A 57267-nucleotide genomic window follows, 5' to 3' on the forward strand; every position below is an offset into this window, starting at 1 on the left:
GCTTCCGCATTCCATGCAGCGGTGGCAGGCTCCGTTGCGGACCATGATGGCTCCGCAGGTGCTGCAGGAGGGGGCGTCGCCCATGTCGTACATGCCCTTCATCGCGTCGGAGGCGTGGTACAGGCCGTTGTCTGCGACGTTGAGGGTGCCGGTGGTGGGGATGCCGTTCGAGGCGATGATGTCGCGGGAGATCATCGCCTGCGGCTCGCTTGCTATGCCCTGCTGCGGGGCGCGGCGGTCGTTGAGCTGTTCGGCGGTGGAGCCGGCGTAGCTGGTGGGTTCGTGGGAGGAAACTGCAGGTCCCTCCGCTTCGCTGCGGGATGACAAATAAGGGGTGGTCGCGGTGACGGAGCTGTCGGCTCCGGTGATGGAACCCGCGACCGGGACGCTCTGCGACAGGCTCGCCGCCGGACGCATGTTGGCGAAGAGGTCGAGCTGGTGTCCGGAGAGGAAGCGGAGCTGCATCCAGCGGAAGAGGTAGTCCATGATGCTCTTCGCATAGCCGATCTGTTCGTTGCCGGTCCAGCCGGAGGGCTCGAAGCGGGTGTGGGCGAACTTCTCGCAGAGGAGCTTCAGCGGCACGCCGTGCTGGAGGCACATGGAGACGGCAGTGGCGAAGGAGTCCATGAGGCCGGAGATGGTGGAGCCCTCCTTGGCCATGCGGATGAAGATCTCACCGGGGGTTCCGTTGGGGTAGAGGCCGACGGTGAGGTAGCCCTCGTGGTCGGCGATGCGGAACTTGTGGGTGATGGAGGCACGCTCGGACGGGAGACGATGGCGCACGGCGCGGGGCGGTGCGGTCTGGTCGGCGGCGTCGTGGGCGGAGCCAGCGGTGGCGAGGAGCTCCTTGACGCGGAGTTCGAGGGCGGCCTTGGCCTGGTTGGCTGCGGTCGCTTCGGCCTGGGCGCTGGCGAGAGCAGCGGTCAGGGCTGCGGCGGCTTCCGCTGAGGCCTGTGCGGCTTCCGACCCCACCCTTTGCTGCGCAGAGGATGGGCTACCCGCTTCGGTAGAGGTGACGGCGGTGCCCTTCTTGTCGGCGTCGGTCTGGGCGGAGACGTTGAGGGGCTGGGTTCCCTTGGAGCCGTCGCGGTAGATGGCTACGGCCTTGAGGCCGAGACGCCAGGATTCCATGTAGGCTTCGGCGATGTCGTCGACGGAGCAGTCGTTGGGGAGGTTGACGGTCTTGGAAATCGCCCCGGACAGGAAAGGCTGCGTGGCGGCCATCATGCGGACGTGGCCGGTCCAGGAGATGGTGCGGGTTCCCTTGGCGGGCTTGAAGGAGCAATCGAAGACGGGGAGGTGCTCGGCCTTGAGGCCGGGTGCGCCTTCGATGGTGCCGGTGGCGTCGATGTAGTTGACGATGCCTTCGACTTCCTGCTCGGAGTAGCCGAGCTTGAAGAGGGCTCCGGGGACGGTGTTGTTGACGATCTTGATCATGCCGCCGCCGACGAGCTTCTTGTACTTGACGAGGGCGAGATCGGGCTCGATGCCGGTGGTGTCGCAGTCCATCATGAAGCCGATGGTTCCAGTGGGAGCGAGGACGGTGACCTGGGAGTTGCGGTAGCCGAAGCGCTCGCCAAGGACGAGAGCTTCATCCCATGCAGCCTGGCTGGCGGCCTTCATCTCGGCGAGCTGGGGAGCGATGAAGCCGAGGGAGTCTTCGTGTCCAACGCCAACGGGCTTGAGGTTCTTATCGATGTTGTTGACCTCGGCGCGGTGCATGCGGACGACGTCGAGGAAGGGCTCGCGGTTGACGTAGAAGCCGGGGCAGGCGCCGCCTTCGATGTGCGCGCGCTGGGTGAGCGGAGTTGCGGCCCCGAGTGAGGGGCAGGTTTCGGCGATACGCGCAGACTGCGCGTAGGCGTCGCCGCAGAGGATGGCGGTGACGGTGGCGGCGAAGGCGCGGCCGGCGTCGGAGTCGTAGGGCAGGCCGAAGTTCATGAGCAGCGCGCCGAGGTTGGCGTAGCCAAGGCCGAGCGGGCGGTAGTCGTGCGAGTTCTTGGCGATCTGCTCGGTGGGGTAGCCGGCGGCGTCGACGATGATCTCCATCGCGGTGGTGACGACGCGGATGGCGTGGCGGTAGCTCTCGACGTCGAACTGGCCGCCGGGGGTGAGGAACTTCATGAGGTTGAAGCTGGCCAGGTTGCAGGCGGAGTCATCGAGGAACATGTACTCCGAGCAGGGATTGCTGGCGTTGATGCGGGCGGTGTTCTTGGAGGTGTGCCAGCGGTTGATGGTGGTGTCGTACTGCATGCCGGGGTCGCCGCACTGCCAGGTGGCTTCGGCGATCTGGTGCATGAGGTCGCGGGCCTTGTAGGTCTTGACGTCCTTGCGATCCTTGACGGTATGGGTAGTGAAGTCGCTGTCGGTCTCGACGGCGTGCATGAACTCGTCGGTGACGCGGACGGAGTTGTTGGCGTTCTGGAAGAAGATGGAGGCGAAGGCCTCGGAGTCGGGGCCGGAGCCGTCGTAGCCAGCCTGCATGAGGTGCCAGGCCTTGGCTTCTTCCTTCACCTTGCACTGGATGAAGTCTTCGATGTCGGGATGATCGACGTTGAGGATGACCATCTTGGCGGCGCGGCGGGTCTTGCCGCCGGACTTAATGACGCCGGCGAAGGCGTCGAAGCCGCGCATGAAGCTGAGCGGGCCGGAAGCGGTGCCACCGCCGGAGAGGGTTTCCATGCTGCCGCGGATCGCGGAGAGGTTGGAGCCTGCGCCTGAACCCCACTTGAAGAGCATGCCCTCAGTCTTGGCGAGGGTGAGGATGGAGTCGAGCGAATCGCCGACGGAGTTGATGAAGCACGCGGAGCACTGGGGATTGCTGTAGCCGGTGGTCGAGAAGAGGACCTTACCCTGCTCGGCGTTCCAATGCCAGTTCTGGGCATCGGAGTTGGGTTCGAGGCGATCGCAGCCAACGTTGAACCAGACGGGCGAGTTGAAGGCGGCCTTCTGGTTGACGAGGAGGTGGGTGAGCTCGGCGAAGAAGATGTCTGCGTCTTCCTGGGACGCGAAGTAGCCGTCGCGGATGCCCCAGTCGCGCATGGACTCGGCCACGCGGCTGATGAGGGCACGGACGCCGGACTCGCGCTCGGGGGTTCCGACGCGGCCGTGGAGATACTTGGAGGCGACGATGTTGGTCGCGGTCATGGACCAGTCGGCGGGAACGTCGACGTTCTTCTGCTCGAAGATGAGCTTGCCCTTGTAGTCCTGGATGACGGCGTCGCGGAGCTCCCACGCGACTTCATCGAGGGGCGATACACCTGGGCGGGTGAAGTGGCGGGTAAACGAAAGGCCGGGGGCATGGCCGGGCGCAGGCCTGTGCGCTGCGGGCGAGGGGCTGAGGGCTTCATCAAGGGCGTGGACTGCGGTGTTGCTGATTTCGGACATCGTGTGTGGTACCTCCCGGCGGAGAGTTATGCGAAGAAAAAGTGGTGCAGGGCCGGAGAACCGGCCGGGCTGAAGACAATAAGACGCTTAGGTCTGGGAAACAAAGATCGGGGTTCGTGTTCCGTCGCGGGTCGTAAGGGCTTTTCTCCAGACCGACAAGCGCAGCAGAACCTGCGGCCCGGGCATATGTTGCCGGACCGGAGACCGAATAAGGCCTGTTGTGCGAGCGGTCCGGCCAAGAAAAGCGGCTTCACCAGAACCAGCGGTGAGTGTGAAAGTACCGCTCCATCTGGTACGAGTCAAGTATAAAGCAACTAGATCTTGTGGTGTCTACGCAGATACCCTTACGGCGGTAACCTGCGCGGCCGTTTCGGCATCGAGGTGCGGTTTTCTTGGGGTTTTCTTGTGGAAACCGCCGGGAATCCGCGGCAATTGCGGACTTTTGTTACGTCAACATGAATGGCCTGTTTCAGGGTACCGAAAAGGGCGTTGTGGAGAGCACCAAGAGTTCGTGCAAAACGGGGACTGCGGAACGAAGGTAATGAGGATCAGCCGGCCCCAAAGCCCAAAGATTAGATGTGTGGGCGCGAAAGAAGACGCCCTCACCGGAGTGAGGGCGTCGGGGGAAGCGGTGCTCGTTCAGGCTTAGTCGACCGTCAGGGTCAGCGTGGTGCTGGCGGTGATGGTCGAGGTGGTGGTGTCCGTGCCCTTGATCGTGAGGGTGTAGACGTTCTTGGTGGCGTTCGTGGTCGTGATGGTGGTGGTTCCGCCGGAGTTGTTGGAGGTTCCGCCGGAGCAGCCGGTCAGCGAGAGGCCGCCGACCATCAGGAGGCCCATGGCGACCAGACCCTTGAGCTTGCGGGAGCGGCGGCCGAAGTAGCCAGTGACGAGCAGGCCGGTGAGGGCGATGCCCTCCGGCAATCTGCTGTGGCTGGGCTGCTGTGGCGCGGAGGCTGAGGCGATGTTGCCCGCGCCGAGCCGGGCCATGAAGGAGGTGCCGGACGTGCAGCTCGTGCTGCTGGTCTGGATGGTGAGCGTGGCGGTAGCGGCTGTGGTTCCGGTGACCACGGCTGAGGGCAAGGTGTAGCAGGCGTTGGTGATCGAGGGGCTGGAGGTGATGGTCCAGGCGACGGTTCCGGTGTAGCCGCCGGCGGGGGTTACGGTGATGGTCGAGGTGCCGGAGGAGCCGGCGGCGAGGGTCAGTGCCGTGGGAGTGGCGGCCACGGTGAAGGACTTGGTCGAAGTTGACCCGCCAGCTGGGCCCCAGGCCGTCATCAGGTTGTAGAAGTTCGGCGAGCCCAGGCCGGAGGCCATGTCGTAGCCAGTGCCGGCGGTGTACAGGGAGTTTTGATTGCCGCTGCCGCAGAGGGAGACGCCGACGGTGCACTCATTGCCGCCGGAGGTGACGTCGTGGAAGGCGGAGGCATAGGTAGTGGAGTTGGCTGCCAGCGTATACAGCTTCGACGTTACCAAGCCCTGGCCGGCAGTGTCATTGAGATACTGATTGACGATGGCGACCAGGCCGGCAAAGAGGGGTGCGGCGAAGCTGGTGCCGCCGCCAATCTCCGCGTAACCGGTAGTGGTCAGGAAGCCACTGGCGCAGGATCCGGAGACCCCGGTCGACTGGGAGTCGCTGGAGCAGAAGAGGTAGCCGGGATAGCTGGGCGAGGCGGCCAGGGAGACGTCCGGGACGAGGCGATAGGCTGCCGCGGTGGTAGCCACACCGGTCTGCCAGCTGGGGCGGGCGAAGAGCGTGCTGATGCCACCGCCGCCGGCCGAGAGATAGTTACCGAGCGAGTTACCACTGGCGAAGGGTGTGGTGCTGTCGTCGTTCCAGACCTGCTCGGGGATGTAGGAGAGCGCGGAACCGATGACATTCGAAGTGCTCGCGGAGGCCCAGTAGGTGGTGTTGTTGGCAGCGACATCGGCTGCGGGAAACTCGGTGCCTCCCACTCCAACAGCGTAGGCGCTGGATGCAGGATAGCTAACGTTGAGCATCTGCTCATAGCCGAGCTCGGTGGGGGTCAAGCCGGAGTTGCCGAAGTCGCCGGCGCACGCGGTCGAGCCGGTGTCGCCGGAGGAATTGACGAAGGTCTGGCCCTGGGCGGCGGCCTCCTGCAGGATGACCTCGATGGCCGCGACGTCGGAGCCTGAGCCTGCAACCTGGTTGGTTCCATTGGTTGCGGCGAACTCACACTCTCCATAGCTGAGGGTGATGACCTGGCCGACCGGGGGCTTGGCCTGGACGGCATAACTCAGCGCGTCGAAGATGCCATAGATCGGATCTCCGTGCGAATCGAGGGCGCCGCCGGTGTAGACGAAGTTGATGGTGGCTCCCGGGGCGATGCCTCCGGAGTACTCCAGGTCGATGTCGCTCTCGGCCTCGTCGCCCGATGCCGGATTGTTGCCCGGGTTGATCGTAGACGTGCCAGTGCCCGGTACCAGGGTGAGCGTCGGGGCCTTTACGGTCAGACCTGCAGCGGTCTGGAAGTTGGTCATGTCGCTGGAGACAATGGCCGACTGGCCGAGGACTGCGATGGTCTGGCCCGCGCCAGTGTAGCCGGCGTTATAGGCCGCCTTGACGTTGTAGATGGTGGCGACATCCGCCGGAACGAGGAAGTGTTGATCCTTGGGTGCGAAGGTGTAGTTGGGCTTGACGGCAACCGGCTGTCCGAGAACCGCACGCGGCTTCAGGCGGAAGTTGGAGAGGTGACGCACGCCGGAGACGACACTTGCGAGCGCGGCGGGAAGGGTTAGATCGGACGCGGGGGCAAAGTGGGCCTCGGTCTCGGTGGGGCTGCGGTAGTAATGCAGCGAGGTTCCGAACGCGGCAGCGACCTGGCCGGCGGTCCCACTGAAGGAGATGCCGAGACGGTTGGGGCTGACGCCGGTGACGCTGAAGCCCTGCGAAGAGAGCCAGGCCTGCGCGGTGGCGAGGTCGGCGTCGGACATGCCGAAGCGGGCGGCGAACTGCGTGGGCGTGAGCCACTGGTGGTAGAGCGCCGAGGAGGGATCCTGCTGGGCGGCGAGCAGCGAACCCAGGTCAGTCTGCTGGGTGTCGCTCATCGTGAAGCTCAGTTCCAGCCCCTGAAGCTGGAACGAGCTCTCCACCGGACCGCGATCGAAGGCGGCGACGGCGCGTGCGGACTTCGAATGGGCCAGGGTGACGCGATTACCGTTGTCGATCGCGGCGGTGATGCGGGAGCGGCTGGCCTGGGCCTGGGACTGGCCGGAAGCTCCACTGACGGCTACGGCAAGGAGTGTGGCCGAGACGGCGCGAAAAAGGGAACGATGACTGGATCTCATGGGGAGCATGTCTTCCTGTTGAGGCCCTCACTGGCGGAGGCTGGCAAGCGTGCGGTGGAGGTTGTGGTTGGTAGGGAGACCCGGCGCTGCCTCGCGGTCAAAAGAACCGGTGGAGTGAGAGCTGGCCCGAGATCGTACCGAGTAGGACGTGGCGCTGGACACCGAGGAGTACAGCGCCGGGATTGGGCAGGCAAACAGAGAGACAGGGTTGGAGCGCAGGCAGGGGAATGTGGCAGGCCTCATGGCCGGTCCTTGCTCTCTGCCGATCTGATCTGCCTCTATCTAACGGTCAGATGCCTGGATTGTTTCGTTTCAGGGCAGGGGAGATGGATGGGTCACCGCCCTTTTCGGGAACGATAGTGCGGTCAGGCGCTCGCCTGCCCTGAACGGTGGGAGGAACGGCAGTTCCAGCATAGCTGCGGCGGGAGTGGCGGGGGGCCGGCTGGAGGCGAAGGTTGCCGAGGAGGTAAACGGCCTGCGCGTGGCGGGATTTGGCCTTGGCGTCTACGCGGGGGGGTACTGGAGTGCGACAGAATCTCCGGGCCGGGCGGCGGAGAGGCTCGTGGCGGCATCGTACGCTCAGCCGGTGTTCTGGCAAGGAGTGGTGGTCGATGAGCACAGAGAGCAGCCCGAACAGGAACACGGAGCGCGCACCGGCGAAGACCACGCAGCAGGAGACCACGCGGCAGGGAAGCGGCCCCGAGGCGCCTCCTGAGGCTCCGGTAGCGAAGGAAACGGAGAAGCCGGCGGAAGAGAACATCAAGCCGTCAGCTCCGGGAGAGACGGGGACGACCCCGGGCACGAACTGGAAGCAGTGAAGGGATGGGGAAGAGACCCGGGTGGCGAAGTGGTGGGCCCACCAGGACTCGAACCTGGAACCAAGGGATTATGAGTCCCCTGCTCTGACCATTGAGCTATAGGCCCTTCAACGACTTACGCAGCATGCCTTCCGCGCGAGCCAACGCGGCGCGGCCCTCACCATATTAAGCCTCAAGGCCAGTTCCATGCGAATGGAAAAGGGGACCCCGAATTGTCACAGTCCAATGACGGTGGAGCCGTTGGATTTTCCTGGTTCAGAACACAAGGACGCGTCAACTACCGGCCCGATATCGACGGGCTACGTGCTATATCGATTCTTGCTGTCATTCTCTTTCACGCCGGGGTTCCCTTTCTCGGGGGCGGCTTTGTGGGCGTGGATGTGTTCTTCGTCATCTCGGGATATCTGATCGGATCCCACGTCTTCAAGCAGGTGTCGAACGGCACGTTCAGCTACCGCGACTTCTACATCCGGCGTACGAAACGAATTCTTCCGGCGGCGCTGGCCGTCATCGTGGCGGTGCTGGTGCTTGGCTGCCTGCTGCTCGATTCGAGGGAGCTGAAGTCCCTGGCAGCGCAGGTAGTGGCCAGCGTGGCTTCGGTTTCCAATATTTTCTACTGGTACGAGACGTCGTATTTTTCGCCCTCGGCTGAGCTGAAACCGCTGCTGATGACGTGGTCGCTGGGTATCGAGGAACAGTTCTACCTGTTCTTCCCGGTCGTGGTGGTGACGGTGCTGCGCTTCCGGCGGAGCCTGGCGCTCCCGGTGTTGTGGGCGCTGAGCGTGATCTCGCTGATCGTTTCCGTGCTGGCGATCCGTCATGACCACGCGGGTTCGGCGTTCTTCCTGCTGCCGTACCGGTGGTGGGAGCTTGGCGCGGGAACGATCCTGGGCATCGTCGAGGTGCAACGCGGCGGACCTATGAGGAAGACGAGGGTCACGAACGAACTTCTCGGCGTGGCGGGACTTGCTGCGATCCTGGTCTCGGCGTTCGTGTACGACGCTCATACTCCCTTCCCGGGGCTGGCGGCGCTGGCGCCGGTGGCGGGTGCAGTTGCGGTGCTCGCAGCGCAGGGAAGCTGGATCAACCGGAGGGTGCTGTCCTTCCGGCCGCTGGTGGTGGTGGGGTTGATCTCCTACTCGATTTATCTGTGGCACTGGCCGCTGTTGAGTTTTGGCGCGATTCTTTCGGGAGAGCATATGACGGCATCCGTGCGGGCGCTGCTGGTGGGTGCGTCGCTGGTGCTGGGCGTGCTGTCCTATCGCTATATCGAGGTGCCTTTCCGGCGTGCGGCTGGAAGCGGAGCGACGCTATGGCGCTATGCGGCGACCTCGGGTGCGATCGCAGCCGTCGGTGCAGTTCTCATCTTCGCGCATGGATGGCATGGCCGATACAGCCGCGCGGAGGCGATTGAGACAAGTGTCGGCACCTACGAGACGTGTCTTGGCATGGACACGGCGACGACGCCGGTGCGAGGCTCGCTGTGTGGCCCGGCGCATCTGCACCAGCCCACGGTGGCGCTGCTGGGAGACAGCCATGCGACGGCCCTGGGCAGTTCTCTTCGGGATGGGGCTTCGCGTTCCGGCGACGCTTTGGTGATCTACGCCAAGCAGGCGTGTCCGAGTACGGGCCTCGCCACGGCGACATATGGGTATCGCGGGCAGTGCGAAAGCTTCAACCAGGATGTGTTGCGGGAGCTCGTGTCCGATCCGGACGTGGTGCTGGTGGTATTCGCTTCGTCGTGGCTGCGGCCGTTCGCGCCGAGCAATCGAGGCTCGCTGTACCTGTTCCATGGCCAGACGGGCGGGACGCTGGAGGACAGCTGGAGGAACCTGGAGGCTGGCCTTCGCGATAGTGTGCAGCGGATGCGATCGGCGGGGAAGGCGGTGGTGCTGCTGGATGATGATCCGACGCTGGATGCGGATCCGCGGCTGATCGCGTTGGCGAATGCGATCCCGTTGCGACAGCTTGGGGCAGACCTGGTCGCGTCTCCACGGCCGCAATTCGAACGCGAGGCTCATGTGCGGACGTCGGATGAGATTCGAATGCGCGGTGTTCTGGACAGGATCGCGGGTTCCACGGGAGCGCGTGTTTGGAGTGCGTATGACAGGCTCTGCGATGCTACGAGCTGCGAGATCATCGCGAACGGCGTGCCGCTGTACGCGGACTCCAACCACCTGACGCCGGCGGGTGCTGCGATCGCGACCGCACAGGGCGGTTTATTTTCGCCGTCGGGTCGGCGAGCCCCGGTGAAGCGATAGGCTCTGGACTGATGGACGTGGATAACAACAACGAGGGACGCCGAATTGGCGTCCCTCGCGTATTACTTGGTGATGTGGTTATGGGTTAGCGGCCCTTGGGCTTGAGGCCGAAGGTGACCGACATCATGATGCTGCGGCCGGGGAGGATGCTGATGGAGTCCGCTCCGGCGATGGGCGCCGTGATGAAGGTGGCGTTGAAACTGAGGTGGGTCTTGGTCTGATCGCTCGAGGACGATAAGGAGGGTGATCACTGTCACTCAATGAAGATTGGAATGGATCGTCATTCGGGACCGACACGCCTCCATAACCTTAAAATTTCCTTAAGCTCCTTTAAACCGTACTGTAACTGTAACGTCACAATCAGTCCATAAAATCCCGCTAACTTCCTCGCATCACTACTTTGAGGGAGACCTGCCTGTGCTTTCCGCACGCTTGCATCTTGCTGCGCTTTCAGCCGCCAGCATTCTTTTCGCAATTAATCTTTCAGCGCAAACAGCCCCGTCGATCACAGGATCTGTTGTCGACAGCAAGGGTTCACTGGTTGCACACGCGAAGATCGCGGTTCACTCGCCCGACAATAAGGTAACTCGCAGCGCCGTCGCCGATGATGCCGGTCACTTTGCGCTTGGCAACATGCCTCCGGGTAGCTATATCCTCGACGCGGATGCGCCCGGGTTTGCGACCACGCACGAAACGAGCGTGACGATCGCTGCCGACAAACCTACGGATCTGACTGTCACTCTGCGCATCGGAAACCTGGAACAGATGGTAGAAGTGCAGGCCGACGCGTCGAATTCCGTCGCCGCCCAGCAGGCCCCCATGGACGCTCGTCTCGATGCCCGTTCCGCGCGTACGGAGATCACGTCGCACTTCATCGAGAACTACACGACTCCCACGGCCGACAACACCGAGATGATCTTCTTCGCGCCGGGCACGTTCTCCGTGAACCCCAATGGCAGCGGCCTGGGCGACTCAAAGAACTTCTTCCGCGGCTTCTCCGACGGCAACTACGACATTACCTTCGACGGCATCCCTTACGAGGATACGAACTCACCCACGCATCACTCCTGGGCGTTCTTCCCCGCACCGTTTATCGGCAGCGTTGACTTCGATCGCTCGCCGGGCACCGCCTCGACCGTTGGGCCGACGCCGTTCGGCGGCTCGATCAACATGCTTTCGAAGACGCTGCGCCAGAACCCGGACATCATCGGCTCGGTGAGCTACGGTTCGTGGAACACCATCCTGACGGACGTCCAGATCAACTCCGGAGCACTCGGCGCCAACAAGAAGACGCACTTTCTCGCCGACTTCAACCACCTGACATCGGATGGCTTTGAAACCTGGAACGCGCAGATGCGTTCGGCCGGCGACATCAAGGTGGAATACCGGTTCAACGATGAGAAGATCCTGACCGGTTATAGCGGCGTCGGCCTGCTCGACACCAACACCCCCAACACCAAGGGACCCACGCGTACCCAGTACCTGGCCCAATACAACTACCTGCTGCAGAACACCGATCCCACCCGCGCGGACTATGCGGGCTACAACTACTACCACATCCCCTCGGACTTCGAGTATGTCGGGTTCATCATGCCGCTGGGCCATGGCTGGCACGTGGACACCAAGCAGTACACGTATAGCTATTACAACCAGCAGAACTACGCTGCGACACCCAAGACGGGTGTAGTCTCGGCGACGAACTGCCTACCGGAAGGCACGCAGAACTGCGGTACGGATAAGCTGAACAGCTATCGCAAGTATGGCGACATCACGACAGTGAGCCAGGTGTCGAAGTACGGCATCTTCCGCACGGGTCTCTGGTACGAGTGGGCGACGACGTCGCGGCACCAGATTCCGCAGGATCCGATCACCCATGCGGATACGGTGGTGCCGAACTTCAACGAGTTCTTCTGGACCAACAGCTACCAGCCCTTCGCCGAGTACGAGTGGCACCCCACGCTGAAGCTCACGGTCACCGGCGGAGCGAAGTTCTCGCGCTATACGTTCGACCTGAAGCAGCTGGCCGATAACGGTGGCGCCATCGGTCCGCTCCCGGCAGGACAGACAGCGGCCTATCACTACGCGACCTACAATACCGCGCTGCCTTCGGCGGACGTGAACTACCGTTTCCGCGAGAACTGGTCGGCCTACGCGCAGTTTGGCACCGGCAGCCTCATTCCTCCGTCCAGCGTCTTCGACGTGGCAAACACCGCTGGTGGTCTTGGCGCCCAACTCATCAATCCTGTCAGCGTGCTGCCGAAGCAGACCAAGGCCTACACCTATCAGGCTGGCTCGGTCTTCAAGCAGCGTCGCTTCACCCTCGACGGCGACTTCTACTATGTGCTCTTCGGCAACGGCTACACCGCCTCTCCGGATCCAAACGCAGGGGCCGCAGGTTCGAGCGAGTATCAGAGCTCCGGCAACTCAACCACCAAGGGCTTTGAGGGCGAAGCCAACGTTTCGCTCACGCACGGCCTGCTCGTCTACCTTAACGGCACGGTCGGCTCCGCGCGCTACACCAGCCAGAGCATCCTCACGGGCACCTCGACCGGCAACAAGTACTACATCAATCCCAACAACGGTGTGTGGATGGCCAGCACTCCGGCCAACACCGAAACCTGGGGCCTGACCTACAACGCGCACGGCTTTGACTTTGGCTGGTTCACGAAGCGCATCGGCCCGATGTGGAATGACAACAAGGCTCCCGTGGTGTTGAGCTATACGGACGGCACCAAGGACACGAAGACGACCAGCATCACTGCCAGCCAGGTCATTCCGATCTCGCCGTTCACGCTGTCGAATCTGTTCCTGAACTACAACGTCCATCAGATTCCGCACTTCGGAGAATCGAAGCTTCGCCTCAGCCTCAATAACCTCTTCAACGCGCAGGGCATCACCGGCCTCACCGCCGCAACTGCCGGAACGACGTTTACTCCTAACGCTGGTGACACGCTTACTCTGCTCCCTGGCCGGAGCATCACGGTGTCCTTCCAGATTGGCCTCACCCGCCGCGCGGAATAACTTCCGCGTGGACCAACCCAGGCAGACCGGTTAGCGCCGGTCTGCCTTTTCTTATCCCTTTTGTAGGAGAGGCCGCCCGTTGCGATTGATCCTTCTTCTCCTTCTCTCTACCTCTGTAGCCGGTGCGCAACAGGCTTCTCCCGCGAAGCCGGCGCGGACCAGCCCGTGGTTCGATGCGCAAACCATTGACTTCATCGCGCTCACCCCTGCTCCTCCGGCGCCGGGCTCGGAGCGTGATCTGCAGGACATGAAGGACGTCCTGCTCGCACAGCGCACTCGCACGCCCTCGCAGATTCAGCAGGCCCAGGCGGACGACAAGGAAGAAGACATGTTCGTCTTCGCGTCGATCCTCGGGCCGAAGTTCAACGCGGCCGAGCTGCCGCGAACAGCCGCGTTCTCACAGCACCTGCGCGAGGCCTCCGGGGTGATCAACAACCCACTGAAGATCCGCTTCGGGAGGCCGCGTCCGTTTGTCACGTCGGCGGAGGTCCATCCTGTCTGCGAGAAGACGTCTTCCAACTCCTATCCCAGTGGGCACAGCATGGTTGGCACGCTGGAGGCACTGGCACTCACCCAGATCGCTCCCGAGCGCTCACCGGAGATCCTCCATCGCCTGGACCAGTACGCACAGAACCGCGTAGTGTGCGGCGTTCATTTCCCGAGCGATGTTGCGGCGTCACGCCTCATCGCCTCATCGCTGTACGGTCTCATCGCTGCTTCACCTGCGTTTCAGACGGAACTCGCATCTGCGAGGGCGGAAGTCCGGAGCCACCTGCATCTGTCAGATACTCCCGTCCAGGCGTACGCCGTCCCCTAGTAGCGGGTGAGCTCGTGGGGCGCGGGCCAGGTGAGAGTTCCATCGGCGCGAAGGTAGTAGAGGAAGATCTCCTTCTTGTCGTTCACGTTGACCGCGACGATGATGCCGGTGCCGAAGTTGCCGCTGCCGTCGGTGGCGGAGGCGTCGACGTGGTGGCGGGTGATGGGCTCCTTGATGGGGCTGTAGTTGGTCCAGTCTTCGGTGAAGCGGGCGAGCGGGTAGTCCTTGTACTTGTCAGGATGCTGCTGCCAGGTGGGGTCGCTGTTGTAGATGCCGAAGGCCTTGGCGTAGTCCTTGGCCTCGAGGGCGTCGAAGAAGCGGCCGACCTTATATTGCGCGGGGAAGTTGGAGAAGGCCCAGCCGTGGCCGGTGACGTAGCCCACGAAGGTGAGCAGGATGAGAAGGACGATCGACGCACCGATGCCGATGAGGATGCGCTTGTTGCGCTTCTCTTTGGCGGGGTTAAAGGCGGGGGCGTTCATCAGGCTGCTCATGGCGGTCGTCCTTGGAGATCGATGTCGTGACCCTTCGCCGACGGTGAAGGGTGTTCGCAAACTATTAGACACCGGAGGCGGGGGAATCGGATGTTTGGGGGCAGCGTCCTTCGGACGTTAGCGGCCTGCAGCCGGTAGCCGCCTTCGCCGGTTAGCGAAGTGCCTGGCGGCGGTGGGGATAATCCTCGCGGAGGGGGAAGGCGTTTTCGTAGAGCTCGCACTCCACCTTATCGCCGAGGAGGTAGACGGCGACGACGTTGAAGCGGATGCGGAGTTGTTCGCGCTCGGTGTCGGGGTACTGGCGGAGATAGGCTCGGGCGACGCGGCGGAGGATGCGCTGCTTGGCGGGGTCGACCTGGGCCTGGGCGGGATAGAGGTCGCGGCGGGTGCGGGCTTTGACCTCGAAGACGACGAGGGTGGGGCCTTGCTGGGTTTCCGTCCAGGCGACGAGGTCGAGGTCTCCGGGGCCGCGAGGCGCGCGCCAGCGGCGGGCGGTGATTTGCCAGCCGCGTTCGCGGAGCCAGAAGAAGGCGGCGTCTTCGCCGCGTTCGCCGGTGAGGAGGTGGTCGGGTTTGGGGCGCTTTCCGGAGAGAAGGGCGCGAGCGGCCAGGCGGTCGTCGGCTACACGGCGGAGATGGGTGTAGAGGCGGGCTTCGAGGCTGAGAAGCGCCGTGCGCATGTTCATTTCGACCAGCGGCTTCCGAAGGCAAGAGCCGTGAGGAAGACACGCGCCTCGGGGGTGTCGCGGAGTGCGCTCCAGCGGTGGAACGCTTCCTCTGCTTCTGCTACGCGTGACAGCGCAACGGTCCGAACCGGAACGAAACTCACGTTGTAGTCGGCGTCGTGGCGGGCCTGTTGAAGCTGACAGAAGAGCGTCGCCACCTTCTCCAGATCGGGAGAGACGGTTTCTTTCAGCAGATCCTGAAGCTCGTTGGTCAAAAGCCGCCTTGCGAAGGCGCGGCACACACCCGCCATCTCTTTGTGTCCGAAGGAACGACCGACCCGCGCCGACATTGCCGAGGATGCCCAGGGCAGCAGCAGGTATAAGGACTCCGCGATCAGGAGATGGAAGACGGCATAGTATGCCGTTGAGACGGCACGACGGAGGTCTGCCTGCGATGACTGCGTACTTTGCGCAGATGGACTATTGAGAGTGGCCAAAAGGCGCGCGGTTCTTAGCAGATCATCGTGGAGCGCCATGATCAGGCGGCAACAAAATCCACGTACTCGAAGTACGGAAGGTTCAAGGCGGATAGCGCGCGAAGTGTCCGATCTACCACCTCGGACAGCTGCTTCGCCCGATCTTCGTCGGAGAGGTGGATAGGCTCGACTGCGTAGATGATGAACCAGGACGGCTCACCGAAACCGTTTTCTCTTAGCTCCACGGCGTGGAGGGCAACGCCTTCCGGCAGCGAGAGGGAGGCGAGCGCTTCGCGAATCGCCTCCTGCGGAGGCGTGATCTGGGCAAGAGCAGCCATGCGGTCACTATACTCCGCGTGCCGGGGGATGCACAGACGGGCTGGGATATACTTGATCGTGCCCACCAAGCACCAACCAAACTCACAATTAAAGAGGTCGCCGCAATGTCAGCAAAGTACATCTTTGTAACGGGCGGAGTTGTGTCTTCCCTCGGCAAGGGGCTGGCGGCTGCGTCCATCGGCTGCCTTCTGGAAGCTCGCGGACTCCGTGTCAACATGATGAAATTCGATCCGTATCTGAACGTGGATCCGGGCACGATGTCGCCGTTCCAGCATGGCGAGGTGTTCGTGACCGATGACGGCGCGGAGACGGACCTGGACCTCGGGCACTACGAGCGGTTCACGCATGCGAGACTGAGCCGCGACAACAACCTGACGACGGGCAGGATCTACGAGCAGATCATCACCAAGGAACGCCGCGGGGATTATCTCGGCAAGACGGTGCAGGTGATCCCGCACGTGACCAACGAGATCAAGAACGCGGCGAAGAAGGTCGCGGCGGCGAGCGATGTCGACGTGGTGCTGGTGGAGATTGGCGGCACGGTGGGCGATATCGAGTCGCTGCCATTCCTGGAGGCGATTCGCCAGATGCGGCAGGAGTTGGGCCGCGACAACACGCTGTTCATCCACACGACGCTGATTCCTTGGATTGCGGCGGCGCAGGAGCTGAAGACCAAGCCGACGCAGCACTCGGTAAAGGAGATGCTGTCGATCGGCATCCAGCCGGACATCCTGCTGTGCCGCGCGGACCGCGAAGTGCCGCGCGAGATGCGCGAGAAGATTGCGGCGTTCTGCAATGTGGAGCAGGCGGCGGTGATCATTGCGCGCGATGTGCCGAGCATTTACGAAGTGCCGCTAAACTTCGCGGGCCAGGGTGTGGACGATCTGGTGCTGAAGTATCTGCGCATCGAGGCGAAGCCCGCGGACCTGAGCAAGTGGATCGACATCGTGCATCGGGCTTACAACCCGGTGGACGAGGTCGTGATTGGGATTGTGGGCAAGTATGTGGAGTATGAGGACTCGTACAAGAGCTTGAAGGAGTCGCTGGTGCATGGCGCGCTGGCGGAGAACCTGAAGCTCAAGGTGGTGTGGGTGGAAGCCGAAGGGCTCGAGGCTGACACGTATGAGTCGCCGGCGGTGCAATCGCAGCTGGAGGGGTTCGACGGCATCCTGGTACCGGGCGGGTTTGGTAAGCGCGGCATCGAGGGCATGTTGAATGCGATCCGTTATGCGCGCGAAAACAACGTGCCGTACTTCGGGATCTGCCTGGGCATGCAGACGGCGTGCATCGAGTACGCGCGCAATGTGTGCGGGCTGACGAAGGCGAACTCGGGCGAGTTCGATCCGGCGACGCCGCACCGGATCATCTACAAGCTGCGCGAGCTGACGGGCGTGGAAGAGATGGGCGGAACGATGCGGCTGGGCGCGTGGGAGTGTGTGCTGGAGCCAGGGTCACTGGCTGCGAAGGCGTATGGGACGACGACGATCAGCGAGCGGCATCGGCACCGGTATGAGTTCAACCGCGAGTATGAGGCGGTGCTCGTAGGCGGCGGATTGAAGCTGACCGGGACGACGCCCGATGCGACGTATGTGGAGATCGTGGAGATCCCGACGCACCCGTTCTTCCTGGGCTGCCAGTTCCATCCGGAGTTCAAGTCGAAGCCGCTGGAACCGCATCCGCTGTTCCGGAACTTTGTGAAGGCCAGCTATGCGAACCGCGGGCTGAAGAAGGCGGAGGGTGTGGTGAAGGCGGAGATCAGGGCGTAGGTTCCAGGATGATGCTTGAGAGGTCGGGGGCGGCCAGGCGGAAATGCCGCACGTTGAGCGTATAGATCGCGGTTGCCTTAGCTTTTTGCGCACAAGCTACGAGGCCGGCATCATGCACGATCCCGCTTACGAGCCTGCGGGCTGCACAATCCCGGACTACGACCATTTGTTCTGCCGAGGACAGGCTAACGAGCGTGGTGAGTGACTCGATGCGATCGACGATAGCGATCGCATCGGTAGGAGAGACGCGGTCCGGGCGTGGCATTCGCGTAAGCACCGAATACAGCTCGGCCATGGAATGCGCGCCGCAACCCATCTTGCGTCGCTTCGAGATCGTATCTGAGAGCAATTCGAAGCACGCCGCGTGCCGCTCGTGTCGAGCTAGGCTCGCAGCGATGTAGATCGAGGTGTCGAGGAAGATCATTTGCGCAGGCCGGGTCCCTGCACAAATCTCATGCGGGCGTCCCGAACCTCGTCGATCTGACGCAGCGTGTCCTCGATGGTGATCGGGGGACCGCCGCTGTCGTACACGAGCAGGCCCCGGTCTTCGTAGAGTCCGCGTGGGCGCGGCTTCTGAAGCGTCATCTTCTCATCCGAGAACTCGAGCTTCAGGCTGTCTCCGGCGCGCAAGCGCATGGCGTCGCGGACCTTTTTGGGGACCACGATGCGGCCGGCTTTATCGATCTCTACCGTGGCATTCATGAATGCCATTTTACCATTTCAAAATGGCATTTCCGGCGCGTGGCTGTACAGTAGTTCGTGATGACGATGCAATACGACTACCGGGATGGGCGGCGGCGGAGCGGCGGGGCGTTCTTCGGCGTGCTATTGGCCATTGTTCTTGGCGGGGTTGTGCTGGGGGTCTTTGTGCACCAGGCGCGATCGGGCTTTGCAGGGCGGCTGGCGTCGATGATCTCGGGGCGGCCGATGACCATTGTGACGGCTCCCGATGTGATCGACAAGATTGAGCGGCTGAACCGGCTGGAGACGGTGGTCTATTCGACCGACACGGTGGTGGAGGGCAATGAGTCGAGCCCGGTGCTGCCGGATGCGCTGGCGGGCGACCGGCTGCTGATGATCGTGCATGGGCAGACGATTGCGGGTGTAGACCTGAGCCAGCTGAAGCCGGAGAGTGTGCAGATCAGCGAGGGCAAGGATGGGCGGACGATCCATCTCACGCTGCCTGCGTCGCAGGTATTTCTTACGACGCTGGATAACAAGAAGACGCGTGTCTACCAGCGCGATACGGGGCTGCTGGTGAAGGCGGATCCGAACCTGGAGACGGCGGTGCGGCAGAAGGCGCAGGGCGATCTGCAGCAGGCGGCGCTGACGGACGGGATCCTGGATGCGGCGTCGAAGAATGCGCGGACGACGGTGACGGCGCTGCTCGAGGGGTTGGGGTTTGCGCACGTGGATGTGAAGTAGTGGCAAGTGCCAAGGGCCAAGGCCAATGCATGAGGATTGAGTTCTGAGCTGTGGGTTTGGAGCTGGGTTTGGAGATGGGAGTTGTGAGCTGCGAGTTTTCTCTTCAGTTCCCAGATGCCGGTCGGCCAGATGGCAGAGGTGATTCTGGTGGGACGGAATCCCTGCGAGCCTACCTGTTCGAGACAGGGGCATCCGAATGCTGGCGGATGTAGGATAGTAAAGTCCTATTCTTCGTGCTGTCATGCACTTGCCGGGTGGTTGGAGCGGCGGACAGCGTATGGTGGCCTGTGGGTTCGGCTGCAGCGCGTCGGAAGATAATCCCAGATAATTCCGGGCTGGCGCGACGGCATAGCGAAGGTTCGCGTCTCATCTGGAGTCAGAGGAGTTCATGAGTCCCGCGCTCGCCGCTATCGAAGATCGTCAGGAATACGAAGGCACGCCCCTGGGCACGGCCGAAGAGGCTGTGGGTGACTTGCCGTCGGAGTCGACAGCGCCAGCGGCAGAGACGCGCAGGCCTCCGATGCCCGGGCTTACAGGCATCCGCACGTGTCTCGCGCTGACGATCCTGCTGTTCCACTTCACGCCCAATGGGCTGCGCTGGGAGGCGCATCCGTGGGTATCGCTGTATCCGCTCATCGACATCGGGTATGTCTTCGTCAGCTTCTTCTTCCTGATCTCGGGATTCATCCTCTCGTATAACTACTCGTTCCGCGAGAAGCCGGTGAATGCAGTGGACTTCTGGATGGCGCGGCTGTCGAGGCTCTATCCGATCTACGCGCTGACGATGCTGGTATCGATCCCGTTCCTCATCAACGAGTGGCATGTGCGCTCGCATAAGCAGTTCTGGGAGGGTGTGATTGCGACGCCGCTGCTGATGCAGGGGTGGTTTCCGCGGCTCGCTACGTTCTGGATGACGGTGACGTGGACGCTGAGCTGCGAGGTGATGCTGTACCTCGCGTTCCCCTGGCTGGTGCGGCTGCGGTGGCCGCGGTCGATGGAGAAGCTGCTGGCGATGTTCGCGGGCTTCTGGATCATCGGGCTAATTCCGCACTCGGTGTACATCGTGCGCAATCCGGACCACCTGGCGGCGATGGCGGATCGCTACTCGGACGGCATCTGGATCAACACGCTGAAGTACACACCGTTGCCGTACGTCTGCACGTTCCTGGCGGGGCTGACGCTGGGGCACATCCTGGAGACATGGCGGCCGACTGCCCGGGCTCGCACGATCGCGGGCGTGGTGGGCTTTGGGGCAGCGTATGGCATGGTGTATCACCTGGTGGAACGGACGCCGTACATCCTGATCCACGGCGGGCTGATGACGCCGATCTTCGCGCTGATGATCCTGAGTTTGTCAGGGCCGGGATTTTTTGCGAGGGTGTTCTCGTTTCCCCCGCTGCTGGTGATTGGGACTTCGACCTACGCGCTGTACCTGCTGCACTTCAACGGGATGCTGCTGCTGCAGCAGCACAAGGTGATGGAGCATCTGCATCTGGCGCGCTTCGATCCGTGGATCAGCTATGTGCTGGTGGTGGCGTTGGCTGTCGCGGCGCGCAAGTGGGTGGAACATCCGGCGCAGATTTGGATCAAGGAGTGGTGGAAGACGAAGCGGGCGGCGCAGAAAGAACGGGCGGCTGCGGTGTAGTCTTCGCCGTGCAGAGATTGTGCTGGAGCCTGGGTCGTTCACCGTCATAAGGTGCTCTTCCTGGGGTGGTATGGGGGCCGTTGGCCCTCAAGAGGATGTAACGTAACCGCAGGAGTTTGAAGTGCCACTCGTACGAATCTCAGTTCATCAGCACGTAGATGCCGCCAAGCGCCGCATCCTTGCGGATGCGGCTTATGACGCCATGCGCACGGCGTTTGGAATTCCTGAGGGCGATCGCTTTATTGTCGTGACCGCGCACGGTGAGGGCGAGTTGTTCATCGGCCAGGACTTTATGGGGATGAACCGCACCGAGGGTTACACGCTGGTGCATGTGACGCTGCGCAAGGGGCGGACGCCGGAACTGAAGCAGGCGTTCTACGCGGAGCTGACGAAGCTCTTTGGCGAGCGCGCGGGGATTGCTCCGGACGATGTGATGATCGTGCTGAGCGAGAATGAGTCGGCGGACTGGAGCTTCGGGCGCGGCGAGGCGCAGTTCCTGGCGCCGAAGCCTTAGTCGTTCGGATCCGACGAGGCGCAGTTTTTCGAGCCAGGCCGTAACTCTTGCGGTTCCTCACAAGGCTGCACAGGCGGCGCATGCGGTACCCATCATGTATGCGCCGCCTCCGTGTTCTGCTCTCGTTTGTCCTCGCCAGCCTTTGCGTCCCAGCCGTTCGTGCCGATATCGATCCTGCGTGGACCACGCAGGTTGAGCCGTTTCGCATCGCCGACCATTTGTATTACGTGGGGTCGAGGGACCTGGCGAGTTATCTGGTGACCACGCCTGAAGGCAACATTCTCATCAATGCGAACCTCGAGAGCTCGCCGCCGCAGATTCGCGCGAGCGTGGAGAAGCTGGGCTTCCAGTGGGCGGATACGAAGATCCTGCTCAACGGGCAGGCGCACAGCGATCACATGGGCGGCGCTGCAGTGGTGGTGCTCGAGACGCACGCCAAGAACATGGTGATGGACGGCGATGTCGAGGTTGCGGAGTCGGGCGGCCGCAAGGGGTTTCAAGCCACGTGGACTTCGCTGACGCCGTATCCACCGGTGCATGTGGACCGCGTGCTGCATGACGGCAATAAGGTGACGCTGGGTGGGATTACGCTGGTGGCGCACAAGACGCCTGGGCATACGCGCGGCTGCACGACGTGGACGATGAAGGTTCATCTGCCGGGCGAGCCGGCAGGGCAGTTGCGGGATGTGGTGATCGTGGGCGGGGTGAGCTTCTGGTCTGAGTTTCAGTTCGTCGCGCGCCCCGGCGTGCAGGAGAGCTACAAGGGCATCGCGAAGGACTTCGAGCACACGTTCAAGGTGCTGCACTCGCTGCCGTGCGATGTCTTCCTCGGCGAGCATGGCAAGTACTTCGACCTGCTGGGCAAGCTGCAGCGGTATCCGAAGGAGGGGCCGAAGGTGTTTGTCGATCCTGCGGGCTACCAGGCGTTTGTCTCGAGTGGGGAGCGGACGTTTGAGGAGGCGCTGGACAAGCAGCGGGCTGAGGCGGATGCGGCAAAGAAGCATTGAGCGCCGGCCGTTGAAGAGCCTCTGCCGCCTTCGTTCGATTGACTCACCCGGGGCGGGACTCTAGGTTCAGGGCATGTCTGGAGCATTTTCCCTGTTGATGGGTACCTCGATAAGGGCGTGCGGTGGCGTTTTCATTGGAGAAAACACCCATGATGATCGAGGTGCTGGGCTACACCTACAGGGAAGATGCTCTGGCCGAACGTACCTGATGGTTCTTCCTGTCGAGCACTACCGGCTGGATGCGAACCGCGTGGCGCTGGAGAGCGCCTTTGCCGAGCACCTGCTGCTGCTGCGCGACCGCGCGGCGGCGCTGGGGCTGCGGCTGGTCGTCGCGATGCGGCCGATGACGCGCGCGGCGTATGAGCAGGCGGGAAGCTCGCTGGCGATGCATGATGCGGCGAGGACGGGCATTGAGATTGTGACGCTGGAGGCTGCGGGAGGGTCGTTCGCTCGCACGCTGAAGATGCTGCATGCCGCGACAGCGCAGGCGGCGGTGGTGCATACGGGCTTGTCGTTCGCGATCAAACATCCCACGGAGCTCGCTGCGTGGATGATGGGGTGGGTGCGTGGGCGGGTGACGATCTTTGTCGTCGACATCGATTTCCGCGGCGAAGGCCGCATGGACGGCGGCGCAGCGAAGCCCGGTGTGTTCGGGCGATTCCTGCGGATGCAACTGCGTCTTGCGGTCGCGCTGTGTTCGGTGGTGCTGCTGAAGGGCGAACGCTTTGCCGCGGAGTATGCGAAGGGTCGCCCCAATGTGCATGGCTTCCTCGATGCGGCGCACTCGAGCGAGTACGTGATGCCTGCGGAGGCGTTGGCTGCAAAGCTCTCGCTGTTGGAAGCTCGCACGCGGCCTCTGGAGCTGGTCTACTTTGGGCGGTTCGTGGAGCGTAAGGGCATCACCGAGATGCTGCGCACGCTGGCTGCAGCACGCGCGCAGGGCATCGATGCGCAGCTGCATCTTTATGGCAGCGGACCGCAGCGGGGCGAGCTGTGCGCGCTGGCTGCGGAGCTCAACATTGTGGAGCACGTGCGGTGGCATGAGCCGATAGCGTATGGGCCGGAGCTGTTCGCGGCGGTGGCACAACACGATCTGCTGCTGGGCATGCCGCTGACCCCGGATACGCCACGCAATGCCATCGACGCGATGGCTGTGGGCGTGCCGTTCCTGGCGTTCGATACGGAGTACTATCGCGAGCTGGCTGCGAGTGGTGCGGGGGCGCTGTCGCCGTGGCCGGATGTTGAGAAGGCTGCCGCTGCGCTGGTGGAGCTGGATCGCAACCGTGCGCGACTTGTTACGATGGCGCGCGCAGCGCATGCGTTCGCGAGGGCCAACACGCAGGAGAGCTGGGTCGCGCGGCGCGATGCTTGGACGCGTGAGGCGCTGGAGCGAAGCGGGATGTTGAGAAATCGCTAGAGCGCTTCCAGCGTTTTGAGGTGGTGGAGGTCGTGGCCGGCCATGATCTGCACGAGAGTCCAGAGCGGCTCTTCGCCGCGTTCGGGATGGGTGTAGATCTTGGCCTTGTCGGCGTCGGTCAAGGCGCTTACCAGGGCCACGTTCCAGGCGCGCAGACCGTCGAAGGCGGAGCGAGCGTCGGGCAGAGTGTAGGCGCTGTAGGGCCTGGCCCAGGAGTCCTGATCGAAGGGCTGGAGGACGGGGCTTTCGGCGCCATAGGCGTAGCGGAGGCGCCACGCCCAGGCCACTTCGCAGTCGGCGAGATGCGCCATGACTTCGCGGAGGTTCCATTTGCCGGGCGCGGAGCGGGCTTCAGCCTGCACGGGAGTCAGAGCGTCGTAGACCTTCGCGAGCCGCGCGGGGGTGGAGCGAATCGTTGCGAGCGGGTCTTCACTGCCGAGCACGTCGAGATAGGGAATCTTCGCCATTGGGTCTCCTGGCTTGTTGGGAATCGTTGGGTATGGGTTTGATCTTATCGATGTCCCCCGTGATGCCGGATTATTCCTGCGCAGGTTGCGCCCAGGGGTCGTAGCTGCCGATCCACCAGGTGTGGCCCTCGGGGTCTTCGCAGCCGAAGGAGAGACCGCCGTGCGCGGGCTGGGTGAGCTCCTGCACGATGGGCGCGGCGGCGGCCTTCGCGCGCTCGTACGCGGCGCGGCAGTGGTCATCGGTCATGATGATGCAGAGGTGCGAGGTCTCCCGGCCGCCGGCCTCGGCGGGGCTGACCCAGCGGCCCGCAGAGGCTCCGCCGTTGCTGGCCGAGCCCAGCATGACCATGCCTGCCCCGTAGGTGAGCTGGGCGTGAGCTATCGTGTTTTCGGGTCCGGCGTAGACGGCGTTGCGCGTCATGCCGAGCACCGAGCACAGCCACTCGATGGCGGCGTTGGCGTCGCGATATCGTATGGCAGGGATGATGGTAGATCCGGTCATGCGATCATGATCCGCCGGGAAACCACATCTGCACAACGGGGAGTTACATTAAATTGCATGAACGCCGCCGTCGTTACCAGCTACAGCCAACCGCCGCAGTATGCCACGTTCGATGATCCCGTCGCCGCCGCGGGCGAGCAGCTGGTGCAGATGCGCGCCGCCGGGCTGCATCAGATCGTTCGCGGTATCGCTGCGGGCAAGCATTACCTGAGTACGGGCAAGTTTCCGTTCATCCCCGGAGTGGACGGTGTGGGCATCTTTCCTGATGGCTCGCGGGCGTACTTCGGTGGGGCGCGTTTCCCCTACGGGACGATGTGCGAGACGACGGTGATTGGTGCGGGCGCGATCGTCATTCCGTTGCCTGATGCGATTGAGGATGCAAAGGCTGCGGGGATCGCGAACCCAGCGATGAGTTCGTGGCTGGCGCTGGATCGCGCGGAGTTTGCTGCGGGACAGAATGTGCTGATCCTTGGCGCGACGGGTACGAGTGGACAGCTGGCGGTGCAGATTGCGAAGCATCGCGGCGCGGGTAAGGTCATCGCGACGGGCCGCAACCCGGAGGCGCTGGCGAAGCTGAAGAGCCTCGGTGCCGATGCGGTGGTTTCGCTCGATCAGGACAAGGCTGCGCTGGTGGCCGAGCTGCGGGAGGCGATGCTCGCGAATGGTGTGGATGTGGTGCTCGATTACCTTTGGGGCGCGCCGGCTGAGGCCGCGCTGGATGCCCTGGGCGCGAAGGGAGTAGTGAAGCCTGGCGGCCGGGTGCGGTTTCTGCAGATCGGCAACCTCGCCGGCGAGACGATTGCGCTGCCGGCGCACACGTTGCGCTCGACCAATATTCAGCTGCTGGGCTCTGGCTTCGGCTCGGCGTTGCTGGATGGCATCCGCGAGGCTGTGGGTGCTTTCTTCCAGCTGGCGGCGAAGGAGACGTTCGAGTTCAGCTACAAGGCTGTGCCGCTGGCCGAAGTCACCCAGCGCTGGGGCGAGAAGGACGGCACGGCGCGGCTGGTCTTCACCCCCTAACCTTCCGGTTGAGGGACAATAGGAGTTGGGCCTTTCGCAGCGTGAACGCGCGCGGGTCCGCAATCGAGAGGAAGCAATCTTGGCAGAACTCGTACAGATCTCAGGCCAGTCGGCCGGCCCCGTGGTGGGCATCGACCTTGGCACCACCAACTCGCTCATCGCCTACATGCAGGGCGGTACGCCCACTGTCATTCCGGGTGAGGATGGCTCGCCGATTGTGCCCTCGGTGGTGGCGTTCGACCAGGAGACGCAGGACGGCTTCAGCGTGGGCAATGCGGCGCGCGGTGTGCTGCTGACGAATTCGGCGAACGCGGTCTATTCGGTGAAGCGGCTCATGGGCCGCGACCTCACCGATATTGAATCCGAGCTGAAGCTGTTTCCGTTTCATCTTGCCGAGGGGCTGAAGCCGGGCGAGGTGCTGAAGCTCAACGTTGGCGGGCTGACGCTGACCCCGCCGGAGATCTCGGCCTATGTGCTGCTGCAGCTGAAGCGCAATGCGGAGCGCTTCTTCGGCGCTCCAGTGACGAAGGCTGTGATCACCGTGCCGGCGTACTTCAACGACGCGCAGCGGCAGGCGACGAAGGATGCGGGACGCATTGCGGGGCTGGAGGTGCTGCGGCTGGTCAACGAGCCGACAGCGGCGGCGCTGGCGTATGGCCTCGACCAGAACAAGGATGGCGTGATCGCCGTGTATGACTTTGGCGGCGGCACGTTCGATATCTCGATCCTGAAGCTGCACGAGGGGATCTTTGAGGTGATCGCCACGGGCGGCGATACGCACCTGGGCGGCGATGACATCGACAACCTGTTGCTTGCGGTGGCGATCGATGACATTCGCGGCGACCTGGGCGTGGAAGTGGCGACGCGACCGGAGCTGGTGCAGTCCCTGCGTAAGGCGGTCATCGACGCGAAGATTGCTCTGAGCTCGAACGAGGCTGCGAAGCTGCAGTTGGATCTGGGTGAGGGCAAGCATTACCTGCGCGAGATCAGCCTCGCCCAGTTTGAGCAGTTGGTGGCTCCGATCCTGGAGCGCACGGCGGGGCCGGTGCGGCAGGCGCTTCGCGATGCAGGGCTGAAGCCGGAGCAGATTGACGAAGTGGTGATGGTGGGCGGGTCGACTCGCATCCCTGCGGTGCGCACGCTGGTCGCGAAGATCTTCGATCTCGAAGCGCGTGGCCGCAAGCTGCACACCGAGCTCAATCCTGACGAGGTGATCGCGCTGGGTGCCGCAGTGCAGGCGCAGATCCTCTCCGGCGAAGAGAACGCGGCAACGAACGATCTGCTGCTGCTGGATGTGACGCCATTGTCGCTGGGCATCGAGGCGTTGGGCGGCGTAATGAGCCGCATCATCCAACGCAACTCGACGATTCCTGCGAGCGCGACGGAGCACTTCACTACCGGCGTGGATGGGCAGACCAACGTCGCGATCCACGTGCTGCAGGGCGAGCGTGAGCTGGCGAAGGATTGCCGGTCTCTGGCGCGGTTTGATCTCAAAGGTATCCCTCCGATGATGGCGGGATTGCCGCGCATCGAGGTGAAGTTCCTCATCGATGCGAACGGCATTCTGCATGTGAGCGCGCGTGAGCAGCGCAGCGGGATGGAGTCTCAGGTCGAGGTGAAGCCGACGTATGGGCTCACCGATGAGCAGGTCGAGACGATGATCCTGGAGAGCTTCGACTACGCCGAGGAAGACCTGACGGCGCGGCAGGTGATCGAGGCGAAGAACGAGGGCAACACGATCCTCGAAGCCGTGGAGAAGGGCGAGAAGTCGCCTGCGTGGCAGCAGCTGACCAGTGTGGAGCACGAGGACATCAAGGCGGCTGTGACGGAGCTGAAGGCATCGCTGACCGGCGGCGACTATCGCGTGATTCGCAATGCGATCGAGCGGCTGGACAAGAAGACGCGGCGCTTTGCGGAGATCATGATGGACACCGCGGTGAGCGGAGCGCTGAGCGGCAAGACGATGGCGGCGGCGAGCGACTCGATGGGCGCAGGCGTCAACGCGCCGCATCCGTTCGCTGCGGCGGAGTTCGACGAGTCGAAGAGCCCTGATGTGATCGAGAAGGCCGAGGCCGACCCCGAGACGCCGGGCGAATCGACCGAAGACTAGGGCCACACAAAGCTAAGGCAGGGCTATGGGCCGCATCGCAGCAATCTCCGCGATGCGGTCTTTTCCGTCTCCGGCGCTGGCTTGCTCTGCGAGCGGCGAGCCGGAGAAGAGGCGGTACCGCTGGGTACCATTCGTCGACTCCACGATCTCCACGCGCTGCGGAGCGCCGGCGATGTGGGCGCCGAACCAGTGCGGGTCGTCGCGTGCCGCCCATGTGACCCGCGCCATCGTGGAGCCGTTCGAGAACAGCGTTGAGGTGGTGCCCTGGGTGCGGTCGACGGCGACGGTCAGCGGTTTCCAGGAGAGCACGGGGTAGGGCAGCTCGCCGTGCAGACCGGCGTCGGTGTTGATCAGGTCGCTCTTGGCTGGGGATGGGTGCGGCTCGCAGCCGCAGAGCAGGCACAGCGCGAGTATTGTCGCGAGGGTAGCAACAGAGACGAGCTTCACTGGGCACCTCCTGCGCGGGGCAGCGGCAGGGTGTAGACGTAGTCGTGATCGTGCATGGGGGCGTGGCAACCGGTGCACTCGGCGTCGAAGTGCGGGCCTGCGCCGTAGGGCTTCAGGTCGTTGCCGCGGAAGCGGGCGTAGCCCCAGCCCTGCGTGGATTTGTACTTCACGGCGTCCTTCTCCATAAACTCCACCTGGATGAAATTGCCGGAGGTGATGTGGCCGTGGCCATCGTCGACGGACTGCACTGTGTTCTTCGCGAAGGCTGCGCCGTCGGGCCAGGGGTTGATGTTGCCGGACTCGATCGCGCGCACCGCGATGGGGTTGCCGGTGATCATGCGGAGCGTGTGGTTGTCGCCGCGGTCGGTGGTGCTGACGATCTGCCAGGTCTTGTAGTCGGCGGGGAAGGGCACACCGTTGAGCGAAGGTCCGGAGGGCGAGCCGGTGGCCTGCGCGGGGCTTGTGGACGCGACGGGCGTGGGCGCGGTTGCGGGAGCGAAGGGCGCGAGGTAGGCCTTCAGCGTGGCGAGCTCTTCGGGAGTGACGCCGGCGTCGCGATGGACGGCGAGGTAGCTGGGCAGCGGCATGGCGCCGAGCTGGATCATGTTGACGGCTTCGAAGAGCGTGGCGCGCTGCGCGGCGGTGGGTTTTGCGCCGATCTCGGAGAAGTTCAGGTGCGCGCGGGCCTGGCGTACATCCTTGGCGACGATCCAGTAGGGCGGGGCGATCTGGTCGAACCATGCGAGCTTTGGCGAGTCGGAGTGGCAGGCGTAGCAGCGGCGCTCGAGGATAGCGCGCACCTCGGGGGGCGCGGCAATCTCCGCCGCAGGGCTGGCCGGGGCGCCCAGCGAGGGGCGGATGGCCTGCGCGAGGAGCGCCGCAGCCGCGATGGAGAGGACGAGGATCAACAGATTTCGTTTCATGGAGCGTTCCCTTTGGGGAGCTTACTCCCCACTCCTCCCATGAGAGCAGAACCCATTGAGCGGTGTGGTGATGGCTCATAAGAAGGGCTTATTCGGTGCGCGCGCATCGCCAGGGCGCATTTACAGCGCGAAGACGCGGCCCGCAGTAAGATAGACGAGCGTATGTCCGATCACGAAAAAGAGCTTCCCGTTGTCGATCTCTCCCAGCCACCTGCGGAGAATATGGTCCGTGTGACCTTTGAGCCTGAGGGCAAGACCGTCGAGTTTCCGTTTGGCTCGCTGCCGTACGAAGGCCATGGCGAACCGATGAGCCTGCTGGATGTGGCTGAAAATTACCACATCTTCCTCGACCATGCGTGCGGCGGCGTGTGCGCCTGCACGACGTGCCACCTGTTCGTAAAGGAAGGCGGCAAGAGCCTTTCGGAGCCGGAGGAGAAGGAACTCGACCGGCTGGATCTTGCGCCGGGGCTGCAGCTGAACTCGCGGCTGGGCTGCCAGGCGGTGATTGAGAAGCCGGGGACGTATCTGGTCGAGATTCCTTCGTGGAACAAGAACTATGTGCAGGAAGGCAAGCCGGTCGGCACGAAGTAGATCCTGACGGCTCGCGGAAGATCGAAAGACCGCAATGCAGAGGACCTCGTTCCGAAACAGCGATAGCTGTCGAGGGGCGAGGTCCTCAGGTTTGCAGGAGCGAGTATTTGCTTGAGTGGCTTACTCGCCTCCCTTGAAGCCGTGCGGCCACTCGAGCAGAGAATGCTTTTTCGCGTCCAGGGTCAGGGTGATCTGCTGCTCGTGCTTTTCGCGCAGGATGGTGACCGCCACGGGGCGGCCCTTGGCCGTGCGCAGGTGCTTGTTCCAGATATTGGTCGTGTGCAGAGGGACACCGTCGGCCTTGGTCAGGACGTCGCCGGCGTGGAGACCGGCTTCGGCCGCCGGGCTGTTGGGCGCGACGCTCTGGATGAGCAGGCCGTTGCCGTCCGGCACGCCGAAGAAGCCGGCGAGCTGCGGGGTCATCACTTCGAGCTCGAGGCCGGTGAAGGGCCCGGTATGCAGCACGGCGCCGATGAAGGTCTGCCCGCGCATGGCCTTGGTGGGTGGCGGAGGAGCAGGGTTGGCGAAGTCCGGGCGACCTTCCTCGGCGTCCACCGGATCGGCTGTCGAGGAGACGCCCACGGGCGTGGCGCTCATCTTGGCGATGGCGGCGCGCTCGATCTGGCTGTGGTCGGCGAGCACGGCGTTGATGTGCAGATCCTTTCCTTGACGGATGAGGGAAAGCGCCATGTTGAAGCCCGCGCCGGCGTCGTGGATCATGCGGCGCAGCATGTCGGCGTTGGCCGAGTTCTGGCCGTTGACAGAGACGATGACGTCCTGCGGCCGGAGCCCGGCTTTGCCGGCGGGGCCGTCGTGGTCGACGGCGAGGATGAGGATGCCGCGGGTGCCCTTCTCGTGCAGGGCGGTGGCTTCAGCGTCGGAGAGATCGTGGAACTCGATGCCGAGGTAGCCGGCGGTGTGCTGCGGCTGGGTATGGCCGGCGTGGGCGGAGAGGCTGGAGGCAGAGGCTCCCACGCCGAGGAGGCAGCCTGCGGCGAGCCCCGCAGCGAGGAGCCGGCGGCGCGGGAAGGCACGGCGGGAGGTCGCCGCGCAGAGGTCGCGATGAGCGAGGACGGTCACGAGGCTACTGAATATCTGACGCCCCCTGCAGCACCTGGAAGCTGGCGTTGCGAACGGCGGGATTTACGTCCTGGGTGGAGACAGTGCGGAGCACCTCGCGCACGCTGGTGTCGGCGTGGACCGGGGTGAGCATGCTGATGGCCTGGGCGCGGACGTCGGAGTTGCGGTCGCGCAGGACGGCATCGAGCACGGCATCGCGGACGTTCTCGTCATCGGCGACATAGGGTTGCAGGCCGGTGAGGGCCTTGAGGCGGACGGCCGAGCTCTTGTCGCTGCGCAGGGAGGTCATGAGGGCGCTGCGGATGCCATCCTGCTGGCTGCTGTCCTGGCAGTCGTGGCCTGCGATGCACTCCTGTGCGAGCAGCGCGACGGAGTTTGCGTGGACCTCGCCGGAGCTCGCGAGCTTGGTGCCGAGCATGAGCAGCTGGCGGATCTGCGGGTCATCCAGCGACCCCTGCACGGTCTCTGGAACGAGGCGGTTGTAGTTCACCTGGACCACTTCGGAGTTGGGGGTCTGGACGATGCCGGAGACGCTGGCGATGGGGCCGGGAGCGCCGTTGAGCAGCACCGCAGTCGGCAGCCTGGGGCTGTGGGCCACCTGGTAGCGGTTGAGGATGTTGCCGCCGAGGAAGCCGACGCCGACGAGTAGTGTCGCCAGGGCGGGCGCGCTCTGTAGAAAGCCGAGCCAGCGAAAGGCGTTGCCCAGGAGACGTTGTCCGGCGGAGCGCGGCGGGATGGCGTCCAGCGCCTCATCCAGCCGCATGCGCGAGGCTGCCAGCAGGTTCGGTGAGGGTTCGACGACAGGCAGCGTGGCCAGGTCTTCGTTCAGGGCGATCAGCGCGTTCCATTCGCGCCGGCACTCCTCGCATCCTGTCAGGTGCTGCTCCAACGGGTGCTGCGTCTCGTCCGGCAGCTCTCCGTAGTGCGCGAGGATCATATGTTGTTGCGCAAGCTCACAGTTCATGATGCGTATACCTCAGTGACCTCTCCAAAGCGGTGGTGCGTTTGATGCTGCCGGTCCCGATCGTTTGTCGTCGGAACTCTGGCGAAGAACAGTTGCTGGTTGTGAGTTCTCAGTTGTTAGGGAGGCGGTTGGTATTCCAACTCGCAACTCGGAACTGAGAACTCGCAACTTCGATCTCTCTACCTCACCTCCGCGAGCTTGGCGCGCAGCTTTCGGGTCGCGCGGAAGAGGGTGTTTTTCGCCGTCTCCTCGGTCGTCGAGAGCATCTCGCCGATGGTGCGGAGCTTGAGGCCCTGGTAGTGCTTCAGCTCGAAGACGGTGCGCTCGCGCGGCGTGAGTTCGTCCAGCGCCTGCTGGATGGCCGTGTTCATGGTCTTGCGCTCGAGCTCGCGGGCGGGGTTGGCGCCGGCGCGTCCGTCGGTAATGTTGGCCAGCAGGTCCATCTCTTCGCCTGCGGCGTCGGTCGCGGTGCTGGGGTCCTCGCGACGGCTCTTGCGGCGTCGCAGCTGGTCCAGGCAGAGGTTGGTGACGATCCGGTAGAGCCAGGTGTAGAACGAGCACTCGAACCGGAAGTTCGAAAGATGCCGGTACGCCTTGATGAACGCGTCCTGGTGCACATCCTGGGCGTCCTGCTCGTTGCCGAGCATGTGCAGCGCGAGGCGGAGTACGCTGCGGTCGTAGCGGCGGACGAGCGTGTCAAAGGCGGCGCGGTCGCCCTTCTGGGCCTGGCGGATGAGCTCGTCATCCTCCGCCCGCTGCTGCTGGCGCACTTCCATCTGCTCGGCGGAAAGCCGGGTGCGGGCGCCGGGTTGGGCTACGGCTCTGGGCACTGATGGCGATTCTACCGCCACCAGGGCAGACGATTGCGTCAACGTCTCCTCCAAGCCAAGGGCAAAGGGACTGCGGCGCCGGGCTACGTCGCCGGGGAGGACGATCGCATCGGTTGCGTTCATGTTGTTTCTGACTCCGGAGGTCAGGGTACGTACCTGTCTGGTAGACGAAGCGGCGGTGGAAAACGGTAGCAGGGGGGAAGTAGGGATTAGGGTCAAGGGCCAAGGGCCAAGGGTCAAGGGTTCAGGGATTAGGGCCAAGGGCTCAGGGTTTAGGGCTCAGACAGCGGAGGGGTGCAGACGGGGGACGGCAGGGCGTCCCTGGGCCCCAGACCCTTGGCCCTTGGCCCTAATCCCTCGGCCCTCTCCGACGCTGTACCCTGTTTGTCATGATTCGTCCGTTCAACAACATCCAGCCGGTCGTTCCGGCGTCTGCCTATGTCGATCCCAGCGCGCAGGTGATTGGCGACGTCGTGCTGGGCGAGCATGCCAGCGTGTGGATGAACGCTGTCATCCGGGGCGATGTGAACTCGATTCGCGTCGGCGCGCGCAGCAATGTTCAGGACTGCGCTGTGCTCCACGGGCAGCGGTACCTCTACTCGGTCACTGTCGGAGAGATGTGCACCATCGGCCACAATGCCACCGTGCACGGCTGCGTGCTGGAGGATGAGGTGCTGATTGGCATCAACTCCGTGGTGCTGAACGGCGCGCATATCGGGACGCAGTCGATTATCGCGGCAGGTGCGGTGATCCCGGAGCGGACGGTGATTCCGCCGCGGTCGCTGGTGGCGGGCGTGCCCGGCAAGGTGCGGCGAGCGATCACGGACGAGGACATTGCGCTGATCCGCACCTACGGGAATAACTACCTTGACTACCTGAAGGTGTATCTTTCCTCCAACAGCACCCCATAAGTCAGGCCTAGAAATTTCATGCACAGTCCGTCCGTCGTACGCCCGTCCCTCCTCCTGTCCCTTTTGCTTGCGGCGCTTACCGGCAGCGTGGGGAGGATGCATGGGCAGGCCGCTGCCGCGCCAGTCACTCCTGCAGCGGGCTCGAGCGCGGACTACAGCAACGAGCCGACCTACTTCGAGCGCACGGAGCGCACCTATACCTACAACGACGACGGCACGGGATCGCGCGAGCTGCTGGGTGTGGTGCATGTGCAGTCGCAATCCGGCGTGAAGGACCTGAGCGTGCTCAGCTTCCCGTTCGCGTCCGGCTCCGAGCACGTCGAGATCGACTATGTGCGGGTGCGGCGGCCGGATGGCACGGTAATCCCAACCCCGGCGACCGATGTGCAGGAGCAGCCTGCGCCGGTGACGCGCGAGGCGCCGTTCTACTCCGATCTGAAGTCCGAGCAGATTCCGGTGCGCAGCATTCGGCCCGGCGACACGCTGGAGTACCACGTGCGCTTCATCCGCACACGCGCGGAGGCGCCGGGGCAGTTCTGGGAGACGGAGAACTTCATGCTTCCGTCGAACGGCGTTGTGGCGCTGTCGGAGACGGTGACCCTGCACGCTCCCGAAGGGAAGTACGTGCAGGTCTGGAGCCCGGACCACAAGCCCGAGATCACCACCGCGAACGGGCAGAAGACCTGGGTGTGGCATAGCTCGCAGCTGGTGCCGGTCGTGGGCAAGGACAAGGGCACGCTGCTGCAGCTGGATCACCTGCCTGACCTGGCGACTAACGACCAACCGCGGCTGCCGCCCATTGCGTGGACCACGTTCCACTCCTGGGCGGAGGTGGGCGCGTGGTATCGCAAGCTGGAGTCTGCGCGCGTGGAGCCGGACGACGAGGTGACGGCACGGACGAATCAACTGATCGCGGGCAAGACAACGCCGGAGGAGAAGGCTCGGGCGGTGTATGGATTCGTAGGGCCGCAGGTGCGGTACATCGGCGTGGCGTTTGGCATCGGCCGCTACCAGCCGCATGAGTCGGGCGACGTGCTGCGCAACCAGTATGGCGATTGCAAGGACAAGCACACGCTGCTGGCGGCGATGCTGTCGGTCGCGGGCATCCAGGCCGACGCCGCGCTGATCGGCGCGGGCACGGCGATCAATCCCGACGTACCCTCGCCGGGCTGGTTCAACCACGTCATCACGGTGGCGCACATCGATGGCAAGGAGAACTGGCTGGACGCTACGGCGGAGGTTGCATCGTTCCGGCTGCTGATGCCGCAGATCCGCGGCAAGCAGGCGCTGGTGATCCCGGCGACGGGCGATGCGCGGCTGGAGACCACGCCGGCGAAGCCACCCTATCCGCTGGAAGACCACTTCGCTTCGGAGGGAACGCTCGACGAGAAGGGCACTATGCGGTCGACGATCACTATCGATCTGCATAGCGATACGGAGATTATTTTCCGGCAGGCCGCGCGTTCGGTGACGCCGGCGCAGTGGGACGACCTGATGCAGAAGATCAGCGAGTCGCTGGGCTTCCCCGGCAAGGTCTCGGATGCGGAGTTCAGCAAGCCCGACGATTTGGGCACGCCGCTGCACGTGAGCTACAGCTACATGCGCGAGAAGAGCGGCGACTGGGAGAACTTGCGCATCGTGCCGCAGCTTCCGCCCATCGGCCTGGGCGATGCCGATGAGAAGAATCCGCCGATCACGCCGATCGGGCTGGGTGAGGCGCATCTGGAGATGGCGCACACCGAGCTGAAGCTGCCGCAGGGCTGGAGCGCGGAGCTTCCGCTGCCCATCCACGCGCACGCTGCGTTCGCGACGATGGACAAGACGTACAAGCTGGATCACGGCACGCTGATCGTCGACCGCCGCTTCGAGGTGCTCATCGACCACCTGCCGGCGACCGACTGGAAGACCTATCACCAGTGGTACAAGGATGCGAGCCTCGATGGCGAGCTCTATGTGCAGCTGGATCGCGCCTCCGGCCACAGCACGGTGAACAACGAGAACGCCGGCCAGATCATCATGGAGGCGGACCAGCTCATCGGCCAGAAGGACCTGGAGGCCGCGCGCAAGAAGCTGGATTCCGCGAAGTCGCTGAACGAGCACCAGGCGCGGCTGTGGAGCAGCTATGCGGCCATCGAGATGGCCAACAATGCTCCGGCCAAGGCCATCGACGACCTGCGTAAAGAGGTTGAGTACCACCCCGACGAAGGGCTGGCCTATCGCATGCTCGCGACGGCGCAGTTCCAGCGCAAGGACAATGATGGCGCCATCGACACGATGCGCAAGTTCCTCGATCGCAACCCCGGCGATGAGAGCGCGGCGCTGTTCTTGGCCTCGATGCTGAAGACCAAGGACAAGCTGAAGGATGCCGAGGACGTGCTGCGGGTTTCGCTGGAGAAGAACCCCAACAGCGTTCCCGTGAAGCTCGAGCTGGGCTCCGACCTAATGCGCGATGGCGGCCAGGCCGAGGCGCGACCGATGCTGGAGTCGATCATCACGGACGCGCGCGATCCGATCCAGCTCAACAACGCGGCGTATGAGCTGGCGAACAACTCGCTCGACGTTCCGCTGGCAGAGAAAGCGGCGCTGAAGGCGCTGGACCTGCTCGATGAAGCCAGCTCTACCGGCGAGACGGGGCGCGCGATGCTGTTCCGGTCGGAGCTGATGATCAACACCTGGGACACCTACGGCTGGATCCTCTATCAGGACGGCAAGTATGAGGAGGCGCTGCCGTGGATTCGCGCGGCGTGGCGCAACGGCCTGGCGCAGGAGCCGGGAATGCACCTGGGGCAGGTGCTGGAGAAGGCGAAGCAAGGGCCGGATGCGCTGGCGGTGTACCAGCTGGCGGCGACGGCGAAGTCGGATGGTGGAGAGAAGCTCGGGGACACGATCAAGGCGCGCATCGCGGCGCTGAAGGCTGCAGGCGTGCATCCGGTGGCCAGCAACGATGCGCGCGGGATGACGACCTCGTTGCAGCAGCAGCGGACCTACAAGGTGCCGCGGGCCAAGGCGTCGGGGACCAAGCCGGGCGCGGCCTTCTGGGGTGAGGTCGAGCTGGACGTCACGGCGCAGGGCATCAACTCCGTGCGTTTCGTCGAGGACGCGGCGAAAGGCGCAAACAGCACCGGCGGGTCGTCCTCGGACCGCGATGCCGAGCTGGAGGCGGTGAAGGCTTACGATTTTGGGCTGGGTGTTCCGTCGGCGAGCAAGGGACACCTGATCCGGCGCGGCGTGCTGAGTTGCCATGGCGAGACCGAGTGCGACCTGGTGCTGGAGTCTCCGAGCGATCTCGCGAACCAGGCGCAGCAGTAGGTTCGCCCACGCGGGCAGCGAAGAGTGATCCTCAGCCGATCGACAGGCGATTCAGAGGGGATCCAGAGGACATCCACAAGATATCCGGAAGATATCCGCCGCTTTGGCCTGCCCGAAGAGCTGAGAATCCTGCGCGATTTCGAGTGACGTTGGTCTCGATCGCTGCATCCTACCGCTATGTAGGCCAGGTTTGCGCCCCGGCCGCAGTGTGTTCGCCCCGGCCGCAGTGTGTTCGCCCCGGCCATCGGCCCGGGCAGAAGAAAGAGGATTGTCTTCATGTCGACCCAGAAGAGCACCACCATTACCAAGGAAGCGTTCATTGACCTGCTCAACGAGGACCTGGCGCGCGAGTTCCAGGCTGTCATCGCGTACGTGAACTACTCGCAGGTGCTCAAGGGAGCGCAGTACATGAACATCGCGGCCGAGCTCGCGAAGCATGCAGAGGAAGAGCTCTCGCACGCGCTCAAGCTGAGCTTCTGGATCGACTACCTGGGCGGCATGCCGGCCGTGAAGCCCAAGGAAGTAAAGACCAGCGAAAAGGCCGAAGACATGCTGCGCTTCGACCTGGAGAATGAGAAGGAGACGATCCGCCACTATCGCCGCCGCGTGAAGCAGGCGGAAGAGCTCTCGCACTACGCTCTCGGCGAGGACCTGCGCGAGATCCTGCGCGACGAGGCCGACCATTTGAATTCGTTGGCTACGGCATTGGGTGAGGACACGCCGGACCCGGGCGTGGCGGATTAATTCGTCAGGGCAATTCGTGGCATCGTCACGATCAAAAGCGAGAAGGGGCTTGCCAACGCGGCGAGCCCCTTCATCGTGTGTAGGCGAGAGAGCTTTCGCCTCAGGGGCTAAAGCCCTTTTCGGTAGCTTGATAGATGGCTGGGCTGAAGCCCAGCCCTGACAAAGCGTGGTGGCCGTCCGATAGGACCGTAACGCGAAACCCGGGTCCGAAAGTCCGGACCGGGGCACCCGATTTCCGAGGTGAGGATGTCTGCCGGATTACATCTCGCGGCGCAGCGAGTAGTACCAACCGATGCCCGCGAGCTGCACCAGCATCAGCAGCTCCATATCGAAGGCGAAGTTGGTGAGGTTCGGGCGGGCGGACGAGGCGAGAACGAACATGGTCAGCGTGACGATCATGGCGGCGACCATGGCGATGAGGCTTCCTACGCGGCGCGGCGCGCGAGTTGGCTTTTGCGCAGGCAGCGCGGCAGCCACGCGGGCGGCGAAGCCTTCGGGCACGGCAATCTGCGGCTTGCGTTCGAGCGTGCGGGTGAGCAAGGCGTCTTCGGTCGCGGTCATCTTGAATGCCGTCATCTTCGACTCAGCTTGTAGATCGTCCTGCCGCATCGCCCTCGCTCCTTTCATCAGTTTCCATCCTATCGTCCGGTAGTTCGTTTGTGTTCTCACGCCCATCGCCACAGCCTCCTTCGCGGAGCTTCTGCGGTCGGCAGCGTTCCCACAGCCGTCGCGGGCGCCGAAGCGGGGACGCTGCCGTTGCGGTCGCGCAGCCGTTCTCCCAGCCGCTTGCGTCCGCGGTGCAGGTGCGTGCGCACGGTGTTGACCGGCAGGCTCAGCGCGGCGGCGATGCCTTCGTAACTCAACTCTTCCTGGTGGTAGAGCACGATCACGGCGCGTTCCATTTCGGGCAGCGCCTGCAGCTCGGCCTCGAGCGCGCGCTCGATCTCGGCGAGCTCCAGCCGGGCGTGCGGCGTGCGGGCGTGTTCGCTGGCGTCGGCGTCGCCGGCAAAGTTTTCCAGCCAGGCTGAGTTGTCGGCTTCATCTTCCGCGAAGGCGGGAGCTTCCGCGCGATGCTCGCGCTCCTTCTTGCGGCGCTTCCATTCGTCCTGCGCGACGTTGACGACGATGCGGTAAAGGTAGGTGGAGAGCATCGATTCGCCCCGGAACTCAGGCAGCGCGCGATAGAGACGGAGGAAGACCTCCTGCGCCAGGTCCTCGACGTGCGTGCCGGAGCCGGTCATGCGCGTGAGGGTGCGAAAGACCATGCCCTGATGCTCGCGCACCAGCGCTTCGAACCCCTCGGGACTCGTCAGGTCTTTCCGCACGTTAGGTCTCTCGCCTCAGTTCCATCATCACGCCCCCTCAGACTGCAGCGAATCCCGAAAGTTTCATGGCCTGCCCGTGAAACTTTCGCAGGTCGACTCAGTCATAGCGGCCAACAAGTTTCGGGCTGCGACGGCGTGGACGCCGGCGGCCCAGGAAATCTCGATCAGGAGAATCATCGTATGCCACTCGCCGCCCTAGCAACCCTCGCCCTCGCTCTTCTGCATGAAGGCGACAACTGGCCTGACAGCCCCTTCATCGTGCCGGTCGCCGGCTGCTTTATGATCCTCGGCATCGTCATCGCGACCACCTGGGCCAGCAACCGAGCGAAAGAGATGCGCAGCCGCGAGCGGCTGGAATGCATCGCCCGTGGCGTGACCCCTCCTCCCAGTGTTGAGGAGCTGGCGATCCTGCATGGCAAGCCCTCGGCTGACCGTGTGCGCCGCCGCGCCAACATCCGGCTCTCCGGCATTGTGCTGCTGGCTACGGGCGTGGGGATGGCGGCGTTCTTCATCGCGCTTTCGACCATCCTGCAGCAGCGTGAGGTGCTCTCGGGCGCCGCGGTCGCTCTGATCCCGTTCGCCATTGGGGCAGGCTTCCTCATCGATGCGAGACTCCAGACCCGGGAGATGAGCGAGCCTGTGGGCTCGTCCGACCCGGTTTAGTCCGAAAGACAAACGCGGAGGACGCAACGTACGCAAAGGGACGCAGCGAATTCCGTGCCAGCGCAGGAGTCCGCTGCGTCCCACCGCGACCTTGGCGTACGCCGCGTTTGCAGTTCGATCTCCGCGAAGACGGCGAATCACTTTCGTCAGCCCGCCGCCCGATACACTGGAAGGGTATGTTGACTAACGCTGGCGCGCCGCAGAAGCGCCCTACCCTCAAGGCCGTCCGCGGCACCCGTGATCTCCTCCCCGACCAGACCCCGCTGTGGAACTTTGTCGAAGCGACCGCCCGGCGCATCTTCGCACGCTATGGGTTTGGCGAGATTCGCACCCCGATCCTCGAAGACACCTCGCTGTTCGCGCGCGCGGTGGGCGAGGAGACGGACATCGTCGGGAAGGAGATGTTTACGTGGGAAGATCGCGCCCGTGCAGCCAGCGAGAAGGCGCAAATGCTCTGCCTCCGGCCAGAGAACACCGCGGGCGTTGTGCGTGCGTACATTGAGCACAAGCTGGGCGAGACCGGTGCGCTGCAGAAGCTCTACTACATCGGCCCACAGTTTCGGCGCGAGCGTCCGCAGAAGGGCCGCTACCGGCAGTTCTGGCAGATCGGCGCGGAGGTGATCGGGCCGCCGTCGTCGGGGTCGGAGTCTGCACTGCGCGATGCCGAGGTGCTGCAGATGCTCGCCGCGCTGCTGGATGAGCTCGGCATCCGAGGCTGGAGATTAGATCTCAACTCGGTGGGGTCGAGTGAGGATCGCGCGCGCTACAACCAGGCGCTGCGCGAGGCGCTGGCGCCGGTGAAGGATCAGTTGTGCCCGGACAATCAGCGGCGGGCGGAGACCAATCCGCTGCGCGTGCTGGACTCGAAGGATGAACAAGACCAGGCCATCATCGAGACGCTGCCGAAGATCGCGGACTACCTCGCCGACGATTCGCGCGCGCACTTCGAACAGGTCCTCGCGGCGCTGGATGCGTGCGGCGTGCCCTACCACTTGAACCCGCGGCTGGTGCGCGGGCTGGACTACTACACGCGCACGACGTTTGAGTTCACCGTGACCACCGGCCTGGGCACACAGAATGCGCTGCTCGGCGGCGGGCGCTATGACGGCCTCTCCGAGATGCTGGGCGGCCCGCGCGCTCCGGGCATTGGATTTGCGATTGGCGAGGACCGGCTGATCCTCACGCTGCAGGCGCAGGCGGAAGAGGATGCGAAGGCGGAAGGCGCGGCGCACCCCGCATGGGCGGCGAATAAGCTCGATGCTTACATTGCGCCGCTGGGTGTGCAGCAGAATCCTGCGGCGCTGGCGCTGGCGCATGAGTTGCGCGCTGCGGGCCTTGGGGTTGAGGTCGGCGATGGCAGCTTCAAGCTGCGCAAGAGCTTCGACGTGGCGGACTCGCTGGCGCGGAACATTGTGCTGCTGGGCGAGGACGAGGTCGCAACGCATAGCGCGACGGTGAAGAACTTTGCTAGCGGCGAGCAGAAGAAGATCGGGCGCGGGGAGTTGATCGCTGCGTTGCTTTCTGCGTAAGGCGAATCTTGCAATGTGCGGAAGCCGCTCGCATACTGTGGACATGGCGACGTCGACCGTGCCCGAGCAACCCGCGCCCCTATACACATCTCCTCACCGCAAGCACACGCGTGAGGAGATGCTGGAGATCTTCCGCGCCTTTCGCGAGGAGGTCCGCGCTGCGAACCCGGAAAACCGCGATCTTCTGCAGGAACTCTTAGACGAGCGGCGTGCGGAAGCTGACGGTGAGTGAAGCTGTTCTCGACGCGTCCGTGATCCTGGCGATCGCGAAGAGCGAACGGATTGACGAATCAGCGCATGCCCTGGTGGATGGCGGTGTGATGAGCGCGGTGAATGTTGCCGAGGTGTATACGAAACTCTCCGACCTCGGGCTTACGGTTACCAGTGTCGAGCGCCTGCTTGGCGTGCTTGCGCGTATTGAGCCGTTCTCGCTGCATCAAGCCAAACTCACCGGAGAGCTTCGCGCTTCTACTCGCCATGTTGGCTTGTCGCTCGGCGATCGTGCATGCCTTGCGCTCGCGATCGAACTTGGTGGCATTGCGTACACGACCGAGGAGCGCTGGTCCCGTGCCGATGTTGGTTGCGAGGTCAGGCTGCTCCGCTAAGCGTCAGTTCTTCAGTTGATCTTCTTCAGCCAGATATTGCGCACGCTGATCTTCGTGGGTGTGCCTTCGAGCTCGATGCCGATGAGTCCTGCGATGTTGTTGGAGGACTTGGGGTCGTCGTCGATGAAGACGGCCATCAGCTGGCCGTTGAGGATGTGCATCATCACCGGGCCGCGGGCGATGATCTCGTACTGGTTCCAGCCGTTGTCGCGCACGTAGCCGCCGAGCGCGTTACGGTCGCCGATAACGCCGACGACGGCGTTGTTCGTGGTGTCGCCGCCCTGCGTCGTCGTCGACTCGGTGACCTGGCCGCGCCATGTGAGGATGCCGAGCGTGGTGTTCTCGGAGTAGAACTGGCCGCTGTACTGCTCGTGCTGCGGGTCGACGGGGAACCAGAAGTCCGCCTGCGGACCGGTCATCAGCCAGGCGGGTTTGGGCAGCGGCTGGCCGGGGCGTGCGCGGATCCACGGCTGGCCTACCGTCCCGCGATACTGGATGCCCGTGCCGCCGCCGTGCTCGACCTTGACCTCGAGCTTCAGGTCGAAGTCATGCGCGATGGCATTGGGATCGTTGGGCCCGCTGCCGTGATAACTGATGTAGGTGTTCGGCGGGCGCACTGTCAGCGAGGCCGACTCGCCGACGATGGCGCCGTTCTCCACGCGCCAGATGGCGGGATCACCGTCCCAGCCTGTCAGCGACTTGCCATCGAAGATCTGCGTGAAGCCTTCATGGTTGTCGAAGTCGAACGCACGTGGCTCGTGGAACTGCACGTTGACCGGAGGCTTGGCTGTCGGTTGCGCGGGTTGTTGTGCTGAGGCCGCAACGGTGCAGAGGGCGAGTGCGAGGGCGGTGCGCATGATGTGCATGAGACTAGCGCAGTACACGAAGGGATGAGAAGCACTGCTCCCAAAAGAAACTGCAAACGCAGCGTGCGCCAAGACCGCAGCGTGACGCCACGGCGGCATGCGCCCACGAGAACTTCGCCGCGTTCCTTTGCGTGCGTTGCGTACTCAGCGCTTGTCTTGGCATTGGCGAGACGCTTCTACTTCTGCGGTTGCGCCTTCATCAGCTCCACGAACAACTTGTAGAACCGTGCCGTGTCGACATCCTCCTGCACGTGCACGATCGGCATGAAGCGTTCGGGCTTGTTTTCCTTGGTCCACGTCAACGTGTCGCCGTAGTTGGGGCCGGGGTTCAGGTCAACGTCGACATAGAGCTCGCGCTCTTTGGTGATGATCTTCGGATCGAGCAGTGCGGCGGACTCGAGCTCGTCCCACAGGTAATAGAACTCGTGCGTGTACTTGACGAGATACTGCGCACTCGGCGAGTTCGACTCCGCAATTTCGGCCAGCATCTCCTTGGTGAAGCGGGTCTTCACGCTGATGTCGACGGTGGTGAGATCGATGCGCGGCCATGGCGCGCGCAGCGTGATGTGCACGGCCTCAGGGTCGAACCAGAAGTTGAACTCGTGGCGTGGATGCGTGGAGAACTCGGGATCGTCGGTCACGGGCGCGAGTGCTCCCCCCATGATGACGATGCCCTGCGTGAGCTCCGCGAAGTGCGGATCGATGCTGAGCGCGAGCGCGATGTTGGTCAGCGGACCGGCGGCGTAGATCGTGACCTGATGCGGGTGCGCGTGCACCTGGCGGATGAGAAAGTGCGCGGCGTCTTCGTCCAGCGGCTTGGTGGTGGGGTCGCCTTCTTCGAGCTTCGGAACCACATACGGCGCGTGGTACGGCTGCGCGCTGGTGCCCTTGGCGAGATCTCCCCACGCGCCATACCAGGGCTGTATGCCGATGCGCTGGCGATCGGCCATGGTCTCGGCTTCAGTGCGCAGCAGGGGGTAGACCGCGCCGGGAACGACGGGCACATCGGTGCGATGGATGAGCTCCAGCATGCGCAGCGTGTGCGCGACCTCTTCGGGTTCCCACGCATTGCCGCTCACCATCGTGATGCCCAGCAGCTTTACCTGCGGCGATTGCAGGAGCACCATCATCGCCATCTGGTTCGAGCCGCCGGGGCCGGAGCCGTCCTGGTCGATGAGGACGAGGCGTTGAGCGGAGGCAGAGAGGCACGCGAGAACAGCGGTGGCGAGCAGGGACGCTACAGAGCGGAGCATAGCCGCAGGGTATCGCAGGCTGGGCCGCGATGCTGCTTAACTACTCCGTCCGTTTCCGAGCCACCGCTCGATTGAATCCACCGCGAATCGGTCCTGCTCTTTCCTGGGTAGCCTGCGGCTCAGGGGGCCCGCTGCGCTCAGCACGACCAGACCGTGCAGGAACGACCAGATGGAGACGGTGCGTTCGGAGGCCTGCTCCAAGGGCATCCCCGGGTTGTGTCCGGCGATGAGATCACGGATCAACTCGAAGCTCAGGTTGGCAGCTGATCTCAGCTCAGGAGACGAAGCCGCGGAGACCTCGGGAAGAAACATCGCCGTATAGTACCCTCGCTCGCGGCGCGCGAAGTCGAGGTATGCCATCGTCAGCGATTTGATTCTCGCCGCATAGGCTTCATCGTCCTGCGCGGCTCGCAGGAACTGCGCGTGGAGCAGACGGTAGCCATCCACCGCAAGCGATACGAGCAGGCCGGTGCGGTCTTTGAAGTGATGGTAGGGCGCGGCTGTCGTCACTCCAAGACGGCGTGCCAGGTCCCGAAACGACAGCAGATGGGCATCGGGACCGGCGAGGACCTCCAGCGCGGCTCGCTTGAGCGCCTGCGGAAGATCTCCATGGTGATATGCGGAGCTGGCACGCGTCCCCGAGGCCGCTGATTTCGGTCGTGTGGACGTGCTTTTCTTCGTGGCTTGTGCGGGCACGGAAACGATTCTATACTGTCTAAGCGGTGCTTAGATAAGTCTTCGCGCGGCTTCCTTCGAGCGAATCTGAACACCAGGAGAGGTGCTCCATGGCTGTCGACTGGCTCTTATCCCCTTTCACCCTCGTCGTCGAACTGGATCTCGGATTACAGTTCGTCGACCTCCTTAACCGCAGAACCAACCAGATGCTCGGGAACCCGGCAGCCTCAAGGAGGATGCGCCATGACGGAACTGGAACAGGACCAAGAGCGGGAGCTCACACGCAATCGTGAGCGCTCGAACGCGCGTTTCTATCTTGTAGGCGGGGGTATCGCTTCCCTTGCGGCGGCGGCGTTCCTCATCCGTGATGGAGGGATCCCAGGCCACAACATCACGATCCTGGAAGAGCTCGATCGGTTGGGGGGAAGCCTGGATGGCTCAGGTTCTGCGGAGCATGGCTACGTGGTGCGTGGCGGGCGCATGATGGAGTCCAAGTATCTCTGCACCTACGACCTGTTCTCTTCCATTCCGACACTCGATCGCGCGCGTACCGTGACGCAGGAGATCTTTGCCTGGAACGAAATGATCAGGACGCACTCGCATTCCAGGCTGATGCGCAATGGGCAGCCCATCAATGCTCCCGCCTTTGAGTTGACGGAGAAGCAGATTCTCAAGATCGAGTGGCTCATCGCGGAGCCGGAAGCATTGCTGGGGCGATCCAGCATCGTCGAGCAGATGGGCGACGAGTTCTTCAAGACGAACTTCTGGCTGATGTGGGCCACGACATTCGCGTTCCAGCCGTGGCACAGCGCGGTGGAGTTCAAGCGTTACCTTGCCCGCTTCACCCACATGGTCCAGGGGTTCAACCAGCTGCATGGGATCATGCGCACGGTGATGAACCAGTACGACTCGCTGGTGCGGCCGATTGTGCAGTTTCTCAAGGAGAGGAATGTCCACTTCGCGCTCAACAACAAAGTGGTGGACCTGGTGTGCGCCGCGGCGGAGGGTGGGGAGAACCTTGTGACCGGAATCGTCGTGGAGAAGGCCGGAGAAAGAGCGTTGATTCCACTCGGCGTCCAAGATCGCGTGATCGTCACGCTGGGGTCGATGACTGAGGCCTCCGCGCTCGGGGCCAACGATGCTCCCGCGATCATCAAGGGCAAGCGCGATGGCGGGGCATGGACGCTGTGGGAGCAGATCGCGGCGGGCAGACCGGAGTTCGGGAGGCCAGAGGTCTTTTCCGATCACATCGAGGAGTCGAAGTGGATGTCCACGACCACCACTCTCTACGATCACCGTTTCCTGGAGTTTGCGAAGAACCTTACCGGCAATGTTCCCGGCGAAGGTGGCCTTATTACCTTCACGGATTCCAACTGGTTCTGCTCGATCGTGATTCCGGCACAGCCGCACTTCACGGGTCAGCCTGCGGACGTCGATGTCTTCTGGGGTTACGGCCTCTTCGTGGACAAGCCTGGGAACTTCGTCCGGAAGCCGATGCAGGAATGTACGGGGCAGGAGATCTTCGAGGAGTTCCTGGGACACCTGCGTGTGCCAGAAGATCTCAAGCGGGAGATCCTCGCGAATTCGAAGACAATTCCGTGCATGATGCCGTTCATCACCAGCCAGTTCCTGCGGCGTGAGAGCGGGGATCGCCCGGACATTCTGCCCAGGGGCTGGAAAAACATTGCGTTCACGGGTCAGTTCTGCGAGCAGCCTGACGACGTCGTGTTCACGGTCGAGTACTCCATCCGCAGCGCGGCGAGTGCGGTGTATGGTCTGCTTGGACTCGAGCGCAAGCCGCCGGCCGTGTACAAGGGGCAGTATGACCCGCGCGTTCTTTACAAGGCGCTGCGAGGCCTGCACGACGTGGCCTGATGATCAGAGCAGAATCGCTTACTCGACGATCGGCACCTGGCTGCGGATGTGGAAGTGCACGAGCACCGAGGCGTGGCCCGTGGGGCAACCGAAGACGCCAAGTCCGCGGCCGACTCCTTTGAACGAGTACGCCACATGCGCGATGCCCTGCGCGTCGATCTTCGTCACTGCCGGGCCCGTGATGTCACGCACCTTGTCGGTGTCGACGAGCTCTGCCTCCGCGCCCGTGACCTGCTCATGCTGTGCGGGGTTGAGCGCGATGGGCACCTGGAGATCGGTGCCCACGTTCTCCTTGTTGCAGGGAACATTGAGGCCGGCAAGCTTGTTGTTGCGCACGCTGTCCACCACATCGATGATGGGATTCTGGTGGTAGACCTTCGCGAAGAACGTGTAGGCATCGGCGTTACGATTGGCAGGCTTCACGATGTCGATGTGGTCGGTCATGATCTTCTGCGCCGGCGTGTCGACGTCGCAGCCATAGGTGGCGCTGTAGTAAGTCACCACGCGGGTGCGGGCTCGCAGGTACTGGCCGATGCCTGCGCCGGACGCTGTATCGAGGCCTTCATACGCGCAGTAGCGATGGATGCGCGCGGCCGAGGGAGCGCTGCGCCAGCGCTGCTCAAGGTCCATCAGGAAGTTGTTATCGTCGCCGTTGCGCAGGTCGGTCAGAAGGGGATCGCTGTCGTAGACCTTCGCGATGCTGGCAACGAACGAGCCCTGATGCGGGGTCGCGTAGGAGACGAGAAAGACCACGCGGTTGGCGTCGGCAGGATGATTGAGCAGCATCTGCTCGGTGACCAGGCCGCCGAGCGAGTGCGCGATGATGACGACCTCGCGGTGATCCCAGACATGCTGCTTCTTGAGGCCCTGATAGAGGATCTCGGAGAGCTGGGTGGTGGAGTAGCGGCCGCGCATCGAGGGGGAAGGGTACTCGCCTACCACGACATCGGAGTGCGAAAAGTGCGGGTCGGTGCGGACCATGTCTGGCCAGTAGGCGCCGTTGGCGGCGCGCCAGGTGTCCTTGTCGCCGTGGAGGCCATGGATGAAGACGATGACGCGCGGCTTCAGGTTGTCGGCGTGTGCTGACGAGCACGCGGGACCGAACGCAACCAAGCCAAGGAGAAATGCCCAAAGGGCGACCGCACTCCGCAACGCAAACCCCTCTCGCGTGCCAACTCTGACGTTTGGACGACGCTGCTTTAAGAGTAGCGCCATGGACGGAGGGCGCGTTGGCTTTCCGGCTGATCGAAGGAGCGCTTAGCTGGCTTTTTTCTGGGGGGTGGGGCGTGGAGCCGAGCCCGGAGTCCAGCCTTCGCGGCGGCGCTTCGCGGCCAGTTCCAGGTCGAAGGGGCGCACGGGGATGTCGGAGGTGTCGATCTGGTCGTCGGGCATGGCTGCCAGGCGCTTGAGTTCCTCGATGGCTTCCTGGCTGATCGGATCATCGGATGTCATTCGTACGATTCTGCTCATAGGCCCTCCTTTCTTCGGGGACTGCCGTTCTTGCTGAAATGATACGCACATACAGGTCGCCGTCAAAGGCTTCTTCAAGGTGCACGACGAGCAGGATAGTGATTCCAGCGGCGATCCCTATGGTTCTCCAGCGCTGTTCGCCATTTACGACGGAGTCCTCTTCGGTGAGCCGGAAGGGATCGTAGAAGGCGGGGCGCGCGGCATCGAAGCTGATGCCGTGCTTGCGGAGATTCTCTCGAGCCTTCTCTTCGTCCCACTCGAAATAGATCGCCATCGGCGCTAGCTCAGCACCCAGGTGTCCTTGGAGCCACCGCCCTGCGAGCTGTTGACTACGAGCGAGCCCTTCTTCAGCGCGACGCGCGTCAGGCCGCCGGGGACGATGGTGACCTTGTCGCCGTAGAGGACGTAGGGGCGGAGGTCGACGTGGCGCGGCTCCCAGGAGTCGCCGATGAGGCATGGGGCGCGGGAGAACTGGATGGTAGGCTGCCCGATGTAGTTGCGCGGGTTGGCCTTGATCTTCTCGGCGAAGACCTCGCGCTCTTTCGGCGTGGAGTGCGGGCCGACCAGCATGCCGTAGCCACCGGACTCGCCGACGGCTTTGACCACCAGCTTGTCGAGGTTGGCGAGCACGTAACCGCGTTCCTTATCGTCGCGACAGAGGTAGGTCTTGATGTTGGGCAGGATCTCGTCTTCGCCCAGGTAGTACTTGATGATGCTGGGGACGTAGGCGTAGAGCGCCTTGTCGTCGGCGACGCCGGTTCCGAAGGCGTTGGCGAGCGTGACATTGCCCGCGCGATACGCATTGAAGAGGCCCGCGACGCCGAGCATGGAGTCGGCACGGAACGCGAGCGGGTCGATGAAGTCATCATCGACGCGGCGATAGATGACATCCACGCGGCGCAGGCCGCTGGTGGTGCGCATGTAGCAGATGTTGTCATGGACGACGAGGTCGCGGCCCTCGACGAGCTCGATGCCCATCTGGCGGGCGAGGTAGGCGTGCTCGAAGTAGGCGGAGTTGAAGACGCCGGGCGAGAGCAGCACGATGTTGGGTTCGGGACGGCCTTCGGGCGCGAGGGCGCGCAGCGTGCTCAGCAGCACCTGGGTGTAGTGCTCGATGGGGCGGACGTTGTAGTTACGGAAGAGCTGCGGGAAGATGCGCTTCATCACGCGGCGGTTGGTGAGCATGTAGCTCACGCCGGAGGGCACGCGGAGATTGTCTTCGAGTACGGCGAAGGTGCCATCCTGAAGGCGGATCAAATCGGTTCCGCAAATAGCCACGTACACGTTGCGCGGGACCTGCAGGCCCTTCATCTGGCGGCGGAACTGCGGGCAGGCGTAGACCAGCTCCTTGGGGACGATGTTGTCCTTGAGGATGCGGCCCTCGTTGTAGATGTCCTTGAGGAACAGGTTGAGCGCGGTGATGCGCTGGGTGAGGCCGCGTTCCACCTTGGCCCACTCCGCGCTGGTGATGATGCGCGGCAGCATGTCGTACGGGAAGATCTTCTCGGTGCCTTCTTCGCGACCGTAGACGGTGAAGGTGATGCCCTGGTTGAGGAAGCTGAGGTCGGCGGCCTGTTTGCGGCGCTGGACTTCTTCGGGTGGAAGCTCGGCAAAGTGCTCCAGCAGAGGGCCGTAGTGCTCATGCAGCGCGCCTTCGCCTTCGAACATCTCGTCGTAGGCTTCGTCGAGCTGGTAGTTGGCCAGAGCGGCGATGTCTGCGGGGTTGGCCCGCTCTGCGGCTTCCATCGGCTGATTGTCCATAGATGGGGACAGTATAGAGGGCGGGTGCATCCCGGCCTACCTCGGCCCACGAGTTCGAATGCCCGCGGGGGCTCCGTTTCCTGCCCTTCAGCTATAGTTCAGCCATGCGGCTTCGGCAGCTGGATGCGTTGCGGGGCCTGGCGGCGATGGCGGTGGTGCTGCACCATCTGGTCTGGACGCGGGTCGACACGCAGGCCCACACGCCGAACCTTCCGGACTGGTTTTGGCTCGGGTTTCACCTGCTGCATCCCGCGTTTGCCGGCCATGAGGCCGTGCTGCTGTTCTTCGTGCTCAGCGGCCTGGTGCTGACGGGAGCGGTCGTGCGGCGCGAGCGGCTGGCGTATCCGGGCTACCTGATGCATCGTGTGGCGCGCATTTATGTGCCGTACCTCGCGGCCATCCTCCTCGCGATTGCGGCCTGCTACTGGTTCCGCGGACGTATTCCGGCGTGGACGCCATGGACCGCGGGCGCCTGGCAGATCGGGCCCAACGCGACGTCCATGGCTCAACATGTGCTCTTCCTGGGAACGTATCCTCTGTATTTCAACAACGTGATCTGGTCGCTCATCATGGAGTTGCGGATCTCGATCGTCTTCCCATTCCTGGTCTACGGACTGCGCCGGCTTGGCCTGCGCTGGGGCGTAGTTGTGGTGGGAGTGCTGGGGTTGGCGGACGCGGTCGTCGCGCCGCTGGCCGGAGCGCATCTCTCTCCGGGACTCGCAGACCTCTATCGCACGGCGCACTTCGGGATCTTTTTCGCGCTCGGCGCCATGCTTGCCCTCCATGCGGAAGCCATTGGGAGGGTCTACCTCCGGCTGGGGCCGGCAGCGCGCATTGCGCTCGGGCTGACGTCTTTTCTCGCGCTGGGCTATTTTGACGCGATTTTGAATGTCCGTCTGCCGCATCTGGAGGTGGATCTGGTGGGAGCGCTCGGGGCGGCGGGTCTGCTGGCCTGCGCCATGCACGATCGCTGGTTGGCGCGGGTTCTGGACCGCAAGCCCTTGCTGTGGCTGGGCGATATCTCCTACAGCCTGTACCTTCTACACCTGCCAGTCATCATGGTGCTCATCGCGTTGTGGGGTGGAATTGTGCCGTATTTGCTCCTCGCTCTGCTGGCCGTGGTTTGTTCGCTGGCGGTGGCGCGACTGTTCTGGGCGCTGGTCGAAGTCCCATCCCGGGCGCTGGGAAAGGCGCTGGATCGCCGCTATCTGGCTTCTGTGACGCGCGTCAACGCGCCAGTAGCACGCGGTGGGATAAACTAGAACTGGCGCGCGAGACCCCCCAAAATCGCAATTTCAAGCGCACCCGCGCCTCGCTGCCGCGCGCCCATACAAAGGAAAAGTTTTGGATCAGATCATCCGCAACATCGCCATCATCGCCCACGTCGATCACGGCAAGACCACGCTGGTCGACGCCATGCTGCGCCAGTCCGGCACCTTCCGCACCAATGAGGCTGTCGTCGACCGCGTGATGGACTCGAACGACCTCGAAAAAGAGCGCGGCATCACCATCCTGGCCAAGAACACCGCCATCCACTACAAGAACACGAAGATCAACATCGTGGATACGCCCGGCCACGCCGACTTCGGCGGTGAGGTGGAGCGCGCGCTGAAGATGGTCGACGGTGTCGTCCTGTTGGTGGACGCCAGCGAAGGCCCCCTGCCGCAGACCCGCTACGTGCTGTCCAAGGCCCTCGAGGCCAAGCTGACGCCGATCCTGGTCATCAACAAGATCGACCGCCCCGACGCGCGTCCCCAGGAAGTGCTGAACGAGGTCTATGACCTGTTCATCGACCTCGATGCGGACGAGTCGGTGCTTGAGTTCCCGATCATCTACACCAACGGCAAGGCCGGCACCGCGACGATGGACCTCGCGAATCCCGGCACTGACCTGCAGCCGCTCTTCGAGCTCATCATCCAGACGATTCCGCAGGCTCCCGGTACCCCCGATGGCGATCTGCAGATCCTGGTGACGAACCTCGACTACTCCGAGTACCTGGGCCGGCTGGCCATCGGACGCGTCTTCAACGGCACGCTGCGCAACGGGCAGGAAGTCAATCTCTCGCGTGCCAATGGTTCGCTCGAGACCGTGAAGATCAGCAAGCTCTTCACCTACGACGGACTGAAGCGCGTCGACACGGATGTGACTTCGGTGGGCGACATCATCGCGGTTGCGGGCATCGAGAACATCACCATCGGTGAGAGCTTCTGCGCGCTCGAGAACCCCAAGCCGCTGCCGATCATCGCCATCGACGAGCCGACGATTGCGATCGTCTTCTCGGTCAACAATGGACCGTTCGCGGGTCGCGAAGGCAAGCTGGTGACGTCGCGCAACATCAAGGAGCGCCTGGAGCGCGAGCTGCTGACCAACGTCTCGATCCGCGTTGAGGACACGGGTACGCCGGATAACTTCAAGGTGCTGGGCCGTGGTGAACTGCAGCTCTCGGTGCTGATTGAAATGATGCGCCGCGAAGGCTTCGAGCTGATGGTGTCGCGTCCGCAGATCATCACGCGTCGCATCGACGACAAGCTGATGGAGCCCTCCGAGATCCTCACCATCGATATCCCGGAGAGCTTTGTGGGCACCGTCATCGAGCGCCTTGGACCGCGGAAGGGCGAGATGACCAAGATGTCGAATCACGGGTCCGGACGCGTTCGCATGGAATTCAAGGTGCCATCGCGTGGCCTCATCGGCCTGCGCAACGAGATGCTGACCGAGACTCGCGGCACCATCGTGATGAACTCCATCGCGGGCGAGTACATCCCCTACACGGGCGAGATTCCGCAGCGTCCCACGGGCGCGCTGATCTCCGACCGCCAGGGCACGACCACGCTGTATGCGCTCGATGGCATCCAGGATCGCGGCATCCTCTTCCTCGGCGACGGCGTGGAGGTGTATGAGGGCATGATCATCGGCGAACACTCGCGCGATAACGACCTCGACGTGAACTGCGTCCGCGAGAAGAAGCTGACCAACATGCGCGCTTCGGGTTCGGACGATGCTGTCCGGCTGGTGCCGTTCAAGGTGCTGACGCTTGAACAGTCGATCGAGTTCATCGCGGATGATGAGCTGGTCGAGGTGACGCCGAAGACGCTACGCATGCGCAAGAAGGTGCTGCAGGCCAATCGCCGGCCGAAGAAGAACCAGCCGGTGGAGTAGGCCGACTGAAGCTTCTGGTCAGATGGGAATGAATTAGCGCGGTTCGCGTCTCTTGTATGTAGACGCGGGCCGCGTTTTACTTCCAGTCACGTTTCTCGTCGTCGGGATTTTCCGCCTGGTCACCGTTCTGCACGATCTGAAATTTGACTTCCACGTAGAGATCGACGGTGACAGGTTTGCCGTCCATCGTGGCTGGCCGAAATTTGTACCTCCGCACCGCCTCGACAGCTTTTTCGTCCAGACCATAGCCCACACCTCGCACCACGCGCACATGCTGCGGCGTTCCGGTCTCATCGACCAAGAGGTAGACCTGCACCCTGCCGGAGATCTTGGCGGCGCGAGCCTCCTTGCTGAACGAAGGCGTGGGGCCGCGCAGGAATTTGGGCGGAGCGACAGCGCCGCCAACGTGACGTACGATCGGCCCTGGCTGTGCCGCCGCCGAGTAGGAAGCGCTGGGAGTGTTTGGCTCGAGCGTCGATACAGGTGTGACAGACGTGTAACTCTTCCCGCCCTCGGGGACCTTCTCCATAGGCAGGCCTGCAAGCACTGCTGCCGCTTCTCTTGAGCCGGCCTCCGCGGCTATCTGCATCCAATGGTGCGCAAGCGTCGGGTCCTGTTTCACACCGTCCGTGCCCTTGAGGTAGTCGTTCGCCAGGAGCATGCGGATGTCCATCTCACGGCGATCTCGTACAGAGCGATACAGACCCATCGCCTCGTCGTAGCTTGCGTTGTCCTCGCGAAACTCCAACGCAAATGCCCGGCGGAGCTGCGCATCGGGGTCGTTCTTCGGCATGGCGCCCAATGCCTGAGGAGTGGGATCGCGGAGCGGATCGCCGACGGGATAATAGGCTCCGGTACGAGCGCGCGTGGCCTCCAGCCCTTCGACGTACGACTGCGCCTGCTGCAGCGTAGCAGGGCTCATCGACTGCTCCATCTGCCGCACTGCTCCAGAGAGTCCGGTCTGCTTTTCGGAAGCCAGCTTCATCCACGCATAGCCCTCGAATGCGCTGCGGTGGTCAGGGGCTTTGATCAGGTAGTCCGCATAGAAGCGCTGCGCCAGGTCGATGTTATAGGCCGCGGCGCGCCGGCAGAAACGCAACCACAGCGCATCATCCTTCGGCACGCCGACAGCTGCGGAATAGGCCACGGCAATCTTGTACTCTTCCTGCCCGAGTAGCTCCTGAGTGATGGTGCGCGCCCATTGGAGGTTACGGCCACTAGCTGCGGGGTCATCGCCCGCAGAGTATTTTCCATCGATGACGAGGTTGCCGAGTTCCATCTGTGCGCGCCGAACCTCCGGCACGCCTGTCATGTTCAGGAGCTGCAGGTAAATCGGGATGGCGTCCTGCAGTTGTGTGGGTGAGCTCTTGCGGTAGGCCTCCGCAAGTTCGAAGAGGTCACCGGGGCGTCCTGCGGCCCTGAGCCAGTGGGCGGCCTGTCGCAGATCGCGCGCGAAGCAATACCCGCGCACATAGAAGGACCCGACAAGTTCCTTGTCTCCGGGCTTGACTGCTCCTGCTTCGAACCAGTGTTCTGCAAGAGCCAGGTCGGCCCGGACCCCAAGGCCCTGCAGGTAGGCAAGGCCAAGCTGGAAGGCAGCGTCGGTATTGCCTTCTCCGGCCAGCTTTTCATTGCTCTTGAATATCTCCTTGTCCGATGGACCGCGGCCAGTCCATGGGCTAGTTTGAAACCCGTTGATCGAGGAGACGATGTAGGTCTGTCCGCAGCCTTCTTTTTGAGGCTCAACGAGATTGATGATTGTTTGTGCCTTGAGTGGCACGACGGCGCACGAGAAAGCAAGACTGCCCAGCGTGAAAACCTGCCAAAGCCTCATGCGCGCAACGATATCACGCTGGCTTTGCACCTATGGCAGCTTGCCCCCAATCGCATCGTCGAGCTGGATGTGGTTCTTCTCGAGCAGGTCGCCGAGCGCGTGGTCGAGCTGCAGCCGCGCCTTCATCCAGTTGCTGCGCGCCGCGATTTCGGTGGAGCGAGCCTGCGCGAGGTAAGCCTGGTTCTGGACCACCAGCAGCTCCGTAGACTGGCCGACGGAGAGCTTGTCGCGCTCGGCCTCTAGCAGCTTCTCCTGGTACACGCGGCTATCGGAGGAGGCGCGATAGGCTTCTTCCGCCGTCTGCAGCGCGACGATGGCGGTCTCAATGTCCTCACGCACCTGCGCGGAGAGCTTCTCGGTGCGGGCTTCGATCTTGCGCAGCTCGATGGTGTCGCGCGCAGCGTCGCTTTCGGCCACGCGGTTGCGGAGCGGCAACGTGAGCTGCACACCTGCCTGCACGATAGTGGCGACACGCTGGCCGCCCGTAGCAAGCGATTGCGGCGTGGTGGGAAGGCCGGTGCCGATGGAGCCCAGCGTCTCGTAAGGTTGTTCGGTGGCGCCGCGCGTCTCCACGTTGGCATAGACGTTCAGCTGCGGACGCGTGCTGTTCTGGCTGGCGCTCACGTTCACGCGCCCGGTTTCGATCTGCAGCACGGCCTGCGCGAGGTCGGGGCGCTGGGCGAGGCCCTGCTGCACCAGTGCGTTCACGTCCAGCGGCTCGGGATTGTCGGGCACGGTGATGCGATCGGTGGGGACGATCTCGCTGAACTGTGCGGTGAAGACGGGCGCGGCCGTGCGCAGGAGAAGGTTGCGCAGGATGATCTCTTCCTGCTTGTAGAGCCCCTGTGCCTGGATGAGATCGAAGTGGCTGGAGTGCTCGAGCGCGACGGCCTGCGCGAGGTCGATGGGCGCGAGTGTACCGAGCTGCTCCTGCGCCTCTTCATCCTCGCGCTGCTTGGTGGCGGCGCGCAGGGCTTCCTGCTTCACCAGCACGTTCTCGCCCAGGGAGACGAGGTCGAAGTACACGCGCGATGTGCCGTAGACCGTGTCCAGCACCTGCTGCTCGAACAACAGGCGCGATATCTTGCGGTCGGTGCGGGCGATGCGGAGATAGCGCAGGTTCACGATGCCACGGCCGCGCAGCAAGGGCTGCGTGAGCGTGACCGAGGTGCTGGGCGCATGGAACGGATCGAGCTGCGAGTTCGAGCCGTAGAGCACCGAAGGCGCGTTGTTCACGATGCCCTCCAACTGCGCTCCGGTGGCGAAGCCTTGCAGGTAGGAGGCGTTGAGTTCGGTAAACTGCGCGGGATTCGTCGAGGTCGAGACCGTCGCGGTGTTGCCCAGCAGCTGGGAGGTCCCACGATGTAGATAACCCGCCTCCGCGATGAACTGGGGATCGAAGAGCGGCACGTTCGGCCCGGCCGACCAGGTGAAGCCCTGGCTGGTCTGCGCGAGCGCGAGGCTGCTCTGCGTGGTCGAGTTGAGGCTGGTGAGATCCGTGACCACGGGGGTCGTGGGGTTGGAGTTCACCGTCGTCGCATTGAGCAGAGGAGAGCCCGGGCCGCCAACGCCGTTGGGTGGTTCGGCGATGCTGTAGTCGAGCCCGCGCAGATTGCCGCCGCCGGCCGCGCGCACCTCATCCGTGCGGGCCGCGGCCAGGTCATAGCGCTCGGTCTCGACGTCGAGATTGTTCTCGAGCGCCAGCGCGATCGCATCCTGCAACGTGAGGTAGAGCTTGCCCTCGCGGATGAGCGACTCCAGCCGCGTCGCCGTGCCCGGAAAGAGCGGCGGGACCACGGGATTGCGATACGGCCCGAGGAAGCCGAGATACGTCGGCAGCAACCCGGTGGCGCTGTCGCGCTGCGGCAACGATGTGCCGTTGGCGCTCTGCGTGAGCTGCGGCGAGGGGGCATCGGGCGTCGCGACGTGGCCGTTGATGGGCGACACATCGGGTGGCGTCATCTGCTGCGTCGGGCCTGCTGACGGCACCTGCGCGTGTAACGTGGCGGCCAGCGTGCAAGCCCACACGGAGGCCCGCACCGCGCTGCGAAAACTACGTCGCTTGATGCGGGGACTCATTGTTTGCCCCCGCCCTGGCCATCCGGAGAGCTTCCCTTCTTGCCGCCGCCCGAGTTGTTATCCTTGTTGCCCTGGCCCTTACCGCTCTCCGGTGCTGTGGAGTTGTTGCCGCCCTCGGACTTGCTCGTCGGACTCTGGATGTGCGGCTCGACCTCGCGGCCTTCGGTCACGTCGTCGGTTACGGAGATCACGATGACGTCGCCCTCGTTGAGTCCAGCCGTGACCTCGACGACATCGCCGAAGTCGCGGCCCACCGTGATGGGGACGTACTTGACGCGGCCGTTGACGATCTTCGCGACCGTGGTGGTGTTCTGCCGCACCACGATGGCATCGCCCAGGATCGTCAGAGGACCCTTCAGGCCTGGCGTCGCGGCGAAGGTGACGGTGGAGTACATGCCCGGCAGCAGCTTGCCATCACGGTTGTCCACCTGCACTTCGGTCAGAAGCGTGCGCGTGTTGGGGTCGATGGAATTCGACGTGCGGGTGATGGCGCCGGTGAAGCTGGCGTTGGGATACTCTCCCACCGCGAGGCTGGCGTGCGCGCCGGTGTGGATGGCGGCGAGATAGCCCTCGGGAACAGAGATAAGAATGCGCAGGCGGCTCTGGTCGGCGATGCCGAAGAGCGGCCCGCCCTGGCCGGGAGACTGTGCCGGAGTGGCTGCGGTGCCAATGCTTCCGCTGGAGCCGGAGTTGTTCGACTGGCCGGCCTGCGCGGATCCGCCGGTAGATGAGAACTGGCCCGAGGGAGCGGCCCCTGTGGCTGCTCCGCTGCTGGTGCCGGAGGCCGAGATCAGCGCGCCCACATCCACGTTGCGCTGCGTGATCACGCCGGCGAACGGCGCACGCACCTGCTCGTAAGCCTGCAGCGAGATGTTGCGATCGAGGTTGGCCTTGAAGGCCTGCACGTTGCGCTCGGCC

50 protein-coding genes and 1 tRNA gene (1 of these 51 only partly in view) are annotated in these 57267 nt (G+C 63.6%); 23 read left to right on the forward strand and 28 right to left on the reverse strand.

The annotated features are described in order from the left end of the window. Both AC5E6W_RS16220 and AC5E6W_RS16225 read right to left on the reverse strand, forming a co-directional pair. The coding region (locus AC5E6W_RS16220) for a vitamin B12-dependent ribonucleotide reductase (RefSeq protein ID WP_491753370.1) at positions 1–3387 on the reverse strand (3387 nt) is incomplete at its 3' end. Positions 3388–4032: 645 nt separating this feature from the next. Further along, positions 4033–6693 (reverse strand): S53 family peptidase, encoded by a 2661-nt coding sequence (locus AC5E6W_RS16225; RefSeq protein ID WP_491753371.1) that lies wholly within the window; start codon positions 6691–6693, stop codon positions 4033–4035. A gap of 611 nt (positions 6694–7304) precedes the next feature. Here AC5E6W_RS16225 and AC5E6W_RS16230 point away from each other — a divergent pair. Further along, positions 7305–7511: a hypothetical protein gene (locus tag AC5E6W_RS16230; protein ID WP_491753372.1), complete on the forward strand. Its 207-nt coding sequence runs from the start codon at positions 7305–7307 to the stop codon at positions 7509–7511. A gap of 30 nt (positions 7512–7541) precedes the next feature. Here the strand turns inward: AC5E6W_RS16230 and AC5E6W_RS16235 are convergent. Continuing rightward, positions 7542–7617, reverse strand: a tRNA-Ile gene (locus tag AC5E6W_RS16235). Between the two features lie 106 nt (positions 7618–7723). Here AC5E6W_RS16235 and AC5E6W_RS16240 point away from each other — a divergent pair. From AC5E6W_RS16240 to AC5E6W_RS16250, 3 genes are all read left to right on the forward strand, one after another. Next, a complete protein-coding gene (locus AC5E6W_RS16240) occupies positions 7724–9772 on the forward strand; it encodes an acyltransferase family protein (protein ID WP_491753373.1) in 2049 nt (682 codons plus the stop codon). Between the two features lie 417 nt (positions 9773–10189). After that, positions 10190–12793, forward strand: coding sequence for a TonB-dependent receptor (locus tag AC5E6W_RS16245; RefSeq protein WP_491753374.1), 2604 nt, complete (start codon positions 10190–10192; stop codon positions 12791–12793). Positions 12794–12872: 79 nt separating this feature from the next. Next, positions 12873–13610 carry an acid phosphatase gene (locus tag AC5E6W_RS16250; protein WP_491753375.1) on the forward strand — a complete coding sequence of 246 codons (738 nt, stop codon included), beginning with the start codon at positions 12873–12875 and terminating at the stop codon, positions 13608–13610. On the opposite strand, the gene AC5E6W_RS16255 is transcribed toward AC5E6W_RS16250, so the two are convergent. The 4 genes from AC5E6W_RS16255 to AC5E6W_RS16270 all read right to left on the reverse strand — a co-directional run bounded on the left by AC5E6W_RS16255 (position 13607) and on the right by AC5E6W_RS16270 (position 15582). Continuing rightward, the gene (locus AC5E6W_RS16255; protein WP_491753376.1) at positions 13607–14104 is read right to left on the reverse strand and encodes a hypothetical protein; all 498 of its coding nucleotides are present in this window, start codon (positions 14102–14104) and stop codon (positions 13607–13609) included. The two genes, AC5E6W_RS16250 and AC5E6W_RS16255, sit on opposite strands and share 4 nt — an antisense overlap. A 151-nt stretch (positions 14105–14255) precedes the next feature. Next, positions 14256–14783, reverse strand: coding sequence for a YraN family protein (locus AC5E6W_RS16260; RefSeq protein WP_491753377.1), 528 nt, complete (start codon positions 14781–14783; stop codon positions 14256–14258). 2 nt (positions 14784–14785) lie between these two features. Beyond that, positions 14786–15304, reverse strand: a complete 519-nt coding sequence (locus tag AC5E6W_RS16265; RefSeq protein ID WP_491753378.1) for a hypothetical protein — start codon at positions 15302–15304, stop codon at positions 14786–14788. A 2-nt stretch (positions 15305–15306) separates the two neighbouring features. Then, entirely contained in the window at positions 15307–15582 is a 276-nt protein-coding gene (locus AC5E6W_RS16270) for a hypothetical protein (protein ID WP_491753379.1), read from the reverse strand. A gap of 105 nt (positions 15583–15687) precedes the next feature. Here AC5E6W_RS16270 and pyrG point away from each other — a divergent pair, with 105 nt between their 5' ends. Beyond that, positions 15688–17349, forward strand: coding sequence for a CTP synthase (gene pyrG / locus AC5E6W_RS16275; RefSeq protein ID WP_491753380.1), 1662 nt, complete (start codon positions 15688–15690; stop codon positions 17347–17349). On the opposite strand, the gene AC5E6W_RS16280 is transcribed toward pyrG, so the two are convergent. Together AC5E6W_RS16280 and AC5E6W_RS16285 are read right to left on the reverse strand one after the other, a co-directional pair. Next, entirely contained in the window at positions 17339–17773 is a 435-nt protein-coding gene (locus tag AC5E6W_RS16280) for a type II toxin-antitoxin system VapC family toxin (protein ID WP_491753381.1), read from the reverse strand. The genes pyrG and AC5E6W_RS16280 overlap by 11 nt on opposite strands. After that, entirely contained in the window at positions 17770–18060 is a 291-nt protein-coding gene (locus AC5E6W_RS16285; RefSeq protein ID WP_491753382.1) for an AbrB/MazE/SpoVT family DNA-binding domain-containing protein, read from the reverse strand. The genes AC5E6W_RS16280 and AC5E6W_RS16285 overlap by 4 nt, the downstream gene beginning before the upstream one ends. Positions 18061–18111: 51 nt before the next feature. Between AC5E6W_RS16285 and AC5E6W_RS16290 the strand changes: the two genes are divergently transcribed. The 5 genes from AC5E6W_RS16290 (at position 18112) to AC5E6W_RS16310 (ending at position 23357) form a co-directional block, all read left to right on the forward strand. After that, a complete protein-coding gene (locus tag AC5E6W_RS16290) occupies positions 18112–18774 on the forward strand; it encodes a DUF4230 domain-containing protein (protein ID WP_491753383.1) in 663 nt (220 codons plus the stop codon). Between the two features lie 388 nt (positions 18775–19162). After that, positions 19163–20419, forward strand: a complete 1257-nt coding sequence (locus AC5E6W_RS16295; RefSeq protein ID WP_491753384.1) for an acyltransferase family protein — start codon at positions 19163–19165, stop codon at positions 20417–20419. 121 nt (positions 20420–20540) lie between these two features. Continuing rightward, positions 20541–20933, forward strand: a complete 393-nt coding sequence (locus AC5E6W_RS16300) for a tautomerase family protein (protein WP_491753385.1) — start codon at positions 20541–20543, stop codon at positions 20931–20933. Positions 20934–21031: 98 nt separating this feature from the next. Beyond that, positions 21032–21940 (forward strand): subclass B3 metallo-beta-lactamase, encoded by a 909-nt coding sequence (gene bla, locus AC5E6W_RS16305; RefSeq protein ID WP_491753386.1) that lies wholly within the window; start codon positions 21032–21034, stop codon positions 21938–21940. Positions 21941–22148: 208 nt separating this feature from the next. Continuing rightward, on the forward strand, positions 22149–23357 hold the full coding sequence (locus AC5E6W_RS16310; protein ID WP_491753387.1) for a glycosyltransferase: 1209 nt from the start codon (positions 22149–22151) through the stop codon (positions 23355–23357). Here AC5E6W_RS16310 and AC5E6W_RS16315 read toward each other — a convergent pair. Next, positions 23354–23824: a DinB family protein gene (locus AC5E6W_RS16315; protein WP_491753388.1), complete on the reverse strand. Its 471-nt coding sequence runs from the start codon at positions 23822–23824 to the stop codon at positions 23354–23356. The two genes, AC5E6W_RS16310 and AC5E6W_RS16315, sit on opposite strands and share 4 nt — an antisense overlap. Positions 23825–23894: 70 nt before the next feature. Continuing rightward, the gene (locus AC5E6W_RS16320; protein ID WP_491753389.1) at positions 23895–24326 is read right to left on the reverse strand and encodes a VOC family protein; all 432 of its coding nucleotides are present in this window, start codon (positions 24324–24326) and stop codon (positions 23895–23897) included. A gap of 57 nt (positions 24327–24383) precedes the next feature. On the opposite strand from AC5E6W_RS16320, the gene AC5E6W_RS16325 reads away from it, so the two are divergent. Both AC5E6W_RS16325 and hscA read left to right on the forward strand, forming a co-directional pair. Further along, positions 24384–25346 carry a quinone oxidoreductase family protein gene (locus AC5E6W_RS16325; RefSeq protein WP_491753390.1) on the forward strand — a complete coding sequence of 321 codons (963 nt, stop codon included), beginning with the start codon at positions 24384–24386 and terminating at the stop codon, positions 25344–25346. 79 nt (positions 25347–25425) lie between these two features. Further along, a complete protein-coding gene (gene hscA / locus AC5E6W_RS16330; protein WP_491753391.1) occupies positions 25426–27456 on the forward strand; it encodes a Fe-S protein assembly chaperone HscA in 2031 nt (676 codons plus the stop codon). 12 nt (positions 27457–27468) lie between these two features. On the opposite strand, the gene AC5E6W_RS16335 is transcribed toward hscA, so the two are convergent. Continuing rightward, positions 27469–27903 carry a hypothetical protein gene (locus AC5E6W_RS16335; protein ID WP_491753392.1) on the reverse strand — a complete coding sequence of 145 codons (435 nt, stop codon included), beginning with the start codon at positions 27901–27903 and terminating at the stop codon, positions 27469–27471. After that, complete coding sequence (locus AC5E6W_RS16340) at positions 27900–28826, reverse strand: heme-binding domain-containing protein (protein ID WP_491753393.1); 927 nt, start codon at positions 28824–28826, stop codon at positions 27900–27902. The genes AC5E6W_RS16335 and AC5E6W_RS16340 overlap by 4 nt, the downstream gene beginning before the upstream one ends. A 162-nt stretch (positions 28827–28988) precedes the next feature. Between AC5E6W_RS16340 and AC5E6W_RS16345 the strand changes: the two genes are divergently transcribed. After that, positions 28989–29417, forward strand: a complete 429-nt coding sequence (locus tag AC5E6W_RS16345) for a 2Fe-2S iron-sulfur cluster-binding protein (protein WP_491753394.1) — start codon at positions 28989–28991, stop codon at positions 29415–29417. A gap of 120 nt (positions 29418–29537) precedes the next feature. Here AC5E6W_RS16345 and AC5E6W_RS16350 read toward each other — a convergent pair whose 3' ends face one another. The 3 genes from AC5E6W_RS16350 to AC5E6W_RS16360 all read right to left on the reverse strand — a co-directional run bounded on the left by AC5E6W_RS16350 (position 29538) and on the right by AC5E6W_RS16360 (position 32414). Continuing rightward, the gene (locus tag AC5E6W_RS16350; protein WP_491753395.1) at positions 29538–30497 is read right to left on the reverse strand and encodes a PDZ domain-containing protein; all 960 of its coding nucleotides are present in this window, start codon (positions 30495–30497) and stop codon (positions 29538–29540) included. A 4-nt stretch (positions 30498–30501) separates the two neighbouring features. Beyond that, the gene (locus AC5E6W_RS16355; protein WP_491753396.1) at positions 30502–31461 is read right to left on the reverse strand and encodes a HEAT repeat domain-containing protein; all 960 of its coding nucleotides are present in this window, start codon (positions 31459–31461) and stop codon (positions 30502–30504) included. 179 nt (positions 31462–31640) lie between these two features. Further along, a complete protein-coding gene (locus AC5E6W_RS16360; protein ID WP_491753397.1) occupies positions 31641–32414 on the reverse strand; it encodes an RNA polymerase sigma factor in 774 nt (257 codons plus the stop codon). 266 nt (positions 32415–32680) lie between these two features. Here AC5E6W_RS16360 and AC5E6W_RS16365 point away from each other — a divergent pair, with 266 nt between their 5' ends. The 3 genes from AC5E6W_RS16365 (at position 32681) to AC5E6W_RS16375 (ending at position 37255) form a co-directional block, all read left to right on the forward strand. After that, positions 32681–33202 (forward strand): gamma carbonic anhydrase family protein, encoded by a 522-nt coding sequence (locus tag AC5E6W_RS16365; protein ID WP_491753398.1) that lies wholly within the window; start codon positions 32681–32683, stop codon positions 33200–33202. A gap of 18 nt (positions 33203–33220) precedes the next feature. Further along, on the forward strand, positions 33221–36511 hold the full coding sequence (locus tag AC5E6W_RS16370; RefSeq protein ID WP_491753399.1) for a DUF3857 domain-containing protein: 3291 nt from the start codon (positions 33221–33223) through the stop codon (positions 36509–36511). Between the two features lie 276 nt (positions 36512–36787). After that, complete coding sequence (locus AC5E6W_RS16375) at positions 36788–37255, forward strand: ferritin-like domain-containing protein (protein WP_491753400.1); 468 nt, start codon at positions 36788–36790, stop codon at positions 37253–37255. 258 nt (positions 37256–37513) lie between these two features. Here AC5E6W_RS16375 and AC5E6W_RS16380 read toward each other — a convergent pair whose 3' ends face one another. Then, a complete protein-coding gene (locus tag AC5E6W_RS16380) occupies positions 37514–37882 on the reverse strand; it encodes a hypothetical protein (RefSeq protein ID WP_491753401.1) in 369 nt (122 codons plus the stop codon). Positions 37883–37920: 38 nt separating this feature from the next. Beyond that, complete coding sequence (locus AC5E6W_RS16385; RefSeq protein ID WP_491753402.1) at positions 37921–38580, reverse strand: RNA polymerase sigma factor; 660 nt, start codon at positions 38578–38580, stop codon at positions 37921–37923. 180 nt (positions 38581–38760) lie between these two features. Between AC5E6W_RS16385 and AC5E6W_RS16390 the strand changes: the two genes are divergently transcribed. From AC5E6W_RS16390 to AC5E6W_RS16405, 4 genes are all read left to right on the forward strand, one after another. Continuing rightward, on the forward strand, positions 38761–39243 hold the full coding sequence (locus tag AC5E6W_RS16390; protein WP_491753403.1) for a DUF6249 domain-containing protein: 483 nt from the start codon (positions 38761–38763) through the stop codon (positions 39241–39243). Positions 39244–39419: 176 nt separating this feature from the next. Then, positions 39420–40772: a histidine--tRNA ligase gene (gene hisS, locus AC5E6W_RS16395; RefSeq protein WP_491753404.1), complete on the forward strand. Its 1353-nt coding sequence runs from the start codon at positions 39420–39422 to the stop codon at positions 40770–40772. A gap of 43 nt (positions 40773–40815) precedes the next feature. Further along, positions 40816–41004 carry a hypothetical protein gene (locus tag AC5E6W_RS16400; protein WP_491753405.1) on the forward strand — a complete coding sequence of 63 codons (189 nt, stop codon included), beginning with the start codon at positions 40816–40818 and terminating at the stop codon, positions 41002–41004. Further along, a complete protein-coding gene (locus tag AC5E6W_RS16405; protein WP_491753406.1) occupies positions 40982–41377 on the forward strand; it encodes a type II toxin-antitoxin system VapC family toxin in 396 nt (131 codons plus the stop codon). The genes AC5E6W_RS16400 and AC5E6W_RS16405 overlap by 23 nt, the downstream gene beginning before the upstream one ends. Positions 41378–41388: 11 nt before the next feature. On the opposite strand, the gene AC5E6W_RS16410 is transcribed toward AC5E6W_RS16405, so the two are convergent. The 3 genes from AC5E6W_RS16410 to AC5E6W_RS16420 all read right to left on the reverse strand — a co-directional run bounded on the left by AC5E6W_RS16410 (position 41389) and on the right by AC5E6W_RS16420 (position 44192). Further along, entirely contained in the window at positions 41389–42234 is an 846-nt protein-coding gene (locus AC5E6W_RS16410) for a 3-keto-disaccharide hydrolase (RefSeq protein ID WP_491753407.1), read from the reverse strand. A gap of 185 nt (positions 42235–42419) precedes the next feature. Further along, a complete protein-coding gene (locus AC5E6W_RS16415; RefSeq protein ID WP_491753408.1) occupies positions 42420–43496 on the reverse strand; it encodes a nucleoside hydrolase in 1077 nt (358 codons plus the stop codon). Positions 43497–43532: 36 nt separating this feature from the next. Continuing rightward, positions 43533–44192, reverse strand: a complete 660-nt coding sequence (locus AC5E6W_RS16420) for a TetR/AcrR family transcriptional regulator (protein ID WP_491753409.1) — start codon at positions 44190–44192, stop codon at positions 43533–43535. A gap of 222 nt (positions 44193–44414) precedes the next feature. Between AC5E6W_RS16420 and AC5E6W_RS16425 the strand changes: the two genes are divergently transcribed. Beyond that, entirely contained in the window at positions 44415–46046 is a 1632-nt protein-coding gene (locus AC5E6W_RS16425; RefSeq protein WP_491753410.1) for an oleate hydratase, read from the forward strand. Between the two features lie 18 nt (positions 46047–46064). On the opposite strand, the gene AC5E6W_RS16430 is transcribed toward AC5E6W_RS16425, so the two are convergent. The 4 genes from AC5E6W_RS16430 to AC5E6W_RS16445 all read right to left on the reverse strand — a co-directional run bounded on the left by AC5E6W_RS16430 (position 46065) and on the right by AC5E6W_RS16445 (position 49262). Beyond that, a complete protein-coding gene (locus tag AC5E6W_RS16430) occupies positions 46065–47159 on the reverse strand; it encodes an esterase/lipase family protein (RefSeq protein WP_491753411.1) in 1095 nt (364 codons plus the stop codon). A gap of 144 nt (positions 47160–47303) precedes the next feature. Next, positions 47304–47498, reverse strand: a complete 195-nt coding sequence (locus AC5E6W_RS16435) for a hypothetical protein (RefSeq protein ID WP_491753412.1) — start codon at positions 47496–47498, stop codon at positions 47304–47306. Next, positions 47485–47790, reverse strand: coding sequence for a BrnT family toxin (locus tag AC5E6W_RS16440; protein WP_491753413.1), 306 nt, complete (start codon positions 47788–47790; stop codon positions 47485–47487). Before AC5E6W_RS16440 ends, AC5E6W_RS16435 begins: the two co-directional genes overlap by 14 nt. Before the next feature lie 5 nt (positions 47791–47795). Beyond that, entirely contained in the window at positions 47796–49262 is a 1467-nt protein-coding gene (locus AC5E6W_RS16445) for a circularly permuted type 2 ATP-grasp protein (protein ID WP_491753414.1), read from the reverse strand. 119 nt (positions 49263–49381) lie between these two features. Between AC5E6W_RS16445 and AC5E6W_RS16450 the strand changes: the two genes are divergently transcribed. Then, positions 49382–50539 (forward strand): acyltransferase family protein, encoded by a 1158-nt coding sequence (locus AC5E6W_RS16450; protein WP_491753415.1) that lies wholly within the window; start codon positions 49382–49384, stop codon positions 50537–50539. Positions 50540–50621: 82 nt separating this feature from the next. Next, entirely contained in the window at positions 50622–52436 is a 1815-nt protein-coding gene (gene typA / locus AC5E6W_RS16455; protein WP_491753416.1) for a translational GTPase TypA, read from the forward strand. A 76-nt stretch (positions 52437–52512) separates the two neighbouring features. On the opposite strand, the gene AC5E6W_RS16460 is transcribed toward typA, so the two are convergent. The 3 genes in view from AC5E6W_RS16460 to AC5E6W_RS16470 are tightly spaced (at most 30 nt apart) and all read right to left on the reverse strand, a layout consistent with a single transcriptional unit that may run on beyond the window. Continuing rightward, positions 52513–54270, reverse strand: coding sequence for a TonB family protein (locus AC5E6W_RS16460; protein ID WP_491753417.1), 1758 nt, complete (start codon positions 54268–54270; stop codon positions 52513–52515). Positions 54271–54300: 30 nt separating this feature from the next. Continuing rightward, positions 54301–56349, reverse strand: coding sequence for a TolC family protein (locus AC5E6W_RS16465; protein ID WP_491753418.1), 2049 nt, complete (start codon positions 56347–56349; stop codon positions 54301–54303). Next, on the reverse strand, positions 56346–57267 hold the 3' portion of the coding sequence (locus tag AC5E6W_RS16470; protein ID WP_491753419.1) for an efflux RND transporter periplasmic adaptor subunit. 680 nt of this gene lie beyond the right edge of the window; only the last 922 of its 1602 coding nucleotides appear in the window; its start codon lies off the right edge, out of view; the stop codon is at positions 56346–56348. The genes AC5E6W_RS16465 and AC5E6W_RS16470 overlap by 4 nt, the downstream gene beginning before the upstream one ends.

Source organism: Bryocella sp., from assembly GCF_058498515.1.

Excerpts from the sequence above, each read along its gene's own strand:
- AC5E6W_RS16225 (WP_491753371.1), bottom strand. The coding sequence starts at position 6,693 with ATGAGATCCAGTCATCGTTCCCTTTTTCGCGCCGTCTCGGCCACACTC.
- AC5E6W_RS16230 (WP_491753372.1), top strand. The coding sequence starts at position 7,305 with ATGAGCACAGAGAGCAGCCCGAACAGGAACACGGAGCGCGCACCGGCG.
- AC5E6W_RS16255 (WP_491753376.1), bottom strand. The coding sequence starts at position 14,104 with ATGAGCAGCCTGATGAACGCCCCCGCCTTTAACCCCGCCAAAGAGAAG.
- AC5E6W_RS16260 (WP_491753377.1), bottom strand. The coding sequence starts at position 14,783 with ATGCGCACGGCGCTTCTCAGCCTCGAAGCCCGCCTCTACACCCATCTC.
- AC5E6W_RS16265 (WP_491753378.1), bottom strand. The coding sequence starts at position 15,304 with ATGGCGCTCCACGATGATCTGCTAAGAACCGCGCGCCTTTTGGCCACT.
- AC5E6W_RS16270 (WP_491753379.1), bottom strand. The coding sequence starts at position 15,582 with ATGGCTGCTCTTGCCCAGATCACGCCTCCGCAGGAGGCGATTCGCGAA.
- pyrG (WP_491753380.1), top strand. The coding sequence starts at position 15,688 with ATGTCAGCAAAGTACATCTTTGTAACGGGCGGAGTTGTGTCTTCCCTC.
- AC5E6W_RS16280 (WP_491753381.1), bottom strand. The coding sequence starts at position 17,773 with ATGATCTTCCTCGACACCTCGATCTACATCGCTGCGAGCCTAGCTCGA.
- AC5E6W_RS16285 (WP_491753382.1), bottom strand. The coding sequence starts at position 18,060 with ATGGCATTCATGAATGCCACGGTAGAGATCGATAAAGCCGGCCGCATC.
- AC5E6W_RS16290 (WP_491753383.1), top strand. The coding sequence starts at position 18,112 with ATGACGATGCAATACGACTACCGGGATGGGCGGCGGCGGAGCGGCGGG.
- AC5E6W_RS16295 (WP_491753384.1), top strand. The coding sequence starts at position 19,163 with ATGAGTCCCGCGCTCGCCGCTATCGAAGATCGTCAGGAATACGAAGGC.
- bla (WP_491753386.1), top strand. The coding sequence starts at position 21,032 with ATGCGCCGCCTCCGTGTTCTGCTCTCGTTTGTCCTCGCCAGCCTTTGC.
- AC5E6W_RS16310 (WP_491753387.1), top strand. The coding sequence starts at position 22,149 with ATGGTTCTTCCTGTCGAGCACTACCGGCTGGATGCGAACCGCGTGGCG.
- AC5E6W_RS16315 (WP_491753388.1), bottom strand. The coding sequence starts at position 23,824 with ATGGCGAAGATTCCCTATCTCGACGTGCTCGGCAGTGAAGACCCGCTC.
- AC5E6W_RS16320 (WP_491753389.1), bottom strand. The coding sequence starts at position 24,326 with ATGACCGGATCTACCATCATCCCTGCCATACGATATCGCGACGCCAAC.
- AC5E6W_RS16325 (WP_491753390.1), top strand. The coding sequence starts at position 24,384 with ATGAACGCCGCCGTCGTTACCAGCTACAGCCAACCGCCGCAGTATGCC.
- AC5E6W_RS16340 (WP_491753393.1), bottom strand. The coding sequence starts at position 28,826 with ATGAAACGAAATCTGTTGATCCTCGTCCTCTCCATCGCGGCTGCGGCG.
- AC5E6W_RS16345 (WP_491753394.1), top strand. The coding sequence starts at position 28,989 with ATGTCCGATCACGAAAAAGAGCTTCCCGTTGTCGATCTCTCCCAGCCA.
- AC5E6W_RS16355 (WP_491753396.1), bottom strand. The coding sequence starts at position 31,461 with ATGAACTGTGAGCTTGCGCAACAACATATGATCCTCGCGCACTACGGA.
- AC5E6W_RS16360 (WP_491753397.1), bottom strand. The coding sequence starts at position 32,414 with ATGAACGCAACCGATGCGATCGTCCTCCCCGGCGACGTAGCCCGGCGC.
- AC5E6W_RS16365 (WP_491753398.1), top strand. The coding sequence starts at position 32,681 with ATGATTCGTCCGTTCAACAACATCCAGCCGGTCGTTCCGGCGTCTGCC.
- AC5E6W_RS16370 (WP_491753399.1), top strand. The coding sequence starts at position 33,221 with ATGCACAGTCCGTCCGTCGTACGCCCGTCCCTCCTCCTGTCCCTTTTG.
- AC5E6W_RS16375 (WP_491753400.1), top strand. The coding sequence starts at position 36,788 with ATGTCGACCCAGAAGAGCACCACCATTACCAAGGAAGCGTTCATTGAC.
- AC5E6W_RS16380 (WP_491753401.1), bottom strand. The coding sequence starts at position 37,882 with ATGAAAGGAGCGAGGGCGATGCGGCAGGACGATCTACAAGCTGAGTCG.
- AC5E6W_RS16390 (WP_491753403.1), top strand. The coding sequence starts at position 38,761 with ATGCCACTCGCCGCCCTAGCAACCCTCGCCCTCGCTCTTCTGCATGAA.
- hisS (WP_491753404.1), top strand. The coding sequence starts at position 39,420 with ATGTTGACTAACGCTGGCGCGCCGCAGAAGCGCCCTACCCTCAAGGCC.
- AC5E6W_RS16400 (WP_491753405.1), top strand. The coding sequence starts at position 40,816 with ATGGCGACGTCGACCGTGCCCGAGCAACCCGCGCCCCTATACACATCT.
- AC5E6W_RS16410 (WP_491753407.1), bottom strand. The coding sequence starts at position 42,234 with ATGCGCACCGCCCTCGCACTCGCCCTCTGCACCGTTGCGGCCTCAGCA.
- AC5E6W_RS16415 (WP_491753408.1), bottom strand. The coding sequence starts at position 43,496 with ATGCTCCGCTCTGTAGCGTCCCTGCTCGCCACCGCTGTTCTCGCGTGC.
- AC5E6W_RS16425 (WP_491753410.1), top strand. The coding sequence starts at position 44,415 with ATGACGGAACTGGAACAGGACCAAGAGCGGGAGCTCACACGCAATCGT.
- AC5E6W_RS16435 (WP_491753412.1), bottom strand. The coding sequence starts at position 47,498 with ATGACATCCGATGATCCGATCAGCCAGGAAGCCATCGAGGAACTCAAG.
- AC5E6W_RS16440 (WP_491753413.1), bottom strand. The coding sequence starts at position 47,790 with ATGGCGATCTATTTCGAGTGGGACGAAGAGAAGGCTCGAGAGAATCTC.
- AC5E6W_RS16445 (WP_491753414.1), bottom strand. The coding sequence starts at position 49,262 with ATGGAAGCCGCAGAGCGGGCCAACCCCGCAGACATCGCCGCTCTGGCC.
- AC5E6W_RS16450 (WP_491753415.1), top strand. The coding sequence starts at position 49,382 with ATGCGGCTTCGGCAGCTGGATGCGTTGCGGGGCCTGGCGGCGATGGCG.
- AC5E6W_RS16460 (WP_491753417.1), bottom strand. The coding sequence starts at position 54,270 with ATGAGGCTTTGGCAGGTTTTCACGCTGGGCAGTCTTGCTTTCTCGTGC.
- AC5E6W_RS16465 (WP_491753418.1), bottom strand. The coding sequence starts at position 56,349 with ATGAGTCCCCGCATCAAGCGACGTAGTTTTCGCAGCGCGGTGCGGGCC.